Below are 57,671 nucleotides of genomic sequence, written 5' to 3'. Positions count from 1 at the left end.
GACGTCGTCGACCGGCACCTGCTGCTGCGCCTCGCCATCGTGCCGCTCGCCACCGCGCACGCCGGCCAGCTGCTGCCCGGGGTGTGGAAGGACGACCTCGAGCAGGCGCTCATCGTCGTGCTGAGCCTGCTCGGCCTGCTCTTCCTCGGGGCTCCGCGCACCGGTACGAAGGAGGGCGACGCGATCGCGGTCGTCTGGCCGTTCGCGACGCAGGTGCTCGTGCTCGGCTCCGTCATCGTCGCCCGCACGATGGGTCAGCTCATGGACGACGAGACGACCTCCATCGCCGTGCTCTACCTCACGATCCCCGTCGCGGCGGTGCTGTGCTGCCGGCTCGAGGATCCGCGCGACGCGTGGGTGCGGGGCGCGGCGACGGTCGACCTCGAGACGATGCGCCGTGGCCGCGCGCTGGGGCTCGTGGTCGCGCTCGAGGGCGGATGGGGTGCTCCCGCACCCGTCGGCGTGGGTGCGATGGGCGGGCCGCCGCCGCAGCCCGGGCCGGTGCCTGCGCCGCCCGGCCCGTGGCAGGGCGCGGCATCGCCGTGGCCGCCGCAGCCGCCGCCGCAGCGGTGAGGCCCGGTCGCGTGGCGTGCACCGGATCGGCGCCGTCGCCGCCTTCGGCCGTCGCCGCCGCGCATCCGACATCCGCTCAGCGGGCGCAGCATCCGGGGACATCCCGCGGCCAGGGCTGGTGACGCTCAGGCGACGGGCGTACCGTCGCGCGCATGGGGGCTGACGAGGAGGTCGGGATGCGCATGTACGCCTGGCAGCGAGCCGACGAGTCGACGGGGCACAGCGTCGCGCGCGTGTCGGCGATCGACGGCGGCCGTCGGTACCAGGGCACCGAGGTGCTCGCGACGCCGACCGCCGTGTCGTGCACCTTCACGGTCGACGTCACGGGCGAGTCGCGCCCCGTGCGGGCGATCGTGCGCGCCTTCTCGCAGCTCGGCTCGCGCGTCGTCGAGCTGACGACCGACGGCTGGCGCTGGAGCATCGACGGCCAGCACCGCCCGGCGCTCGACGGCGCCACCGACGTCGACGTCGCGGCAACGCCGCTGACGAACGCCATCCCCATCCGCAGGCTCGGGCATCTCGCCGTGGGCGAGGAGGCCGTCATGACGGTGGCGTGGGTCGACGTGCCCTCGCTCGCGGTGCGCCGCGTCGAGCAGACGTACACGCGGCTCGAGCCGGTCGACGGCCTCGCCGCCTGGCAGTACGGCGACCGCGAGCACGGGGCGTTCCGCCTGCTCGTCGACGCGGACGGCGTCGTCGTCGACTACGAGGGATTCGCGACGCGGGTGTCGCCGCGATGACCGGGGCGCGGCGAGTCGGCGATGGGATCGGCTCGACCACGGTCGCGCTGGCGGCCTCGGATGGGAGGGGAGTGGCTCGATGACTCGTCGCACAGCGATGACGGTCGCCGCGGGCGTCGTGCTCGGCGCCGTCGCCGCGCGGCAGGTGGCGGCGGCTCGGCAGGTGGATCCGCAGTACCGCTCGCCCGTGCTGCTGCTGCCCGACCTGCCGCTCGCGCGTCCGCTCGCGGCGCTCTCACGCGTCCTGCCCGCGCGTCCATCGCCCATCGCCGACGGCGTCGTCGTCACCGACCGGCTCGTGCCGGGGCGCGACGGCTCGCAGGTGCGCGTGTGGGTCTGCGAGCCGGAGCGCGACGGCGACGAGCCGCTGCCGGCGGTGCTGCACCTCCACGGCGGCGGGTACGTGCTCGGCCACGCCGTCGAGTCGCTCGAGCGCTGCTCGACGATCGCCGCCGAGGTCGGCGTGCGCGTCGTGAGCGTCGACTACCGGCTCGCGCCGGAGCATCCGTTCCCCGCCGCGATCGACGACTGCGTCGACGCGCTGCGCTGGATCGTCGCATCGTCGGATGCCGAAGGCGTGGATGCGAGCCGCATCGCCGTCGTCGGCGACAGCGCTGGCGGTGGACTCGCCGCCTGCACCGCGCAGACCGCGACCGACCTCGGCATCCAGCTGGCGATCCAGGTGCTGATCTACCCGATGCTCGACGACCGCACGCGGCGTCGCGTCGACGACCGCGGGCGGTACGCGTGGTCGGCCGCCTCGAACCGGTACGGATGGTCGTCGTACCTCAGGGGCGTCGACCCGGCGACGCCGGGCGCGGTGGCGGCACGGCGGCCGGACCTCGCGGGCCTGCCGCCCGCCTGGATCGGCGTGGGGGACCTCGACCTCTTCCACGCGGAGGACGTCGCCTACGCCGCGCGGCTGCGTGCGGCGGGCGTCGAGGTCGAGCTCGTCGAGGTGCCGGGAGCGCACCACGTGTTCGAGACCCTGCGACCGGACGCTCCGGGCTCGCGGGCGTTCGAGCGTGCGATCCGCGAGGCGCTGCGGGCGGCGCTCGTCAGCGACGGCTGACCTTCGGGGCAGACCCGGGCGGATTGCGTTTCGCAGGCGATCTCGCCGCTGGAGGGCGATCTTCCCTCGTGAGGCTGAATCGCCTGCGAAACGCACGGAGTGCGGTGCCCGCGGTGCGCGCGGAGCGTTCTGCAGGCGATCAGGGTAGGCAGAGGGGTATCTTCCCTCCGCCTCCCCGGATCGCCTGCGAAACGCAAACGACATCCCAGCGATGCAGCGGCGACGCGTCTGCGTTTCGCAGGCGATCTCGCCGCTGGAGGGCGATCTTCCCTCGTGACCCGGGATCGCCTGCGAGACGCGAACGGCGACGGCGAGCGCGCAGTCGCGCACGGCGGGCGCGAAGCGGCGCGCGGTGCCGCCCAGCACCGGGCACTACGGTCGACCCATGACCGAGCGCACCACGTACCTCCTCGTCGACGGCGAGAACATCGACGCGACGCTCGGCCAGTCGGTGCTCGGCCGCCGCCCGGATCCGCACGAGCGCCCGCGGTGGAACGTGCTGCTCGACTTCGCCGAGCAGGAGTGGCAGCAGCCGGCCAAGGGGCTCTTCTTCCTCGCCGTGCAGGAGACGCTGCCGATGTCGTTCGTGCAGGCGCTGCTCGCGATGGGCTACACCCCCGTGCCGCTGCAGGGCGAGGGCAAGGTCGTCGACATCGCCATCCAGCGCACGGCGGAGGCGCTGCGCGACCGCGACGACGACGTCATGCTCGTGAGCCATGACGGCGACTTCGCGCCGCAGATGACGGCGCTCGCCGGCAACGGCCGCCGCCTCGGGCTCGTCGCGTTCGGCGAATTCATCGCCACGAGCCTGCGCCAGGTGCCCGGCATCGAGACGTTCGACCTCGAGTACGAGGTCGGCGCGTTCACGTCGCGCCTCCCGCGCGTGCGCGTCATCTCGATCGACGAGTTCGACCCGGCGCAGTTCCTCTGACGCCTGCCGCGTCGAGCCCTCGGGCCCGATTCGCTCCGACCGCGGGCGAGTGATGGGATGGATGCGCGGGCGTCGCACCCGCGCATCCGACCCGATTCGAGAGGCATCCATGCCGCACGCATCCGACGCCCGCGTCGTCTTCCTCGACGTGGACGGCACGATCATGGACGAGGCGGCGCGCGTCGCCGACTCGACGATCGAGGCGGTGCGGCAGGCGCGGGCGAACGGGCACACGGTGCTGCTCGCGACGGGCCGCGCGCCCGGAGAGGTGCCGGACCACGTCGCGGCGATCGGCTTCGACGGCGCGATCACCGCGGGCGGGGGCTACGCGGCGATCGGCGACGAGCAGGTGCTCGAGCGCACGATGGACGCCGAGCTCGTGGCACGCATGGTCGCGGTGTTCCAGGATGCGGGCGTCGAGTACTACCTGCAGTCCCGCGAGGGCGTCTACCCGACGGAGGGCGTGCACCGCCTCTACGCCTGGTACCTGCGCGAGTTCGCCGGCGAGACGTTCGAGGGCATCGAGCCGCACGAGCATCCGCGGGTCGCGCCGCTCGTGCAGCGCGAGCCGCTGCCGACCGACCACGTCGCGAAGGCGATGTTCCTCGGGGAGGACCTCGGGAACTTCGCCCGCATCTCGGAGGCGCTCGGCCCCGACTTCCACGTCATCACCGGCACGATGCCGAACCTCGGCACGGCGAGCGGCGAGGTGAGCCGCGCGGGCGTGACGAAGGGCGCGGCGATCGAGACGCTGCTGCCGATGCTCGGCTTCACCGCCGAGCAGGCGATCGGCATCGGCGACTCGTCGAACGACGTCGAGATGTTCGACGTCGTCGGCACGGGCATCGCGATGGCGGATGCGGTCGTCGAGGTGCGCGAGCGCGCGTCGGAGTCGACGACGGGCGTGCTCGACGACGGCATCTGGAACGCCTTCGTGCGGCACGGGCTGGTCTGAGGCGGGAGCCCCGGCGCGAGCGCTCCTCGGCGTGGCTAGGCGATCGAGGATCCCTCGGCGTATCCTGAGCCGGACTCATCTGTCGTAGCGGCCCGTTCGGCGCTCCATGCCGAAGGCGTCCCATGGCACACGCAGCCCGCACCGCATCCGTCCGGTCCCGCCACGTCCTCCGCAGCCTGCTGGCCGGCGCATCCGCCGCCGCCGTCGCGCTCGGCGGGCTGCTGCTCGCGCCGGCGCCCGCCGCGCAGGCGGCGAGCACGATCGACCAGCAGAACCCGCGTTCCGCCGTCGACTTCGTCTTCGACGCCACGGTCCCGTTCGAGGAGACGCAGACCTTCACCGCCGGCCGCTCGGGCTTGCTCGACGCCGTCGACTTCGACGTCTACGAGATCGCCGCACCGGGCACCACCATCACGGCCACGCTCTCGGCCGTCGGTGGCTCCGCGCCGATCGCCGGCTCGGGATCTGCGCAGGTGCTGAGCACCGGCTGGCTGCACATCCCGATCTCGCAGCCGCCGACCGTCCTGGCGGGCTCGACCTACATGGTCACCTTCACCGGCTCCGGGTCCGGCATCGTCCGGTTCTCGACGAACGAGAACTATCCGGGCGGGATCTCCGGAGCAGGCGACGACCTCGTCTTTCGCACGTACGTCCAGGCCGGCACCGCGCCCAGCGTCAGCGGCACCCTGCCGCGTGCGACGGCCGGCCAGCCGTACGCGGCCGGGTTCGTGCTCCAGGGGTCTCCGACGCCGACCGTGCGGCTGTGGCCAGGCACCTCGCTGCCGCCCGGCCTGACGCTGTCGCCCAGCGGCGTGGTGAGCGGCACGCCGACGGCCGCGGGCACGTTCGACTTCGCGGTCGATGCGACGAACGCGTTCGGGGCGCATTCGATCGCGGCGAGCATCAGGGTCGACCCCACGGTGCCGGGCATGGTGCAGGACCTCGCGGTGGGTCAGCAGGGCGACCAGATGGTCCTGACCTGGTCGGCCCCACGCGACACGGGCGGACTCCCGCTCTCCTACCGCGTGCGCGTGGGCGACCGCGACTGGCAGACCACCGACGCGACGTCCCTCGTCTTCGACCTCGCACCCGGCAGCAGGGTCGACGTCACGGTCCTCGCGATCAACGACTTCGGCTTCGGGGCTCCGTCGGTCGTGCAGGCGACGCGCATCACGGAGCCGGCCACGCCGGCCGCGCCGACCGTGGAGATCGTCGGTCCGGGCTCGGTGCGGGTGACGTGGGTGGAGCCGGCGATGAACGGCGGCACGTCGCGCGGCTACTGGGTGCTGACGCCGAACGGCACGCGCTTCGTCAGCGGCCTCTCGATCGAGCTCGACGTTCCCCTCGGCACGGTGCAGGAGTTCCGCGTCTCGGCGCTGAACGAGGTGGGCCAGAGCGCATACAGCGAGCCCAGCAGCGTGTACGTGCCGGAGGCGCCGCGCGCGCCCAGCGGGCTCTCGTCCTTCACCTCCTCCGACTCCGTGCGGCTCGATTGGAACGCGCCATTCGATCCGTACGGCACGCCCGTGCAGCAGTACGTCGTCGAGCGTCTCGTCGGTGGCGTCTGGGTGCAGCACGCGACCCTCCCCGGCGACCGGGTCGGCACGTACGTGACCGGACTCCCGCTCGGCGAGGTCTCGCAGCTGCGCGTGCGCGCGCAGAATATCTCGGGGCTCGGCGCACCGTCCGGCACCGTCTCGGTGCAGCCGATGCGCCAGCCGGATGCGCCGACCGGGCTCGAGACGCAGGTGGGCGACGGCACCATCGACGTCGCGTGGATGGCGCCGGCGGAGGACGGCGGCTCGGCCATCACCTCGTACGTCGTGCAGTACCGCGTCGGCACGGACGCGTGGATCGACCTGCCCGAGTCGGAGATCGACGGCACGTACGCGTGGATCATGGACCTCGCCAACGGCGTCGAGGTGCAGGTGCGCGTCGCCGCTCGCAACGGCCTCGGCCTCGGCGCGTTCGCCACCGTGACGGCGACGCCCCGTGCCGTACCCGGCGAGCCGATCGGCGTCGTCGCGGTGGGCGGCGACCGATCCATCGCCCTGACGTGGGCGGCGCCGCTCTACGACGGCGGTGCCGACGTGTTCGGCTACCTCGTGCAGCAGCGCATCGCGGGCGGCGAGTGGACGGACGTCTCGAGCGTCGCGGGCACCGAGCTCGCGCTCGACGACATCGCGAACGGCACGAGGGTCCAGCTGCGGGTCGCGGCGACCAACGAGGTCGGCACCGGCCCGTGGAGCACGGTCGTCACGGCGGTCCCGCACACGCTCGCGGCGGCGCCCGACTGGCAGACCGTCGCTCCGCACGAGGGCGGCGCGGTGCTTTCGTGGACCGTGCCCGACGGTGGCGGCCTGCCGATCGACTGGTACATCGTCGAGCTGCGCGCGTCGGGCGGTGAGTGGATGGTCTTCGACCGGGTTCCCGGGTACCTGCCGTGGACGTTCCTCTCCAGCCTCGTCGACGGAGTGACGTACGAGGTGCGCGTCCACGCCGTGACCGGCGGAGGCGACGGTGCCCTCAGCGCCGTCGAGTCGTTCACGCCGCGTCGCGCGCCCGACGCGCCGACCGACCTCGTCGCCGTGCCCGGCGACGGATCCGTCACGCTCTCCTGGGTGCTCGGCGACGACGGCGGCGCGCCCGTGACGAGCGTCGTGGTCGAGCGTCGCATCGACGGCGGCGACTGGACGGCGGTGGATGGGGTCGACGACACGCAGGTCGTGCTCACGGGGCTCGCGAACGGCAGCACGGTGGAGCTGCGGGTCGCGGCAGCGAACGACGCAGGACGGGGCGCGTGGAGCGCGATCGCGACGGCCACGCCGCACACGATCGCGGCAGCGCCGACCTGGATCATCATCGGTCCCCACGCCGGCGGTGCCTTCCTGTCGTGGACGGTGCCCGGCGACGGAGGCCTGCCGGTCGACGAGTTCGTCGTGGAGGTGCGTGCGCCGGGCGGTGACTGGGAGGTCGTCGACGTGGCTCCCGCGACTCGGCCGTCGTCGCTGATCTTCGGCCTCGCCGACGGCGTCGTGCACGAGGTGCGCGTCCACGCCGTCACGGCGGCCGGCGACGGGGTCCCCAGCGCCATCGAGTCGTTCACGCCACGCCGCGTGCCCGACGCGCCGACGTCCGTCGTCGCGACGCCTGGCTCGGGCAGCGCCGATGTGACGTGGGCGGCGCCCGCGTTCGACGGTGGCGCGCCGATCGGCGGCTACCTGGTCGAGCACCGTGCCGTCGGCGAGACGGCGTGGACGATGCTCGACCCGATCACGGCGCAGTCCGCGACGATCGCGCCGCTCGACGACGGCACCGCCTACGAGGTGCGCGTGACGGCGTTCAACGCCGCCGGTCGCGGCTTCTGGTCCGACGTCGTCACCGTCACGCCGCGCTCGGTGCCGGATGCGCCGACGGGCGTGAGCGCGCTCCCCGCTTCGCAGAGCATCCTCGTCGAGTGGTCCGCGCCGGCGTGGGACGGCGGCGACGACGTCACCGGCTACCTCGTCGAGCTGCACCGCCTCGGCGACGTCGACGAGGACGGCGCGCCGCGTTGGACCGCGCCGGCGTCGGTCGACGTCGACGGCACGACCGCGGTCGTCTCCGGCCTCGTCGACGGGCAGCCGTACGACGTGCGCGTCGCGGCGGTGAACGCTGCGGGCACCGGGCCCTGGAGCGGGTACGCATCCACCACGCCGCGGTCTGTGCCGGGCGCGCCTGCGACGCTCGCCGCAGCCGCGGGCGCGGGCGCGGTGGCGCTGACGTGGACGCCGCCCGCGACCGACGGCGGCGCGCCGATCCAGTCGTGGATCGTCGAGCACCGCGTGGCCGGCGCCCAGGCGTGGGCGACGCCGGCCGGCCTCGAGCAGGCGTCGTCGACGGGCGTCGTCGTCACGGGCCTCGCCGACGGCACGACCTACGACTTCCGGGTCGCGGCGGCGAACGTCGCGGGCACGGGTGCGTGGAGCGAGGTCGTCACCGCGACCCCGAGCCGTGTGCCGGATGCGGTGACGGGGCTCGAGGCCACGGCCGGCGACGGCATCGTGACGCTGCGCTGGGACGCGCCGGCGTTCGACGGCGGCTCGCCGATCGTCGAGCACGCCGTGACGGCGACGATCGACGGCGTCGACGTGCCGGTCGACGTCGTCGTGGACGGCACCTCGGCGATCGTCTCGGGCCTGCAGAACGGCGTGCCCGTGACGCTCTCGGTCGCGGCTGTCAACGCAAACGGTGCGGGCACTGCCGTCTCGGTCGTCGCGACGCCCTTCCGCTTCGCGCCGACGCTGCTCGGCCCGGGCGGCGCAGCGCTCGCCGGCTCGACGCTCCGGGCTGGCGACGTCGTCGAGATCCGCGCCTCGGGCCTGCCCGCGGGTGCGATCGCCGTCGTCGAGCTGCACTCGACCCCGATCGAGCTCGGTCGCGGCGCGGTGGATGCGGACGGCGTGCTGGCGATGTCGGTGACGATCCCGGGTGGCGTCGAGCCCGGCGCGCACGAGATCGTCGTGCGGCTCGAGGCTGCGGATGCGGACGCGCCGATCTCACGCACGCCGATCACGATCGCCGGGCCGATCGTGACGCCGCCGGTGGTCGACCCGCCCGCCGTGACGCCGCCGGTCGCGCCCGTGCCTGCGGCGCCCGCCCCGACGGGTGGCGCGCAGGCATCGGGCGGCTCGGATGCGCTGCCGCGCACCGGCGTCGAGCTGCTGCTCCTGCCGATGCTGCTCGCGGGTGCCGCGCTCGTGCTGGGTGGCGCGGCGGTGCGCCGCCGAGCGACGACCCGCCGGGCGACGGCGCGCTGACCGAACCTCGCCGCGCCGAGGCGGCCGCTCCCGTGCGGGGCGGCCGCCTCGGTCGTCTGCGCCCCACCCAGGAGCGGCTGCCTCCGTCCTTCGCGCCCAACCGAGGTGCGGCCGCCTCGCGGCGGCGTCCCTCGATACTCCCGACCCGCCCCGCCTGCTCGGCGTCCGGGCGCGGCTCCGATCCCCCGTACTGGCCACGAACGGTCCGACGGTGGCCACGAAGGGTCGCGATCGGCCAAAAAGGGTTCGACGCTGGCCACGAAGGGTCGCGATCGGCCATGCAGGGTTCGACGGTGGCCACGGAGGGTCGCGATCGGCCATGCAGGGTTCGACGGTGGCCACGGAGGGTCGCGATCGGCCACGGAGGGTTCGACGGTGGCCACGGAGGGTCGCGATCGGCCATGCAGGGTTCGACGGTGGCCACGGAGGGTCGCGATCGGCCACGGAGGGTTCGACGGTGGCCACGAAGGGCGGCCAGTGGCCACGAAGGGCAGCCCTTCGTGGCCACCGTGCGGCCGGGAGCAGGACGCGGCGCCGACCGCACCCAGGCCCACACACGAATGCGGGGCGAGCCCGAAGGGCCGCCCCGCATCCATCCGTCCGCTCGCGTCATCGCCGACGCGAGCGGGCGGGATCACTCGAGCGGGATGGCCCGGGTCGGCTCGGCCGTGCCGCGCTCGTGCTCGCGCTTGCGGGCGATGCGGGCGATGAGGAAGAGGATCGTGCCGACGACGACGTAGCCGAGCGCGATGAGCCACGTCGTGCCCGACTGCTGCGTGAGCAGCCCGATGGATGCGATGAGCGCGAGCACGGGCACGATGCGCGGCACCGAGAAGTGCTTGTGCTGCACCTGGTCCTTCTTCAGCACGAGCACCGAGATGTTCGCGGAGATGAAGACGAGCACGAGCAGCAGCACCGTCGTGTCGGCGAGGGTGCCGACGTCGCCGACGAACGACATCGCCATCGTGACGATGCCGACGGTGAGGATCGCGACCCACGGCGTGCGGCGGCCCGAGAGCACGGCGCCGAAGACCTTCGGCAGCAGCTTCGCCTCGGCGAGGCCGTAGGTGGCGCGGGAGGCCATGACCATGAACAGCAGCGCGCCGTTGCCGATCGCGACGAGCGCGATGATCGCGAACAGCCACGACGGGAACGAGAAGCCGGATGCGGTGATCACCTCGAGCAGCGGACCCTCGGAGGTCGCGAGCTGGTCGGTGGGCACGACGACGGCGGCGCCGATCGCGATCGCGAGGTAGACGACGGCGGCGGTGAGGATGGCGCCGAACAGCGCGCGCGGGTACGAGCGCGACGGGTCCTTGACCTCCTCGGCCATGTTCGCAGCGGCCTCGAAGCCGAGGAACGAGAAGAAGGCGGTGATCGTCGCGGCGAACGCGCCGGAGATCGGGGGCACCCCATCCGCGAACGTCGTGAGCCGGCCCGGGTCGCCGCCGCCGCCGAAGATCACGAGCGCGGCGATGACGATGATGATGATGAGGCCGGTCATCTCGATGAGCGTCGCGCCGACGTTGGCGATGAGCGACTCGCGGACGCCGCGGATGTTGATGAGGATCAGCAGCGCGATGAAGATCAGCGTCACCGCGACGGTCGGCGCGTTCGGCACGAGCGCCTGCAGGTAGTCGCCCGCGAACGCGTTGGCGAGGGCCGCCGACGTCGTGATGCCGGACGACAGCATGAGGAAGCCGATGAGGAAGGTCACGAACGGCTTCTTGAAGGCGCGCTCGGCGAAGCGCGCGGCGCCGCCGGCGTGCGGGTACTTGGTGATGAGCTCCGCGTAGGTGCCGGCGGTGAGCAGCGCGAGCACGAGTGCGAGGAGCAGCGGCACCCAGAGGGCTCCGCCGACGTCCTGCGCGAGCGTGCCCACGAGCGTGTAGATGCCGGCGCCGAGCGTGTCGCCGACGATGAAGAAGAACAGCAGCAGCGTCGTGATGCCGCGCTTCAGCTTCGTGCCGGTCTCGTCGGGTTCGACGGTGCGTGCTGCAGGTGCGTCTGCCATAGCGAGTGAGCATGCCACGGATCGGCGAGTGGCGCGCTGGGTCGTCCACGCAGTTGCGGGATCGGCGGATGCGTGCGACGCCTCGAGCGTCGCTGGCGAGAGCGTGTCGCGATCGTTATTCATTGGCCTATGACGAATCCTCAGTGCCGGGATACGATCGGCCGACGCTGCTCCTCACGCAGCCGAGAGCTGTGGAGGTTCGCATGGACGAGCGTGCGATGGGTTGGATGCCCGACAGGGCCGAGGCCGCGCAGGACTGGGCGCAGCAGCGTGCGCAGTCGCTGCCGTGGGCGCGCGGCGAGCAGCGGGTGCCGAACCCGATGGCGCCGGCCCCCGGACCGACAGTGCCGGTGCCGAATCCCACGGCGGCGATGCCGATGCCCGGCGGCGTGCCCGTGCCGACGGCACCCATCCCGCAGCGCTCGCCTGGCGCCGTGCCGAATCCCATGGCCTTCGCCGGTGCGCCGGGTGGAGGGCATCCGTTCGATGGCGGCGGACGCGCGAAGCGCCGCTGGCCGCGCGTCCTCCTCATCGGCGCCGGGGCGTTGACCCTCTTCGCGCTCGGCTCGTGCGCCGGAGGGCTCGGCCAGGCCGGGGAGGTGCAGAGCCTGCAGAGCGAGCTGGCGACCACGACGACGGAGCTCGCCGGTGCGATCGCCGAGTCCGACGAGCTGCAGCTGCTGGTCGACGAGCAGGCCGAGGACGTCCTCGCTGCCGAGGACGAGGTCGACGAGCTCGCGTCGACGCTGACGTCGGTCGAGGCCGAGCTCGCGACCGCGCAGACGGACCTCGCTGCCGCGCAGTCGACCGTCGCCGAGCGAGACGCGACGATCGCATCCCTGCAGGCTGAGCTCGCGACCGCGCAGGCGGCCGCTGCCGCACCCGCGCCCGCTCCGGTCGCCGCCGTGCCGCAGGCCGCCGCGCCTGCTGCACCAGTCGCGCCGTCGAACGTCTACTACCAGAACTGCACGGCCGCTCGGCAGGCTGGTGCTGCGCCGGTCTACGCGGGGCAGCCGGGCTACGGGCCTCATCTCGATCGCGACGGCGACGGCGTCGGCTGCGAGTCGTGACGCGCGCTTCGACGGCCACGACGTGAGCGGCTTCCTCCGCTCGGGATTCGGGCTGCTCTCGATCGTCGCCCTGCTGCTCTCGGTGGTGGCGCTGGTCGGATCCCTCGTCCTCCCGCGGATGCTCGGAGCGGGGCAGCCCTCGTCGTCGCCCGCCGCGGAGCCGGTCGCGTCTGGGTCTCCGAGCTCGTCGCCGAGCGTCACGCCGTCGGAGCCGGCATCGACGCCGTCACCGAGCGCGCCCGTCGAGGCGGCGCCGCCTCCTGCGCCGCCGACGGCCGCTGAGGGTGCGCTGCAGGCACTGGCGACCATCCCGGTCACCGACGCCTCCGCCTGGGTGCCCGACTATCGACGTGCCGAGTTCGGCGACGCGTGGATCGACGTCGACGGCAACGGCTGCAGCCAGCGGCAGGACGTGCTCATGCGCGACCTCGACCAGATCGTCATGTTCGCCGACGGTTCGTGCCGTGTGCAGACCGGCGTGCTCGACGACCCGTACACCGGCGTCCTCGTGCCGTTCCAGCACGGCGAGCAGACGTCGCAGGCGGTGCAGATCGACCATCTCGTGCCGCTCGCGCTCGCCTGGCGCAGCGGTGCGTGGGCGTGGAGCCCAGAGCAGCGCGTGCAGTTCGCGAACGACACGTCGCTGCTGCTCGCGGTCGAGGGCGGCATCAACCAGTCGCGCAGCGACTCGGATCTCGCGGAGTGGCTGCCGCCGGAGGCCGATGCGCGCTGCGGCTTCGTCATCACGATCGTCGAGGGCGTGGCACGCTACGGCCTGTCGATGACGGCGGCGTCGCATGCGACCGCCGAGGCGGTGCTGACCGGATGCGGCGACGAGCCGGGGATCGTGCCCGCGGACTGATCCGGATCGATCGGCGGTGTCAGTCGGGGCGCTCGCCCGCCGCCCAGCGCAGCGCGAGGTGGGCGAAGCGGTCGGCGACCGCATCCTCATCGGCGTCGAAGGGAAGGCCGAGGGGGATGTGGTCCCACGTGCGCGGCGGGCGCTCGCGCTCGCGATGCGCGTGCACGGCGTACCCGAAGGTGCCGGTGCGCGGCAGCCAGCCGACGAGCAGCTCGATCGCACCACCCGTGCTCGGCGCGAACCCGAGGTAGACGAGGGCGCGCTCGCCGCGGCTGCGTCCCCAGGCGTGGTCACCCGCATTGACGATCGAGGACGAATGTGGAGCACCGGCGGCGTGCAGCCGCTCGTCGATCGCCCGTCGCAGGCGTGTGGCTCTCGCGACGAGCACGGCGTTCGCCGCGTCGAGCGCGGTGAAGAAGTCGAGCACCTGATCCTGCCGCTGGCCGATCGCCGACCACAGCTCGTCGAGCCGTCGCTGCTCGTGCTCGATCGTCATCCTCGCGATCCTCTCGCTCATGGACTCGCGGAACTGCGCGTACAGCTCGAGGCTGCGCTGCTCGGCGACGGGGCCGACGTCGTAGAGCGCGGCGTCGGCAGCGTCGAAGAGGTCGTCGTAGGCGAGCGAGTGGATGCGGTGCGTAGCGTCCGTCGCGAGGTCGGGTCGCGTGCGTGCCCGGGCGATCGTCGCCTCGACGACCGTGGCGCGGACGTCGCGGATGCGTGCGAGCTGCCTGCCGCGCTCGTCGCTGCCCGGCTCGGCACCGGTCGTGACGACGATGGCGACGTCGAGGTGCTCGTTCTCGAGCAGCACGTCGACGCGGTCGCCGACCCCGGCGCGGGTCTCGGTCGTCACGGACCACTCGCTCGAGCCCGCGCAGCGGCCGGCGTCGAACGGCCCGCGCTCGGTGGCGGCACCGTCGAGCAGGGTCACGAGCGCGTCGACGAACGTCGTGCCGAATCGGTGGCGCTCGTTCGGGTCGAGCAGGAAGGCGAGCACGGTGGATGCGACCGGTTCGACCCGCGCCGTGCCGGTGAGCGTGAAGACGTTGACCGGAGCCGGCGGCTCGAACGCGCCCACGAACGGCTCCTCGAGGAACTCGTACGCGTGCGACGCCATGTCCGGATGGTAGGCGAGCCCGGGTCCGCGTGCCTGAGGATCCGCCGCGGATCTCGGCTTCGGCCTCGCCCTTCGCGCGCCGAGGGCGCCTGGCGACCCGCTGTGTCCGCTCCTTGAGGTGCGAGCGAAGCGACCTCGTAACCGCTCTTCGAGGTGCGACCGAAGCCCTCCCCATGACCGCTCCTTGAGGTGCGAGCGAAGCGAGCCTCGAAAGGATCCCACCAACGCACCCCAATCCCGCTCCTTGAGGTGCGAGCGAAGCGAGCCTCGAAAGGAGCCCGCCAGTGCTCGTCTCTCAGTCCCGTTCCCGCACGCCTTGAAGTGCGAGCGTCTCCAAGTCCCGCTCCTTGAGGTGCGAGCGAAGCGAGCCTCGAAGGAGCCCACCAACGATCGCTACGGCGAGCACCCCGGATCGTTCGGATACGCGATGCAGTCACCTCGCGTGAGCACCGTCTGCACCTCGAAGACCTGCACCGCCTCAGCAGGTGCGGCGAGCTCGAGCGTGCCCGGCACGGTCGCCCATGCGCCATCGGTGGCGAGGTCCGCCTCGAAGGTGATCGTCACGGTCGCGGTGTAGTCGCCGCGCGTCTGGTACTCGTGGCTCGTCGCGGTCGACGTCCAGTCGTCGTCGCTCGCCTGCCAGAGCGCGCCAGCATCGTCGGTGGTCACGACGGTCCCGTCCCCGTAGTCGAAGGTGAACGCGACGGGCCGCCACCGCACCTCGACAGGCTGCCCGAGCAGCGTGCCCTGCTGCACGTGGTCGGTCGCAGTCGCGACGAAGTTCGTCGGGATGCCGAGCACGCCCCAGTTCTCGGGTTGCACGACGAGCTCGCCGACGGCTGGCCTGAAGGACGCGAGGTCGGCGATGGTGATCGGAGCGGCGCCCTCGGCTGGGTTGCAGAGCTCGTCGCTGCCGAGGTTGCAGCGGAGCTCGCGGGGGGTGAGGGCGCGCAGCGATGGGTCGGTTGGTGTGTTTGGAGCGGCGACAGCCTCGATGTCGACTGCTGGTGAACCGCCCGAGCACGAACCTGCGATCTCAAGGTTTTGACTTCCCCATCCAGCGCCTTGAGAGCAGCCGGATTGTGAAGTGCCAACGGCGGCAAGTGGGGTCATTGCGAGTAGAAGGGCAAGTGGAACTACACGCATTCTGGATCACCGCTCGTGCCGGGGAATGCGGTGGCAACCACTCGGCCCATGTCGTTTTGCCACCGCACCTCGAACGTCACTGGTCGGCGCTCCGAACCGCCGCCCGAGATCGGCTGACCTGAGCCATCGACGACCTGACTCCCGCTTGTGTCGAGACAAGCTTCCAGTGAAACGACAGCGCTGTCCTCCGCGGACGGCTGGACGGAGAGTGGTGTGATGTTGATGAGAGCCGAACTGCCCTCGAGTCGATATCCCTGCTGCAGGTACTCGTCAACATCGGCCGCGATGTTCGCCGCGATCTCATCAGTCGTGAGTTCGTAGAGTTCGGGAGGCACTTCCAAGTCAGCAAAAGCGCGATCCGTCAATGCGACGAACTCGATCGCTGTGTCAGCCGCGTTCGTCGCGAACTCATCGTTCGACAGCGTCGGTTCGGGGTCTGTCTGAGCCGGGGAGGCGGAAGGCTCCGGCTCATCCCCGCCCCCGCATCCGGCCAGCGCCACCACCGCGGCAGCGCCGACGGCACCCCACCGCATCCACCGCGTCCGCCGATCCATGCCCGAGACCATACGAGCAGCCTCCGCGACGACCGTGGAGTTGTCCACAGGTCAGTTCGTGTCGGTGGTGCACAGCACACTGAGGATCGTTCACGAAGAGGAAGGCCGGCATGACCGATCCCAGTTACACGGCGATGCTCCTCGTCATCGACCGCAGCGGCTCGATGTCGACGATCCGCGACGAGATGGTGCAGGCGCTCGAGGTGATGATCGCCGAGCAGCGGAAGGAACCCGGTCTGCTCACGGTCGACGTCGTCACGTTCGACGACCGCATCGAGCACGCGGTCGTGCTCGGCGATCCCGAGGTCGTGCGCATCGAGCTCGAGCCGCGCGGTGCCACGGCGCTCTACGACGCGATCGGCGTCGCCGTGCAGCAGTTCGGAGCTCGGCTCGCCGCCATGCCCGAGCATGCGCGCCCGTCCACCGTGCAGGTCATCGTCGTGACCGACGGGCTCGAGAACGCGAGCCAGGAGTGGACGGCCGAGTCCGTGAAGGCGACTGTCGAGCGTCAGCGCACCGAGTTCGGCTGGGACTTCGTCTTCCTCGGCGCGAACCAGGACGCGGTCCTCACGGGTGCGCGCCTCGGCTTCGCGCGGGATGCCTCCATGACCTACGCGCCGGCTCCCGGCGCTGTCGGAGCGGCCGGCGCCTCCATGAGTCGCTACATGTCCGACCTCCGTCGAGGCGAGCGGCGCGGCTTCGACGGCGACGAGCGCGGGTCGGCGATGGGCGCCGGCTCGTAGGCTCGAGGACCATGGACGACGAGGTCGCGCGGGCGGCGCGCAGCATCGAGGCGAATCCGCTCGGACGGCTGATGCATGGCCAGCGCGAGCTGTTCCACAGCAACCTGATCGCGTGGTTCTTCGACGCGTTGCCAGAGGCTGCCGACGCAGTCTTTCGGCCCTTCATGGTCGACGGGGACGTCGCATCCCGTTCGATCGAGCGCGAGCGATCTCATCTCGACCTCGTGGTGCGCCTTCCGGGCCGCTCTCCGCTCGTCGTGGAGAACAAGGTGTTCGCGCTGCCCGACGCTGTGCAGCTGCGTCGATACGAGGATGCCGTGGCGCGGTGGTCGACGCCTCCCGCGTTCGTGCTCCTGGCGGCCAGCACGCCCGACTTCGCACTCGGCAGATGGACGCACATCGACTACCGCGAGCTGGCGGCGGCGATCGAAGCCGCACTGCCGAGCGGTTCGTCCTACGAGGTCGAGACGATGCGTCGGTATGCGGCGCTCGCGCGTGACGTCCAGTCGCTCGTCGACGCGGTCGCCGTGAGGTCGGAGGGCGAGTCGGTCTGGCTTGCTCCGCGCGTCCTCGACGTCATCGGGAGTCGTCAGACGCGCGCAGCGCTGCACAAGGCACGAGCGACGCACGTGGCTCGCCACCTTCGGGCGCTCGACCTCGGGGACCGCTGGCGCATCCGGGCCGACATGACCAGAGGCACGCCGCTGGTCGAGGCGTTCGCCCGCGTGGTCGACGACGGGCTCGACGTGCGTCTCGGGTGGCAGCTGCAGGGCTCGCAGCTGCGACGCGCCGTCATCTTCGATGAGCCGATCGCGCGTGGCCGTGACGAGGGAGCGAAGGACGTGCGCACCTCGCTCTCGCGGGCGCATCCGAGCTGGTTCGCGCTCCCGCCAGAGTTCGACGCGGTCGGCAGCAGCGAGTTCAACCACTACGCGCCCGACTTCGTCTACCGGTACGCCAAGGCGCCCGCGCTGACCGTCGCCGACCTCGCGGGCTTCGCATCGTGGGTGTCCCAACGGGTCGCACCACTCGAGTCACGGCGCTCGGCCAGCGGACCGTCCTAAAGTCGCGCGAGGAGGCGCTCATGCAATCACTCGTCCACATCGGCATCGATCTCGCCTGGGGGCCGCGCAACCGCTCGGGTGTGGCGGCGGTCGACGAGCGCGGCGCGCTGCTGGCCTCCGCGACGGTCACGACCGACGACGAGATCGTCGCGTGGGTCGAGCGCCATGCATCCCGCACCGGGATCGTCGCCATGGATGCGCCGCTCATCGTGGCCAACGAATCGGGGAGCCGGCGCTGCGAGCAGGAGATCCACGCAGCGTTCGGTCGCTTCGACGCGGGCGCGTACCCGGCGAACACCTCCAACCCGCACTTCGATCCGCCCCGCGCGCTTACGCTGGCGCAACGGATGGGTCTCGGCATCGACGCGGAGTCGGCGCAGCGCGAGCGCGTCGCCATCGAGGTCTATCCGCATCCCGCGATGGTCGGCCTGTTCGCGCTCGACAGGACGCTGAAGTACAAGCGCAAGAAGCAGGGATTCGCGGTGCAGCACGCGGAGACGCTGCGGCTCCTCGCGCTCATGGAGGGCATCGCGGCGCTGCGCCTGCAGCACGCGCCGAGCTGGCTCGCGATCCGCGCCACCGTCGAGGCGGCCACCGGGCCGGGAGCGCTCGGCCGCGTCGAGGACGAGATCGATGGGATCTTCTGCGCCCACCTCGCGTGGCTCTGGGCGCAGGGATCGGATGCGCTGCAGGTCTACGGCGACGTGCGCGAGGGCTACATCGTCGCGCCGCCCCCGCCGACGTGGGCGCCCGCCCGCCGGACTCGGAGCGCGGCAGACGCATCGGTCGACTCGTCGGAGGCGACGATCGCTGACGAGCCGTCCCTCGAGACCGTCGCCGAGGACGCACCGCACCCCGCCTCGCACGTCTTCGTCACGCGCGGCGATCTCCTCCACCTGGCCTGCGACGCATGGCTGCTGCCGAGCGATCAACGCGGCGAGGTCACCGGTCGCTGGGATCTGGAGGACATCCACGATCGCGTCCGACGATCGGTGCCGGACGAGTTCGTCGAGGGTCGGCGGCTCGCGGTGCCACTGGCGGGGGGTGAGACGCACGAAGGTCCGACGCCGATCCTCACGGCCGTGCCGCTGCGCGGCGTCGAGGCGCCGGGGGGCATGCAGCACCTCATCCGGGCCGTGCGCGACTTCGTCGCCGTCGGCGCCGCTGTCGCTCGCGCGCGCTCGACGCGGGTCGTGCCACTGCTGGCCATGCCGTCGTTCGGCACCGGAGCAGGGGGAGGCGCTCGCGTGCGAGGAGAGGTGCTCGCGGTGCTCCTCCGCACGGCTCGATCGGCTGCCGCCGAGCATGGGGTCGACGTCGCGATCGTGATCCAGGATGCGGCGACCTTCGCGCATGTGCAGCACGGCAGACGCAGCGCCGCCGGCGGTGAGCACGATCCTTGGCTTGAGCTGACGGCCGAGCAGCGGGTGGAGGTGGAGCGGCTCGCCAGGTTCGCCCGCGCGGGTCGACTCGTGCCGTTCATGGGAGCGGGCGTGAGCGTGAGCGGCGGAGGCCCGACGTGGCGCGCGCTCATCGAGCGGCTCGCGGACCGGGCCGCGCTGACCGACCACGAACGCGACTCCCTGCTCCGCGCCGACCGCTCGCCGCTCGATCAGGCGTCGATCCTCGAGAGCCGATTCGGCGCCTCCGACGAGGATCGGATCGCGTTTCGCGAGGCGATCGCCTCTCAGGTCGCGCTGGCGCGCTACGGGCTCGCGCCTGCGCTGCTGGCGACCCTCGCTCCGTCGCAGGCGATCACGCTGAACTACGACCGGCTCTTCGAGCAGGCAGCGGAGGACGTGGGAGGCGATCGGCTCGCAGTCATCGCCGACCGCGAGGTCGACCCCGACGCGCGCCGATGGCTGCTCAAGCTGCACGGCACGATCGAGGATCCGGCCACGATCGTGCTCACGCGAGGCGACTACCTCGGCTTCGCTGCGAGTCGCGGGGCGCTCTCGTCGATCGTGAAGGCCCACCTCATCACGCATCATCTGCTCTTCGTCGGCTTCGGCTTCGGCGACGATCACTTCCACGAGATCGTGCACGACGTGCGTCGGGCGGTGCGCCATGTCGGCGAGCACCCGTCCGCGACGGCGCTGCAGGTGCGCTGGGATCCGCTCGACGCGGCACTGCTGCAGGGCACGGCACGCGCGGTGCCGATGGACGTCGAGGGCGCGGACTTCGCCTCCGCGACGGGTTGGGCGGGGCGGCAGGTCGAGATCCTGCTCGATGCGCTCGTCGCGCTGTCTGCCGACAGCCACGACTATCTGCTGCGCGAGGGCTTCGACTCGGCCCTGACGCCCGACGACAAGGTCCTGCGCGAGCACGTCCTCACGTTCGTCGAAGGACTGCCTCAGCAGGCTCGCGGCTCGACCGCATGGGGAGTCGTGCAACGCGCCCTCGCCGCGCTCGGCCACGAGGCTTGAGCGGTCGGGATGCGGCGACGGGTCGCCCGTCGACCTCTCCCGGCTGTCGCTGAACGCTCAGCGACGACGGAAGCGCTGCGCAGGCTTCCCGACGCCTCCGCGCGCGACCTCGCCCGTCTCGGCGAGGTGCGGCAGCATGGCGCGGCGGAAGGTGTCGGGCTGCAGCCGCTGGCCGGCGACCGTCTCGTGCACACGCCGCAGCTCGCGCAGGGTGAATGCGTCGTCGAGCACGCCGTCCGGATCGGGATGCTCCGCGTATCGGCCCCGCATCCACGCGACCGCGCGGGTGACGATGTCGTCGTGGTCGAAGTCGAGGCCGTGCGCATCGTCGATCGGCACGAGCGACGCATGCCCTGCCGCCTGGGGAGGGACGACGACCACGTGTGCGACCGAGAGCACCCACCCTCGAGTGTCACGGTCCAGCGCGTCGAAGACGTGCAGCTGCGACGGTCGCACGCCCGTCACGCCTGCCTTGTGCTCGAGCGAGCGACGCACAGCATCCTCGAGCGTCTCGCCGGCGTGCAGGAACGTGCCCGGCAGGCGGCGTCCGCGGCGCTCGGGAGCATCGACGAGCAGGACACGGAGAGCGTCGCCGTCGACGGTCAGCACCGCGGTGTCGACGGCGACCGAGGGCCTGGGGTAGTCGGCGAGGGACCTGCCGGATGCGTCATGGTGCGAGGTCACGCTCGCCATTCAAGCAGATGCGCGCTAATGTCGGTGGCATCAACTTAGATCAGAAGTGAGTAAATAGGCGAATCCACCGCCGCGACGAAAGGAGTCGAGATGCGACTCAGCACCATCCAGAAGGACCGCGCGGTGGGCGCGGTCCTCGCCTCGGCAGTCGGCGACGCGCTCGGCGCGCCGTACGAGTTCCAGGCGCCGCTCCCGAGCGACCGCGACGTCGTCCTCCGTGCTGGCGGCCCGTGGGAGCTCGGCGAGTGGACCGACGACACCGCCATGGCAGTCCCGATCCTTCGCGCGCTCGCCGAAGGGCGACGCCTCGACGACGATCGGACGCTCGACCGTCTGATCGCGGAGTGGTCCGGCTGGCGGCGCGGCGCGAAGGACGTCGGCATCCAGATCGGTCGAGTGCTCGGCACCATCCGCTCGCTCACGGCGGATGATGCGCGGCGCGCGGCCCGCATCCTGCACGAGCAGACGGGGCGCAGCGCTGGCAACGGCTCGCTCATGCGTACGGGGCCGGTCGCGCTCGCGTTCCTCGACGAGCGGCCGGGCACGGTCGAACGGCTCGCCTCGGCGGCCCGCTCGATCAGCGACCTGACGCACTTCGATCCCGAGGCCGGCGATGCCTGCGTGCTCTGGAGCCTCGCGATCCGCCACGCGATCCTCACCGGCGAGCTCGACCTTGGTGGCGGCCTCGCAGCCCTCCCCTCGGAGCGCCGCGGCCTGTGGAGCGAGCGCATCGATGAGGCGGAGACGCGGATGCCGTGGGACTTCCCGAAGAACGGATGGGTGGTGCAGGCGCTGCAGGCAGCGTGGTCGGCGATCTCGCACGGGGACTCGCTCGTGCAGCGCCTGGTGCTTGCGGTGCGCTGCGGCAACGACACCGACACCGTCGCAGCGATCGCCGGCGCGCTCGCAGGCGCCGCTCAGGGCGTCACCGCCGTGCCCTTCGCCTGGCGCCGCCACCTCCATGGATGGGCTGCCGCCGACCGGGTCGGCACGCACCGCGACCTGCAGCGCTGGGCGGTGCTGGCGGCATCGCACGGTCGCGTCGACCGCGTCGGATGGCCAGCCGCCGAGCGCTTCCCTGTCGGCGCCGACGCGACGCTCGTCCAGCACCCGCTCGACGAGCGCGTCTGGCTCGGCGACCTCGCGTCGCTCGACCGCCTGCCTCGCGAGGTCGACGCGGTCGTCTCGCTCTGCCGAGTCGGCGCTGCGCAGGTCCGCGTGCCCGCGAGCGAGCACCACCTCGTGTGGCTGGTCGATGCGGACGGCGAGAACGCGAACGTCGATGGGACGCTCGCCGACGCGGCCGATGCCATCGCCGAGCTGCGGCGCGAGGGGCGCACGGTGCTCGTGCACTGCTTCGAGGCGCGCAGCCGCACCGCTGCTGTCGCCGCGACGTATGCGGTGCGCCACCTGGGCGTCGAGTCCGACCGTGCGCTCGCCTCGGTCGCCGCTACGCTGCCGAACTACGGCCCGCAGCGCTTCCTGCTCGACGCGGTCCGGCGCGCGGCAACGGCGGAGAGTCGTCGATGATCGCCGACCGATTCCTGCTGCAGCAAGCGTGGTGGATCCTGTCCGAGCTGTGCCGTCGGCACGAGCGCACGGTCATGGACCGCTTCGTGCATGAGCAGCACGGCGGGGTGCTGCTCGCGAAGCGGATCGGCAAGGCCGCCGAGCCCGAGACGAACGTCGGCGTCGCGGCGAACCTCGTCGACGGCATTCGCATCATGCAACGGTCGGGATCGACCCTCATCCCGTGGGCTGAGGTCTTCGAGGCCGGCGACGCGCACGCGATCGTGCGGCACATCGAGCGCATCTCTCCGCTCGGACCTGTGGAGAGCGCGCCCTCGACGACGCACCGAACGCTGGTCTACCGGCTCGCCGCCCGCATCCTCGCCTCTCGCCTCGACGATCGGCATGACTGGTCGATCGAACCCCTGGATGCGGCGGCGGCGATCCAGGGTGAGCGCACGATCGCCTCGCTGGGCGAGGCCGTGACGCTGCCGACCGTCCGCGCCGACCTCGAGCACCAACGACAGTCATTCGCGACCACGACCGCGTTCGCCTCGGATCATCCGGTGTTCGTCCCGCACCTGTGGGTCGTGCGGCGCGACGTCGACGTGGCGATGGTGCTCGACACCGACGGCTTCGTGCACACGCGCTCTCGCGGCCTCGTGCCGGTCGAGCGCATCTACGAGGAGCACGGCCGCGACCTCGACCGAGTGCTGCACGCGGTGTGGGAGGCGACGCGCGAGTGACGCGTGATGCTCGCGTTTCGCAGGTGATTCCGCGAGCCGAGGGGAATGCTCCCTTCGCTGGCGGGATCGCCTGCAAAACTTGGGGAGCGGCGCGCCTCAGTGCAGCGGGCTCGTCACGAGCTTCGCCGCGAACCCGAGAAACACGGTCCCGATCGCCGCATTGCCGCCAGCCGCGATGAGCGGACGCCGCCGCACCGCCGCCGCGAGGCGCGACCCGACGAGGATGAGCGTCGTCAGGTAGAGCGCGCTGCCGAGCTCGAGCAGCCCGCCGAGCAGCGTGAACGTCAGCGCCGGCGCCTCATAGGTCGGGTCGACGAACTGCACGAAGAAGGCGAACATGAAGAGGATCGCCTTCGGGTTGAGGATGCTCACGATGAACGCGCGGCGGAACGGTCGCTCGACCTTCGCCGGCGTCGTCGCGAGGGCCTCGCGGCTCACGTCGAGCTCGCCCGCGTCGATGCCGGCGGCCTCGAGGCGCACGAGGTCGATGGGGGAGGTGTCCTCGGGCGCGCGCAGCACGCGGCGCTGCCGGAACTGCTTCCACGCCGCCCGCAGCGACGTGATCGCGAGGAACGCCAGGTACGCGGCGCCGCCCCACTGCACGATCGTGAAGAGCATCGGGTTCGCCGCCAGCACGGATGCGACGCCGAGCGCCGTGAGCACGATGAGCACCGCATCCCCGAGGAAGACGCCCGACGCGGCCACGTAGCCGGCGCGGATGCCGCGGCGGGCGGCGACCGACAGCACGTACATCGAGTTCGGTCCGGGCATGAGGATGATGACGACCAACCCGGCGAGGTAGCCGCCGAGGTCCGTCACGCCGAGCATGCAGCGATCATCGCACCCTGGGCGGGCCGGGGGCGCCACGCGATCCGGCCGGAGAGCGGCGAGATCCTGCCGCGGTGGTCGTTACGGCATCGCGGCCGCGACGAGGGGTCGCAGCGCGGCGATGTCGTGCTCGATGTCGCGCAGCAGCTTCGTGCCCCGGTGGGCGAGCTGCTCGCTCGAGATCTCGATGAGCTGGATGCGGTAGCGGGCGCACTCGGTGCGGCGGCGCTGGTCGTAGGCGATGCGCTGCAGCGTGCGGACGGACGCGGTCATGAGGTCGGGGATGATCGGACCCGCGTAGTACTGCGCGGCGATGGAGTGCTCGGGCCAGTAGGCGTCGACAGGCAGCTTGCGGCGGGTGCCGCGTGCATCCGGGTCGGCGCGCAGCCAGTCGAACGAGAACTCGCGCAGCGCCTTGCGGCCCACGATCTGCTCGCAGAGACTGAGCACGTAGTGCTCGTCGCTGTTGACGCGGATCGGGCCGGTCGACAGTGGGATGTCGAGGGTCTTCGCGCGCGGAGCCATGGTCAGACCACGTCCGTCTCGACGTGCGCTAGCTGCGATGGCACCGCGATGTCGTGTTCGCCGGCGCTCGCGATGCGACGCACCTCGGTCACGTTCGGTGCGGGCTTGCCGGCGTCGGCGACGATCCACTCGCCGATGAGCGTGCGGCCGCCGTCGAGCGTCTGCAGTGCGACGCCCGTGACGTCGAACTGCCCGTACAGCGAGTGCTCGATACGGGCGGATGCGAGGTCGCCGTGGGCGAGGTCGACCGCGTCGACGGCGTCGCCGTCGAGGTCGTCGAGCGCCTCGAGTGCCTCGAACGCGCGGAGGGGCGTGGTGGGCTTGCCGGTGCCGGAGTCGAACGCGCGCGCCGCGAGGAGCCGCGACCCGTCGGACACGGTCGCGACCGTGCCGGCGTACTCGAAGAGCCCGTATCGGTCCTCGCGGAAGACGGCGCGCACGGGTGCGTCCGCGCCGCGCTCTGCGATCGCGGTGGTCATGGCGGCGACATCGCGCTTGGTCGATCCTTGCGCGGCGGCGAGCCGGTCGAGCGTGCTCATCGGCGTATCCCCTCGTCGGTGAGACCTGTGGGCAGGATACGCCGGGTCGCGATCGGTGGGAGCGGGGTTGCGGGGATCTGTGGAGAAGGGCACTCGCGTCGAGAAGGGACGCGATGGCTCAAGGACGGAGTTCGCGCAGCATCCGCTCGGTATGCTCGGCCCAGTTGCGGTCCGAGGGAGAGAGCATGACTGCGGACACCACGTCTTCTCGCTTCGTCTCGACCGTGGTCGAGTACATCCGAGCTCGCCATCCGATCTTGGTGGTCGAGTCGCAGGAGTCGGAGCGCGTCGTCTCCCTCATGTCGAAGGTGGCGACCGCTCCTGAGTTGCGCCAGCCTCGGCGAGTGGTCGCCTTTACATTGACCAACGGCCTGCACGTTCCCGGCGAGAGCGGCAACCCCTCGACCGTCGAATCGGCGTTGCAGCAGACGACCAAGACGACGGAGCCGACGATCTTCGTCTTCTCCGACGTCCACCACCAGCTTGGCGATGGGGCGAGGCCCGCGGATCCCCGCGTGATCCGCACCCTCCTCGATACAGCGCATGCCTTCCGGGTTGGGGCGGTTCAGCACACGCTGGTCATCACCGCACCCGCCGTGCCTCTACCGATCGACTTGGAGAAGGAGGCGACGCTCGTCGAGTTGCCGTTGCCGGATGCGAGCGAGATCGGTCGAGTCCTCGACGACATGATCCAGGCCAATGCCTCGGCGATCACGGTCGACCTCGACGCCGAAGGCCACCAGCGGCTGGTGCAGGCCGCGCAGGGTCTCACGCTCGGCGAAGCCGAGAACGCGTTCGCTCGTGCGATCGTGAATGACCGCCGACTCGATGCCTCGGACGTTGCAGTGGTGCTCGAGGAGAAGAGCCAGACGATCCGGAAGTCCGGCCTGCTGGAGCTCGTCAGGCCAGAAGGCGGACTCGACGAGGTCGGGGGACTGGAGAACCTCAAGCGCTGGCTGGCGAAGAGAAACGGCTCGTGGTTGGGGCTCGCAGGCGAGTGGGGCATCCCCTCGCCCAAAGGCGTTCTGATCACCGGCGTTCCCGGTTGCGGCAAGTCCCTCACGGCTGCATGCATCGCGTCAGCGTGGGAACTGCCGCTGCTGCGACTCGACGTGGGGCGAGTCTTCTCGGGCCTCGTCGGCTCGAGCGAGACCAACATGCGCCAAGCGCTTCGGTTGGCGGAGGCCGTCTCACCGTCGATCTTGTGGATCGATGAAATCGAGAAGGGGTTCGGTGGTCAATCGGGTGGCGGTGATTCCGGGACCAGCACGCGCGTGTTCGGAACCTTTCTGACCTGGATGCAGGAGAAGCGCAACACGGTGTTCGTGATCGCGACTGCGAACAAGATCGACGGGCTCCCGCCGGAGTTCCTCCGTAAGGGGCGCTTCGACGAGGTCTTCTTCGTCGACCTGCCGACGATTGATGAGCGTCAGGCCGTATGGTCCCTCCACCTTGGGCGCCGCCTGGCAGCTCCCTCGCGAGCGGCCGGCGAGGTCGTCGCGGATGAGATCACTACCCGAGAGCTGGCGGATGCATCCGAGGGTTTCTCGGGAGCCGAGATCGCACAGTGCGTCATCGCTGCGTGCTTCGACGCATTCGCGGAGAGACGTGCGGTGACGATCGACGACCTTCGGCGATCGATCGCGAACACGGTGCCGTTGTCAGTCACGCAGGCGGAGCAGATCACGGCGATCAGGGACTGGGCCTCGACTCGCGCCGTGTCGGCCACGCAGCAGCTCGATCGTGACGAGTACGCGTCGGCTGCGGTCGACGATGTCAGGGGCTGGCGCGGTGGACGTCAGATCGACTTCTGAGGACCGACGATGAGCGTTGAGCTAGTGCTGATCCCGCTCGGGATCGCCGCGATCGCGGCACAACGTGCGGCTAGGGCCACGTCGGTCTGCGAACGGTGTCGTGCCACGGTCGTCGGCGATCAGGGATTGGCGACCGAGACGCTCGCGGCCCTCGGATGGCGGGTGCTCCGGAACGAGATCGGTGCGATCGACGTCGAGACACCGGCGGGTCGGAGCACCTTCAGGCTCGTCGGTGAGGTGATGCTGGCCCGAGTCGATGGCGCTCCGGAGCATGTCACGCTCGCGATGATCAGCGAGTTCGATCGCATGGCGGGACTTGTGCTGCAGCACCGGGGCGTGGCCCGCGCGAGAGCGCAAGCTGAGGCGATGGGGATGCGTCTGATCGAGCAGCAGAGCGTCGACGGCGAGATTCGCCTCGTCTTCGAGGAGGCATGATGGCGAGATTCGAGATGCGGATCCTCGCTGACGGGACGATCAAGACTGAGATCCAAGACGCGCCAGGCGAACAGTGCCTCGATCACATCCCCACTGCCCGACGCCTAGCGCCGGGGGCTGAGGTCGTCAGCTCGGCGACGACCGCCGACTTCGCAGCCGTGGTCGACGTTCAACAGCAGCACCAGATCGAGAGGGTGGACCGTCATGACGCCTGAGGAACGGCTCTGCTCTCCGCGATGGAAGTGGGTGCACTCGCTCTGGATGCTCCCTGGCGTCGTCGGAGTCGGCCTCGCGACCTGGATGGGCTTCCTGTTCATCGGCGTGCGCGCGAAGCGCCGACTCTGGGTGGTGTTCGGCGTCGCCTACTTCGTCGCGGGTTGCGCGGTCATTGCGATCTCGTCGGCCTTCCCGACTGGCACGAAGGAAGAACCCGTGCCCGAGAACGCGTGGTCGGGCTGGGTCACGCTCGGACTCTGGGTCCTGGGGATCGCGCACACGATCCTCACGAACAAGGCCTGGCTCAAGGCGCGCGCCCATCTCGATGCAACGAGCCCCGCGGTCACGACCGTCCAAGAGGACACGGCACCGGGAGCGGGCGACTCCGGCCCGGTGGCGCTGGCGAGCGAGCCAGCCTCCGCCGATCTCAACAGTGCGAGCGTGGAGTCGCTCTTGGCAGCGGGTCTGCACCGCGACGAGGCGGACGCGGTGGTCGCAGCACGCGCCCAGGAACCCTTTGCCCAAGCATCCGCTGTGGTCACGCGAGCCGTCCTGCAACCGCATCGATTCGCTGAGTTGCGCGGACGACTCGTTGCAGACGTGGAGCCGCCGGACGCAGCGCCGCGGCCGGCGTCTGGTCGCCGACTCGATCTGTGACGATCCGCGTCGCGCGCGTCCTGCACGGGACGGTCGCCGAAGGCCCGGGACGTCGCACGGCGGTCTGGTTTCAAGGGTGCAGCATCCGTTGCCGGGGATGCGTCAACCCGCACCTCTTTCGCGCGTCCGGCGGACACCTCATCGAAGGCGAAGACGTCGTTCGAGGCGCGCTCGAGTCGGGCGATGAGGGTCTCACGCTCATCGGCGGCGAACCCTTCGATCAGGCATCTGGGGCCGGCGGTCTCGCGGTCGCCGCGCAGGAGGCCGGGCTCGGGGTTCTGTGCTTCACAGGCTACCTCCACGAGGCCCTGCAGACGCGCGGTGACGCAGTCGAGCTGCTGAGTGCGATCGATCTGCTGATCGACGGACCCTTCGTCGCGGAACGTCCGGAGCAACACCGACCTCTCGTCGGGTCGACCAACCAGAGGCTCATCCACCTCACGGAGAGGTACAGGGGGATCGAAGCAGCCCCTGGGCGCAATCGAATCGAGGTGCGGGTCGGCGTGGATGGCGCGGTCGACGTTGCAGGATTCACCGATCGCGATGGCACGAGCGCGTTGCGGGGTGCTCTTGGGCGTCGACGTCCTGGGTGACCGCTCGCCCCGCCGCGCGGCCGTCGGCCCTTTGCCCTGACCGCCGTGAGTACGCTTGCGACGACGTGTCAGAACGGAGCACTTCGTGAAGTTCAAGTGGGTGGCGCCGACGACGGCCACGCAGGTCGTGCCGCAGGCCTTCGTCGCCGCGCTCCCCGCGCACCCGTCGCCGAAGCTGCCCGTCACGCCCGCCCCGGCACCCCTCGAGCCCGGTGTTCGGATCGAGCCCGTCACGAAGGGTCCGAAGGCGCACGACGCCGACATCCCGGCCCTCTCCGGTGACGCGGCCGACGCGGTCGCCCACCGAGGCAGCCACCTGCAGATCATCGCCGCCGCCGGCTCGGGCAAGACGGAGGTCGTCTCGCAGCGGGTCGCATCGCTGCTCGCGGATGGGGCGCCGCCGGAGTCGATCGTGGCGTTCACCTTCACCGAGAAGGCTGCCGCCGAACTCAAGGAGCGCATCCGCGAGCGCGTCACGGCCCGCATGGGCGTGGAGGCGACCGATCAGCTCGGACGCCTCTTCGTCGGCACGATCCACGCATACTGCTTCCGCATGCTGCAGACATACGTGCCTCGCTACGAGACCTATACACCGCTCGACGCCAACCAGCTGACGAACTTCATCTACCGCGAGAGCAATCGCATCGGGATCACGGACATCTGGCCCGAGCGAGGACGCTTCAAGAGCATGGAGGTGTTCCAGCGCGGCATCGACGTGATCGAGAACGAGCTCATCGAGGTCGAGACGCTACCGGCCGGACCGTTCAAGCAGGCGGTCGCTGGCTACTACGAATCTCTCGATCGCTACCAGTTCATGTCCTTCGGCACGCAGATCGTGCGCGCTGTCGAGGCGCTCGCCGATCCCGAGACCCATGCGGCCGTGACCGCTCCGCTGCTGCACCTCATCGTCGACGAGTATCAGGATGTGAACCCGGCCCAGGAGCGACTGGTCGAGCTCCTCGCGAAGCCGCACGGCAGCGCCGACGTCGTGGTCGTCGGTGACGACGATCAAGCCATCTACCAGTGGCGCGGATCGTCGGTCGAGAACATCGTCACCTTCGCCGACCGCTACGACGACGTCACGCAGTTTCGGCTGCTCACCAACCGTCGCTCGCGCCCGGGCATCGTCGAGGTGGCCAACGGCTTCGCGCAGTCAATCGAGGGTCGCATCGACAAGCAGATGCTGCCGTTCCGCGAGGCAGACGGACCCAGCGTGGCGATCGCGCGCGACGACGGCGACGAGCACTCGGCCGCAGCGGCGATCGCCGACCAGATCCGCGAGTTCCACGCGCAGGGGCTGCCGTACCGCGACATCGCCATCCTCGTTCGCGGCCGCGCCGCCTATCCGGCGCTCATCGCCGCCCTCGAGGCCGGCGGCATCCCGGTGCAGGCGGGCGGGCGGTCAGGTCTGTTCGCGCAGCCCGAGCCGCAGGTGTTCGGCAAGACGTACGCCTGGATTAGCGACGTCGAATGGTCGACCGGCCGTGGGTCGCCGCGCGAGCGCGTCGAGCTCGCTCCACTCGTCGCCGAGTACGCCTCCGTGTTCGACCTCGACGGGGCGAGCGCAGTTGCGCTTCGTGAGCACCTCGAGACCTGGAAGGAGCAGGCGCTCGCCAGCACCTTCAACGAGAGCCTCGTCGGCGACTTCTACGCGCTCATGTCGCTGCTCGGGGTGCGTAAGTGGGATCTCGGCGACGCACTCGTGCGGAATCGGCTCGGTACCATCGCGCGCTGCACGACCGTGCTCGCCGACTACGAGGGCGTCAGCTGGCGCTCGCGCAAGGATCCCGCGGTGCCCGGTGAGCAGGTCGGTGGACAGAGCGGCGGCGCGTGGTTCTACAAGAACCTGGCGATCCTGCTGGTGAACTACGCCACCGGCCACTACGACGACTTCGAGGGTGAGGAAGGCGCCGCGGCGGATGGCGTCGCGCTGGGCACCGTGCACGGGTCCAAGGGCTTGGAGTGGCCCGTCGTCTTCCTACCATCGCTCGTCACGACCCGGTTCCCGTCGAGCATGAGCGGGCGCCGACAGGAGTGGCCGAGCGAGCTCGAGGGGCGATTCGAGGTCAGCCGCTACGAAGGGACTGACCCAGACGAGCGGCGGCTCTTCTACGTCGCCGTCACGCGCGCTCGCGACGCTCTCCTCCTTTCGAGCTTCTCGCTGCAGCCCAGCGGCAAGAACCGTGGGGCCTCGCCGTTCTTCACCGAGGTGGCAGCCTCCTTCGGAGGCGCCGGCGCGCCGACCTCAGCGACGTCGAAGGGCGGCCTGCAGACGGAGGACCTCGCCGTCACCTACAGCGAGCTCGCCGCGTATGAGTCGTGCCCCCGCAGCTACCTCCTGCGCAACGAGCTCGGGTTCACGCCCACCATCCAGCCGGAGCTGGGCTACGGCAACGCTGTGCACCACACCATGCGGGTGCTCGCCGAGCGCACGCAGGCGACCGGCGAGGTGCCGAGCACCGCGCAGATCGACCAGCTGCTCGACTCGGAGTTCTTCCTCCCGTATGCCAATAAGGCCGGACATCGGGAGATGCGCGACAAGGCCCGCAAGCTGGTGCTGCGGTACGTGCGAGAGCATCCGCAGGACCTGCTGCGCACGTGGGCGACGGAGCGCCCATTCGAGCTGTACCTCGAGGGCGCCGTGATCTCCGGCCGCGCCGACGTCATCTACGACAACCACGAGGGGCAGGTCGGTCGCCTCGCGATCGTGGACTACAAAACGTCAACCGGCGGCAAGGTCGACCCGCTGCAGTTGCAGATCTACACGGAGGCCGGCCGCCGTGAGGGGCTCGACGTCGGCGCAGCCTTCATCCACGACCTCGGGGCAGAGCAGCGCCATGACGTGGCGGTCGACACCGCCGCGATCGAGGCGGCCGAGCGGCAGATCGTCGCCACCGTCGAGAGCCTCCGTGCGCGTGAGTTCGAGCCGAAGCCCGAGCGGCGCAAGTGCCGCCTCTGCGACGTGCGCTCGATCTGCTCGGCCGCGGCGCGCTGAGCGAAGACGGGCCGCCTTGCAGACGGCCCGTCCACCTCACACCGTGTAGTCGACCGCGATGTCCGACGTGTAGAAGTCGACGGCGGTCTTCGGCTCGTGCAGCACGCTCTGCTGCACGGGGCCGCGCTTCATGTCGAGCACGCGCAGCTGCTTGCCGACCGCGGCGACCGACTCGATGCGGTGGAACTCCGCGCCGAACTCCTGGGCGAACTCCGCCAGCGCTTGCAGCTTGACGACGGCGTCGTCGAGGTGCGTGCCGTGCGGGTCGACGATCGACGCCTTCACCTCGCCCTGCACCTCGTGGAAGAAGACGAAGTCCGGGTACATCGTGCGCCAGCTGCCCTGCGGGTCGCGGTACGCGATGCCGAGCGAGTCGTTCGCCGACCTCGGCGGGTTGCGGTACCAGCCCAGCGCGCCGGGCTGGTCGAGCTCGGCCATCACGACCTGCTGCTCCCATGAGTTGAGCGACGAGAGCGGGAAGAGTCCGTCCTCGTCGGACATGAGGTGGCGATCGACCACCGGAGCCTTCGACACCTGCTCGTGCTCGTCGACGACGCTGTAGTCCTCGACCCGCGACCGCGGGCGACCGAGCGATGCGCGCTGCGGCTCGGTCGTCATGGCGCGGATCTCGTCGTAGTCCTGCTGGCGCACGTCGGGCAGGCCCTTGATCGCGACCCGGTGCGCAGCGAACCAGCGGGTGGCGAGTTCCGTCGCTTCCTGGTCGACGCGGGCGCGCACTTCCTTGACGGTCGCGAGAGCCGAGGCCTTCACGTACGCGTCGCGCAGGTCGTCGTCGCCACCTTCGCGGTCGGCGAGGTGGTTGACGTAGGACTGCGCGATGTCGGCGCCGAACGCCTTCTTCGCCTCCTCGAAGGCCGAGCGGATGGCGCGGTCGTCGGCGCGCATCGAGAACTCGCGGTACGAGAGCTTCGTCGAGCCCGAGGTGCCGACGATCTGCTGCACGTCGACGCGAAGCACTTCGTCGATCTGCTCGTCGAGCTTGGCGGCGTAGCGAGTGGCGAAGCCGTCGAGCACGGCGTGCATCTCGGTCTCTACCGACTTCAGCGCGCCCGGCACGACCCCGTCGTACGCCAGCGCCTGGGCGAGTGCGACGAGCCGCTGCACCGGGCGGGCGCCGCGCTTCGGCAGCGTCTGCGTCGGCAGCGCGTCCCAGGCATCCCAGACGGCTGCCGGGATGTTCGGGTTCGGCGCTAGCGACTTGCCGTCGAGGATGATCTTCTTCGAGCCGCCGCTGCCGGGCATCTCCTCGAGCTGACCTGTGAGGAATCGCACGACCTTGCCGGCCGTCGTGCGGTCGAAGAACGGCAGGATGCACTCGACCGAGTTGAGTGCCTCGTCGCCGGGCACGCGCCGAGCGAGCGGGCTGCGCACCATGCGGCCGAGCAGCTGCGTGATGTGGGTGCTGTCCTTCGCGGGGCGGAACGACACCATCACCTCGGCGCGCGGGCAGTCCCAACCGGTCGAGATCGCGTCCTTGGCGATGAGCACGCGCACGCTTGGCGTGTCCTGCACCCGCTGAGGCTCGATCCACGGCACGTCCCACGCGCCGAACTCCTGTCGCGTGTGATCGCCGAACACGTGCGCGACCTGTGCGCCGCGAAGGTCGTCGACCTCGGCGGCGATCGCGTCGAGCGCTCGCCCGATCTCGTCTGGATCGGGCGTGTTCGGCACCTGCAGCACGAGGAGCGGCACGACGGGCTCGGTGAGGCCCTGCTCGCGCGAGTACTCGGACCACCGCGCACTCGTCGCAACGAGGCGCTGGGCGGCGAGCGTCACGAGCGTCGTGTCGAAGTTGCCCGCCTCGTTTGGGATGTTGAGGCTCACGACGTCCTTGACGAGGCCGGACTCCTGTACGAGCGAGGCGTCGACCCTGACGGCATTCAGCCGTGACCGGCCAGAACCGCCGCTCTCCGCGGCCGCCATCGCCTCGTTGAAGTGGTCGATGGTCGCCGAGATACCCCAGACGATGGGCACCGGCGGATAGCCAGCGTGACCCTGCACCAGCTTGCGCACGAGCGTCGTCTTGTCCTTCGACGCCTTCGTGTTGAACCCTCGGTGGGCTTCGTCGAGCACAAGGTACAGGGTCCGATCCTCGTCGGCGATCGTGTTCGCGATCGTCTCCCAAATCGTGAAGCCTTGCAGGTCGGGGGTTGCAGCCACGCCGAAGTCGAGCGCCGACTCGTCCTCGGTGTGCCCGCGAGTGAGCTTCGAGGTCTTCGACAACTTCTGCGTGTTGAGGAAGTAGACGCGGCCCGGCTCGAGCTTGGGCGTCGCGAACGGCGGCTCGATAACGACGAGGTCGGACGGGTTGATGCGGTCGGACGCGTCGAGCAGTCGCATGCGGGTCTGCTCGTTGAGATTCGGGTCGTCGGAGAACCAGAGCACGACGGCGCCCTTGTCGGCTTCGACGTCGAACATGGTCGAGCCGTAGAAGAGCGCCTCGATTGCTGCTGCTGCCATGACGGTCTTGCCGGCTCCGGTCGGCGCGGTCAGTGCGAGCGATGTCGTCTTGCAGTCGCGCTCCCACAGCGTCTTGGCATCGCCGAGTTGACGGAGGACGTCGTCAACCGCCTTCTCCTGGTAGTCCTTCAGGGTGAACCTCACAGGGCGCTCCGGCTCGTCTCGATCTCGAAGTTCTGCAGGTACGCCTCGTAGAGGCGCACAGGCTCGACGCCCTCGGGCAGCTCGCGCACCGTGGACTCGAATAGACGGTCCTCGTCTGTAACGATGAAGACCATGCGCGCTGTCTCGGACGCGGCGAGCGCCTCGATGAAGGCTTCGGAGTGGTTGAGGTCGGCGAGTACACCGTAGAACTCCGCGACATCCCAACCTGCGGTGACGTCGTCGATACGGCGGCCTCGGGAGCCAGCGCGAAGCCACAGCAGCGGCGCGATTCTCGCGAACTCACGGTGCGACGAAACGCTGAGCGGCGCTTCGTACGTCAGTGTGAAGAACTCCACGTTTTCCAGGAGCCCGTCGGTCATCGGGAACTCGTCCGTGAACTTGTAGTCCCCCCGGACGGGGACACCATCAGGCGTTCTTCCAGTGATGGCGCTCGCGACTCGTGGCTTCGTGATCGCTTCGCAAATACCTGAGCGCTCCCAGGTCTCGTCGCCGGGGCGAAGACCTGCATCGCGGAGCGCGCGCTGATCTTCAGCTGCAACCTCGTTGTTTGTGATCGAGATTGCACGTCGCTCGCCACCGTCCTGCTTGTTGAGTCGCATCACCGCGTGAGCGGTCGTGCCGGAACCGCAGAAAAAGTCGACGATCGTCGCGTTCGGCTTCTCGGCGACGAAGAATCGAAGCGTGTCCTCGACTGCGTACAGCGACTTGGGGAACGGGAACGTGCGACCGGGAAGCAACTGCCGAAGAAGGTTGCTCCCGTGATGGCCAGCGCTATGGCGGCCCAGAGTCCAGACAGTCGTTGCGCGGAACTTGGCTTCCGTCGGTGCATCATCGGTCACGATCGAACCGTCCGCGCGATGCCCCACAACGGCGTACTCCTTCCCAACCTTCGCCTGCTCTCCGGACTTGAGGTAGGCGACTGCGGTCTCGCTGCCGTTGGGTTTGCCAAGTCGTGCGAAACCGCGTTTGAAGAGGTCTCGGAGGGTCTCGGGGCCAACCTGCCAGCGTCCCTCGGAGCCGTCCGTTCGAATCGGCCACACGGGGGTGAGGTGGGGCGGGAACTCGACGCTCGCGCGTGGCACGCCCTTGCCGGGTGACGTGCCGGCGTCCACGAACTGCGTTCCATCCTCACTAAGCAGAACTGGATAGAACATGCCTTCGCGATCCTCGCGACGAGCGCCTGTGCCGGTTCGTTTCAGGCTCGCCCAATGGATAGTGCCGCGAACAGTCGTTCCGGCGCCTCCCCATTCCTGCCCCAGAGGTAGCGCGGATACGGCCGACTCCCCAACGAAGACGCAAAAAATGTACTCTTCAGACCGCTTGAACAGGCGGCCTCGGGCACTGCCCTGAGGCGCGATCACGGTCGTAACCATTTGAATCTCAGCCGCGGGAAACACCTGCTCAAGCAGCAGTCCCAGCCGCAGGTACTCCTTCTCATCGATCGTCACGATGAGCACGGAGTCGTCGGGGTTGAGCAGATCCTTCGCGAGCTTCAGGCGACGCTCCATGAAGGCGAGCCACTTCGAGTGGCGGTAGAGGTCCTCGCCTTCGACGTAGTCGTTGTTGTACTTCCAGTCCTTCGCGCCCGTGTTGTACGGCGGGTCGATGTAGATCGCGTCGACCTTGCCGCGGTGCGTGAAGAGCAGCGTCTGCAGCGCGTGGTAGTTCTCAGCGTTGATGACGGCGTGGTAAGGCTTGTCGCCGCCACGCTCGACCTTGCCGGTCGACACGAGACCGGGGTAGATCGGGTCGCGGAACTCTGCGACGACCACGAGGTCATCGACGAGCGCATCGCTCGTCTCCGCCTCGTTACCCAGCAGCTCGAGCTTCGCCGAGCGTGCGTCGTCGTCGGTCCGCGCGAACCCGGTCACGCGCCAGAGGCGCTGGTCGCCGGAGCCGATCTTCGATCCGCGCGGCGGCAGCACGCGCACCTTGTCGCCACGGCGCACGGGGCGGCCCGGCAGCTCCACCGCCTCGGGCGCGTGGCGTTCGAAGTTCAGGCCGAACGCGCGGCGATCCGTGAGCGCCTCGACCTCGCGGCGGAGATCCTTCGCGAGGGCCGCGTCGGTCTGATCGAGACGGCGCAGCAGGTCGTTCAGCCGGGACACGGAGGCTCCTTCGTCGGGGTGGTGGCGCAGGCACGATTCTCTCGGGCCGAGATGATCACGCGTCGTCCGACACGTCGATCGCCCCGCGAGCGAACGTCGCGAGGATGCGCTGGTGCGTCTGCCTCGGCAGCTGCCGCGTGCCGGGCTCGCCGAACGGGGTGCCCGGCCGTGCCGGTGCGTCGGCGAGCAATGCGTCGAGACCTGGTCGGGCGAGCATGAGCAGCCCATGCGTCGCACGGGTGCAGGCGACGGCGAGCCGGCCGAACGCCGAGTTGAAGGCATCGAGCTGCGACGCGCCATTGAGCGGGTGGATCGCGATAGTGATGCCGTTCGTCTGCCCCTGCCACGAGTCGACCGTCGACGCGACGATGTCGCGGTCGGTGAGGTCATGGCGTTCACGTAGGCGCGCGACGACGTCGGTCGCGTCGTCGACCGACTGGTTGCGAGTGGCCAGGATGGTGACGAGCGGGTTTTCGTGATCGCCGCGGGCGTGCGTCGTCTCCCACGCGCCGGTCGGCCGGCCGGGTACGTCGATGTCGTACGCGGCGGACACGAGGCCTGCCCGGTGCTCGAAGAACTCGTCGAGCAGCTGCTCTGCGAACAGCATGAGCGGCAGGTCGACGTCGGGAGCCTCGGGGTCAGGCAAGCCGCCGACCTCGAGCAGCGTCGGCACGCCCGAGCCGACCTGCGACCACACGACGGCGGCGTCCTCGTCCATCGTCCCAAGGTCGATCGCTCGGTCACCCGGCGCAGCGACGCAGTCGAGCGACTTCCACTCAGGGTAGAAGGCCCGCCACAGCGCAAGGTGGCCGGCAGCGGGGCGCCAGACGGTCGGCAGCTCACGCGACCACGTCTCGGCATCGCTGTCGAAGTCGGTCGGCCACGCACGGTATGGGTTGAAGCCCGGGTCGCCGCGCCAAGGGTTCTCGCCGATCTCGAGCGGCGGCAGCTGCCCGACGTCGCCCACGCCCACGACCCGCGGCGCGACCTTCGCGATCTTGTCGAAGAGATGGTGGGCGATCTGCCAGGCCTCGTCGACGAACAGCACGTCGAACGCCGACGTGCCGTCGAACGCAGGGCCGAGGTGATCGCGGATGCGCTTCGACTCGTTCATCACGCCAAATCGTGCGACCGTCGCGATCACCACCTGCACGTCTCGCGGCAGCTGCTTCGCCTGGGTGACGACCGTGGCGGCGTCGTGGACCTCCTGCGGCACGTCGATGAACGACTCCTTGCCCGACAGCAGCGCGACGCGGTCACGTCCGAGCGCTTGCCCGAGAGCGATCGCGAGCGGGCGCACCTGCTTGTTGGTGAAGGCCGTGATCGCGACACGACGGCATCGAGTGTGCTGGGCTGCTTCGACGACGAGGCGCTTCAGCGCGTACGACTTGCCGGCGCCCGCCGACGCCTTCAACAGCATCCGCAGCATCGGCGACTCGCCTGCGAGCATCAGCTGCAGCTCGTGGCTGGCCTCGTCGGCGACGACGTCGTTGAGGATCGCAGCCTCGTGGTGATGCGTGTCGCTCGTCGCCGAATCGAGCGGCGCGGTGAACGGACCCCGCTGGTCGTCACTCATTCGAGGTCATCCAACGTCTGGTCGGAGGGCGCCGAGACGCGAGCCTCGGCGAACGGGTCGCCCTGCGCTGCACCGACTGCCGTGACCTCGAAGGCGTCGGCATCGACGACCGGGGGCCACACCTGCGGGTTCAGCTCGCCGCGTTCGCGACGCCTGGCGAGCTCGTCTGAGAACTCCGACTCGCGCGACTCGTGCGGTCGACAGCACCACTGGTGTTCATGCGGCGCGTCGGCGAAGGCGCCTTCGGCGCAATCGGGCTTCGGCGCAGACCGGTCATCTGCCTTCGGCTTCGAGATCGGCAGGTGCTGGTTGCCCTTGTTCGGCGAGAACCACGCGAAGTCGGCGATGACGATGCGGTCTCCGATCTCGAGCTGGGGTGGGGTCGCAGGCGCCCATGCCAGTCGCTGCGGCGTCTCTGCGTCGATCGTCGCGAGCGGGCCGATCGCGAGTCCGCTGATCTTGATGGAGGTGGCGAGGGACAGGTCGAGCGAGACGCCCGTGCCCTCGACCGTCGCCGAGTCGCCCTGCGCGATCATGACCACGCGTGTGCCTGCTGCGATCCGCCGCGACTGCACGTCGAGCACGAGCGGCGCGGTCGACACCACATCGGCGAACGCCAGCTGGCGGGTGCCGGCGTCGCCGGCGAGGTCTGCGGCCGCCTGCGGGTTCGACACGACGAGCATCTGCGTCGTGCACGTGGCGTCGCTCTCGAGCATCGGCACCAGATCGTTGCGCCACGTGCGATACGTGCGCCCGAAGCGCACCAGGTCGGATGCGCGCAGCGAGAGCCGCCGCCGCCAGACGGCCTGTGCATCCGCCTCGATCGCACGGTACGCGATGCGCAGCGCCGACGACGGGAAGTCGTCGAGCACGTCGAGAGCCGTCTCCATCGTGAGCGCCTTGTACTCGAGCTCCGACGTCACGAGCGTCGCGTATCCGTCGGGGTCGGCGGCGCCCGACTCCGGCGCCTTGCCACGCCGACCCACGAGAGCTTCGTGGATCTCGTCCGAAATTCCATTCGTGAGACGTGCGCCAGGCGTATGCGCAGAGGCCTCGATGGCGTCGGCGAAGTCGCGGTGCGCGAGCGCAGGGCCATCCAGCGACTCCGACCAACCGGCCAGATAGTCGAGTCGGCCGGCGTTCGTCGCCGGACCGCCGACAGCGAGGTGTCGGGCGAGCACGTTGCGCAGGTCGATGATCGGCGCCCGCAACGAGAAGCCGCGCGCGCGGTCGTCCTCGAGCAGCAGTGCGATCGCGGTGCGCTCCGTCTCGTTGATCGCGCGGGGGAGCGTCGCGGGCTCGCCATCGTAGGTGAGCGCGGGTCGACGCTGATCGAGATCGCGCTGCCAACGCAGCCGACTCAGTTCGATGCCGGCGAGGTTGTCGGCGATCGAGACCAGCAGGTCGGCGGTGGCAGCGTCGGGCACGACCAGGTGCACCGATTGCGGCTCGGGCGCAGGAAGCGAACGGAGCTCGCGCATCGCCTTCGTCAGGGCGCTGCCGAGCAGGCGCATGATCCTGCGTCGGGTCTCAGGGCCGTGCGGGTCGTCGAAGGTGCTGTACTCCCACTCCCCGCGGCCTTCGCGAGGGATTCGCTGGATGCCGATCCCGTGCACGCCCAACGCCGCACCGTCGGACTTGGCGAGCACGAGATTGACCGTGCCCGGCTGGCCCGCTTGATCGACGCGTCGCTGACCCGTCGACTGCGCATGGCCGGTCAGGGTCGCGGTGATGTTCGCTGCGGTCGAGGCGGGGATCGCACCGACGGGCGTGGAACCGTCGACGAGACCGAGGGCCTGGGCGCGTACGGCCCTCGGTACACCGAGCTCGATGAGCAAGTCGTTCGGCGCCGACGACCGCCGGAGCTCGTCGCGGCAGTAGGAGAAGAGCGTGCACGTCGTGCAGGCGGCGGGATCGTAGGTCGCCTCGAGGTGGCGGACGTGATCGACGACCGACTGATCCGGCGTGTAGCCGGACTCGGCGGCCTCACGCCGGCGCTCGCTGATGCGGAGCGTGACCTCGTTGTCGTAGTCGGCGAGGTTCTCGACGATCGGCTCGGGTTGCAGGAAGGCGTTGCGGGGCACCGCGAGCACGCCAAAGGTATGGACCTCCTGGCTGTCGGGCAGCTGCGACCACGCTCGCGCAGACGCCGCGCCGACGGCGACCTGCAGGAACCCCTTCATAAGACGGGCGTCATCGATGCGCGACCGTACGCGTTCGTAGTCCTTCGCGTCGCCCATGACGAGCCAGGTCGAGTCGGCTGACGCTCGAGCCACGACCGCGAAGTCCGGCTTCACGTCGGTGGCGCGAGTGTGCTCGTAGCCGACGAACGGCACCGCCAACTGGAAGATGAGGGTCGCCGTGCCGTCCTGCAGAGCGCGTTCGTGCGCATCGCGTAGGGCGGAGGCAGTGGCGTCAACATTGGAGTGCGCGTCGACGGTCGCGACCGCCGCCGGCCGCTCGAGCTTCAGCGCGCCGACCGTCCTGGTCGCGACCTGGCTTGCGAACGCCTCGTTGCGCACGAGCCGTTCGAAGGTCATCGCTCGCATCCACCGAGCGCTGGGAATCGCGCCCGACGCGTCCTCGAAGCCCACTGCCTTCGCGAGGTTGCGGCGCGTCAGCCCGGTAATCAGCGGATCGGTGCCGCGAAAGCGGGCGCACGCAGCATGCGACGATGATGCGACGGCACTGGAGCCGCCGCCTACGACCTCGAGATCCATGCCTCTCCATCTCTCGCGCTCGCGAGTTGCGACACTGAATTTCGCTCAGCGTACCCCTGGTACGACACCGATCGTCGAGGTGTCTCGTCAGCCGCCATCGCTGCGCGCTGTCAGTCGTCTATGCGATGATCTCTCAACTTCGGAGAGGTGTCTCATGGCGATCCAGGAATGGCCATCTCGTCTGACTCCAGACGAGATCGGTGAGCTCATTCGTACGGGCGTCCGACCCGCGCGACCTGCCGGCTGGTCGCCCTCGCCGGACGCGGATGCTTTGCTCGACGAGGAGGCGAACGCCGTCCTGGCTGCCATCGCGCGCTCGGCTCGCCCAACCAAGGCGTCGGCCGTGGCGGACGACCCCAACCTTCTCAATGGCATCGACGGAGCGAACCAGCGTCGACCCGTCCGTACGGTGCCCTTCTGGGCAGCGGTCACTTCAATGGCCGTGGGAGTGATCGTCGGCGCGAGTTTCCTCTGGCTCGGAATTGAATGGACCGGTCAGGCGGAGTCGATCCGCGATGCGGTCATCGACATCGAGTTGCAGATCGAGGAGCTGCAGTGAGCGAGCGACGTGGCCTCTCGATGCGCACCTATGCCTTCGTGCTCGTCGCAGTGCTGTTGCTCGCGAGTGGAGTCGGTGCATTCGCGTACGCAGCCAACGCAACACTTGCGGCTGCGCAGGGAGCTCTGACAGACGCCGAGACGCGACTTGACACCGCTCTTGAGGAGCATGCCGATCGCGTCGAGCAGGAGCACCAGCAGGAAGCCGCAGCGGCTGCGGCGGCCGCTGCGGCGGATCAAGCAGCTCGGGAACTCGAGGAGGAGCAGGCACTCGCAGCGGAGCTTGGACTCACACCAGCTGGCACACCGGGGCTCTATGTGCAGTGGGCGCCGACGACCGACTACACCTGCGGATACTGGGATTGCGCTGCCTTGTACATCGTCTCGCTGGACGCCACGTGCCCATCGATGGTCTACGTCGAGGCCAACATCGTCAGTGGTTCTACGGTGGTGGGATTCACCAACGCCACGCTTGGCTCTCTCCGACCGGGCGGCACCGGAGCGGTGATGCTCGAGAACTTCACCGGCTTCGCGGGCGAGTTCGACCTTACTGAGGTCAACTGCTGGTAAATCGAGCGCGCAACGCGGAGTAGCCTCGGACGCAAGTCCGTCCGGCCCGACAGGCGCGTCTCGCTGACAAGCCTCCACCCGAGCGGGAAGTCATCGTGCTTCCAGGGGTGTCGTCGTGCCGCTCTTCCGCGGGTCCGTGTCGTCGTTGCGTGCTCTCGCCGAGTCGGATGAGATCGTCGACGTGCTCTCCGAGCAGTTCCGCTTCCAGCTGCAGCAGCGACCGAGCTTGGCCGAGCAGCGGTCGTGGAAGCGGAGCCTCGACGTGCTCTCGAACGATCTCGTCGATGCTGGACTCGCGGACCTCGAGGTACTGGTCGAGTATCAGCTCCCGCTGACGAGCAAGCGCGCCGACGTCGTGCTGTGCGGCGCGCATCCGAGCACGGGCGAGCTCTCGTACCTCGTCGTCGAGCTCAAGCAATGGGCAGCGGCCAGGATGCTTGACGGCACCGATGACGTCGTCGTGATGGACGGTAGCGAACGGCTGCATCCGATCGCTCAGGTCGACGGCTACACCCGCTACCTCCAGGACTTCGTCGCCTCGCTCGACGACGACGCGACCCGAGTCGCAGGCGTCGCCTATCTCCACAACGCCACCGATCGCGACCTCGGAGACCTCTGGGCACATCCGCAAGCGTCGGAGGGCCGGATGTTCACCGCTCAGCGACGAGGTGAGTGGCTGCGGCATCTGCAGTCCTGTCTGAGTGCCGATGGCGGCGTCGCGGCCGATCAGCTGCTCGGCTCTGCGGTGCGTCCGAGCAAGCACTTGCTGAAGGTGGCGGCCGAAGAGGTGCAGCAGCGCGAGCAGTTCGTGCTCCTCGACGAGCAGCAGGTGGCGTACTCGCTCGTGATGCGGGCTGTCGACGCGGCGATGCGCGCCAACACCAAGGAAGTCATCGTCGTCACCGGTGGCCCCGGCTCCGGCAAGAGCGTGATCGCGCTGTCGCTGCTCGGTGAGCTCGCCCGTCAGGGCCGCACGGCGATGCACGCGACCGGATCGAGCGCGTTCACCAAGACGCTCCGCAAGGTCGCGGGCAAGCAGAACAAGCGCGTGCAGGAGCTCTTCAAGTACTTCAACTCGTACATGGCGGCCGAGCCCAACGGCATCGACGTGCTCATCTGCGACGAAGCACACCGCATCCGCAGGACCTCGGCGAACCGCTACACGAGTGCTGCGCTCCGGACCGATCGACCGCAGGTGGGCGAGCTGATCGATGCTGCGCGTGTCCCAGTCTTCCTGCTCGACGAGCATCAGGTGGTGCGTCCGGGTGAGATCGGCACGCTCGCAGACATCCGAGCCGCGGCGGACCGCAAGCATCTCAGCGTCCGGCACATCGACCTCGACGGCCAGTTCCGGCTCGGCGGCAGTCGGGCCTATGAGCACTGGGTCCTCCGCTTGCTCGGGCTCGAGCCCGGTGGGCCGACCCCGTGGGAGGGCGACGACCGGTTCGACGTCTCCGTCTACTCGCGCCCGAGCGCGATCGAGGAAGCACTCCGCAAGCGGTTGGCTGATGGTTACAACGCTCGCATCGCCGCGGGGTATGCGTGGAGATGGAGCGACGCGAAGGGCGGTTCGCTGCCCAACGACGTCGTCATCGGCGACTGGCAGCGGCCCTGGAACAACAAGAAGGACACGAAGGTCGGCGACGCCCCCGGAACGCCCTTCTGGGCGAGCGACCCCGCCGGCTTCGATCAGGTCGGGTGCGTGTACACGGCGCAGGGCTTCGAGTACGACTACGCAGGCGTCATCATCGCCGACGATCTCGTCTGGCGCGAGGACCGCTGGGTCGCGCGTCCCGAGTTCAGCCACGACTCGCAGGTGAAGAAGGCGGAGCCGGAGCAGTTTACGCGCGCCGTGCTCAACACCTACAAGGTGCTGCTCACGCGCGGCATGCGCGGGGTCTCGATCTACTCCACCGACCCGGAGACGCAAGCGATGCTCGAGCGGCTCGTCCGCCCCTGAGCCAGCCCCTCAGCGGCGAGCGCGAAGCTCGACGAAGTCGTGGTACGCCGAGTGCTTGGCGACCGACTCGCTGACATCGACGTCGACGATGTTCTGGAACGAGGTCCCGAAGCCCACCTGGCCCACGGCGCGCTTCCCGAGCTCGGCGGTGCGGTAGATCCGGCCGAGCACCTCGTCCCGTGTCGAGTGGTAGTTGAAGACGGTGCCACGCACGCTCGAGTCGAGGTCCTTCCAGTCACCTCCCACGCCGACGGCAGCGCCGAGGAGGTGCACATCCTCGACCAGCGCGGGCCCAGGCTTCGTCGCGAGGATCTCGGCGGTCGCGAGCATCATCCGTGCTCCGAGGCTGTGGCCGATCAGGATGAACGGCGCGGACTCGACTCGCGCAAGGAGGTCGGCGAGCACGGCCGCCGTCTGCTTCGTCCTGTTCCTGGCAAGCAGCCACGGGTTGGTCGCGACCTCGTACGCGATGAGCGCTGCACCGAGGGGCGGAATCAGGTTGGCGCCCTTCTTCCATGCCTGCATCGCGAATGCGCGCAGGCCGACACTGGCAGCGACCTTGCCGCCCATGCCCCCTGCGAGCACGGCGAATGCCGCCAGCTCCTTGGCGCCCCAGTGCACGCGGTAGACCGGGTTGTCGGCATAGCGCACGGTCACGATCCGCTCCCAGTCGTGCCAGCCGTCGCGCTTCTGGGTCAGGAATCCAGAGGCCACCAGCACCGGGCTGCCGACGCCATCCCGCAACTTCTCGATGGCGAAGGAGTCGTCGTCCTCGAGGTACGCGGTGGCGGCCACTGCGCTCAGGCTCCCGCCGAGGGCAGCGCCCGACGCCGTCACGACCGCCGTGCCGCCGGCCATGCCGAAGCCGCCGGCTGCCAGCGAACCTCCACCGAGCACCGCGAGTCCGTGGCTCGAGGCAGCGGCACCGCTGAGCGCTGGACCGATGAGTCCGCTCGCTCCGAGTGCTCCACCGATCGCGGGAGCCATGAAGAAGACTGCAGGGCCGAGGACGGCTGCGCCGACGCCCGCGTAGAGGACGGCTTTCGTGGCGAGCGCCAGGTTCGGGGCATCGAACGTGCGGAGATCGTCGATGGCGTCGAGGTCGGCGTACCGCTCGTTCGCACGCTCGAAGCTGCGGATCTCGTGGCGGTGCTCGCTGCAGAACGCGGCGAGTCCGACCGAGAAGTGATGACGCCGGGCCATGTAGCGGCAGTTGGCGGCGAAGCACGGCGTCGTCGCCGCGCCGCATCCCGAGCACAGGTAGACCGACGGCGAAAAGGGTCCATCGACCTCCCGGTGCGTCGTCTCGACGAAGCAGCACGAGCACCATCCGCGGCGAGCCCGATAGGAGCCGTAGTGCATGAACTCCGCGAGCTGCAGCGCGACCTTCGCGTTGCGCTCCGATGCCTTCGCGAAGGCCTTGCGCTGCTCGTCGTCCTCGGTCTTGCGCGCTCCATGCTCGTTGACGCCGTAGTTCAGGAGGTTCTCGCGCAGAGCGTCGTTGGCGATGAACTCCTCGTCCCCAGTCAGCCTCGGTTCTGCATCCGTCGTCACGTCGTCGACCGCGAGCTCGATGTGACGGCTGACGCCCTTCTCGGTCGAGACGACGGTGCAGCGAAAGCCGGTCTCGCCGAGCGGGACGAACTGATACGAATCCACGACTTGCCTCCTAGGCGTGCGACCGCGCAACACGGTGTCGAACGCAGCGTAACCCGAGCCGACTGCGGGGCAGTCGCGAGACGCGGGCGACGGCGACGGGCCGTGTCGGACGGTGTCGCTACCGTCGACGCGGGCTCACGAGTCGCAGCCCTCGGCGCTTGGCCGATTGCGAGGCGCCCTTGCTCGCCGAGCGGGGTGCTCAAGGCAAGAGCTGACGGCGTGCATCTGCGTGCGGCTAGTCGGCGGCTGTGACCGCTCTTCCGAAGAGGGCGGTGCTCATGCCGCACATCTCGTGGGCGCCCGCGCGGCGCTCCTGCGCCGAGCCTCGCTCGAGCGAGAACCCTCGTGTCCGCGACATCGTGTCAGGGGAGGCGTCTAAGGTGCACGTGTGCCCACCTCGAACTCGTCTCATCGCATCGACAGCGACCGACGAGTCGCTCAGCCAAAGTGGACCTGGACCATGGTGCGCCCCGGTCGCTACCAGTGTGACCAAGTCGAGGGTGCGTCGATCGTGCGCATCGGCGAGGGGCGAGGTGAGCAGCGGATCTGGCAGGTGCGAGTTTCGGGTAGGCCATACGAGCACCGCCATCGAGGCGAGGTGGTGCACCAGGTGAATGCCGCGGGGTCGCTGACTGAGGCGAAGGCCTGGGCGAGCACCTTGCCGCTCGACAGAGCGTGGGGTGAAGAGCAGGCAGCGGCGCTTGCGGTTTCGCTGCGTGAGGCCGAGCGTCACCTCCAGGCGGAGGCTGCGCGAGAGGAAGCGCTGTCGGCACCACCCGCGTCGTCTGCGCGGCGTGCGCCCCGCGCTGACGCTCCCGTGCCCAGGCAAGTTCACGCGACGCCAAATGTGTTCGCGAGCCGTCGACGTCCGGACTGGGACGGCCCCGAAACCGTCCCGTATGTGCGCTCCCGGCCGCGCTGAACGGAGCAGAGATGAGCAAGAAGGCGATGCGCGCGGCGCTCGAGCGACGACGTGCGCAGCGGTTCGATCGCGTGCGCGTCCTGCTCGAGCGCCGGTCCAACCGTGGCCTTGGGCGTGAAGAACTTCGTGAGCTGAAGGAGCTCTTGGATCTGTTGAAGGCGGAAGACGCCCTCGCGAGGGCGTCAGCGGGCGGAAGGAAGACGGCGAAGGAGCGACGCGCTGACAAGCGCGCCCGCCGCTCGGTCGCCCGCGTGACAGCGAAGCCCTCGTGCGCGGCGAGGACGTTGTACGGAGCAGGCATTCGTAGCGTGGTCAACGGCGGATCCCCCGGGCTGGGGCGACGTTAGCCGCTGAGCACCTGTGGCGTGAGCCGATCGGTCGAAGCTACGGCTGTCCGTCGAGAGGCGTTTGGTTGCTCACCGGCATCGGTCGCTCGGTCATCCCCTGGGTGCTTGTTGTTAAGGCGCGTCGGCCCTATCTTTTTCTCAGAAGCAGAACGCATCGTTCCAATAAAGAACGATCTTTGCTCGCGGCAACGGAGTCGAATCGAGGACCGATGCAGTTCCATCACGACGGGTACGTCTCCGGCGACCCCCGCATCCGGCCCGCCGCGGGCACGGGCATCGATCGGCCGACCGAGATCCCCGACGAAATCGACGTTTTGATCGTCGGCTCCGGGCCGGCCGGCATGCTGCTCGCGGCGCAGCTCTCGCAGTACCCGTCCGTCACCACGCGCATCATCGAGCGGCGCACGGGGCGGCTGAAGGTGGGGCAGGCCGACGGCATCCAGGCGCGCAGCGTCGAGACGTTCCAGGCGTTCGGCTTCGCGGAGCGCATCACGCAGGAGGCGTACCGCATCACCTCCACGAGCTTCTGGGGGCCGCGCGACGACGACCCCACGAAGATCCACCGCACCAAGCGCACCGACGACGACCCCAACGGCATCAGCGAGTTCGAGCACCTCATCGTCAACCAGGCGCGCGTGCTCGACTACTTCGCCGAGGCCGCGCTGCATGGGCCGGCGCGCATCCAGCCCGACTTCGGTATCGAGTTCGTGAGCCAGGAGCGGGATGACCACCCGACGCATTCCGTGCTCGTCACCATCCGCGACTCCGGCGCGACAAGCGAGGCGGAGGATGCGGCGCTTGCCGCCGCGACCGGGCTCGGGGCCGAGGCGGCGCGGCTGGCGGTGAACGAAGCGACGGCGGATGAGTCTCTTGGGGGCTCGCTTCGAGACGCGAACTCCGCAAGCTCCGTTCGCTCCTCAACGAGCGGTTCTGGGACGGCAAGCGCTTCTGGAGCGTCGAGCGACTCTGGGGTGGCGAGCGGTTCGGGAGCGGCGATCAGCGGTGAGGACGACCGCCCGACGCGCACCATCCGCGCAAAGTACGTCGTCGGCTGCGACGGCGCACGCAGCGGCGTGCGCCGCTCGATGGGGCGGCAGTTGCAGGGTGACCAGGCCTTCCACGCCTGGGGCGTCATGGACGTGCTCACCGTCACCGACTTCCCCGACGTGCGCATGAAGTGCGCCATCCAGTCAGAGGCGGGCAGCATCCTGCTCATCCCGCGCGAGGGCGGACACCTGGCGCGCTTCTACGTCGACCTCGGCGAGGTCGCCGCCGACGACGCCGGCCGCATCCGCCAGACGACCATCCACGACACGATCGCCCGCGCGAACGCCATCCTCTCGCCGTACACGCTCGAGGTGAAGGACGTCGCCTGGTACTCGGTCTACGAGGTCGGGCACCGCCTCTGCGATCGCTTCGACGACGGCGTGGATGCGGACGGCAGCGAGCGCGAACCGCGCGTGTTCATCGCCGGCGACGCGTGCCACACGCACTCGGCGAAGGCCGGGCAGGGCATGAACGTGTCGATGCAGGACGGCTTCAACCTCGGTTGGAAGCTCGGCGCCGTGCTCACCGGCCAGAGCCCGCACGAGCTGCTCGCCACCTACTCCGCCGAGCGGCAGGTGGTGGCGCAGAACCTCATCGACTACGACAAGCAGTGGTCGAGCCTCATGGCGAAGAAGACCGCCGAGCTCACCGACCCCGACGAGATGACGCGCTTCTACGTCGACCAGGCGGAGTTCCTCTACGGCTTCCGCACGCAATACGAGCCGTCGATGATCACCGGCACCGCCGAGCACCAGGCGCTCGCCGCCGGCTTCCCGATCGGCAAGCGCTTCAAGTCCTACCCGGTCGCGCGCGTGGCGGATGCGAACTTCGTGCAGCTCGGCCACCACCACCGGGCAGATGGGCGCTGGCGGCTGTACGCGTTCGCGGATGCCTCGGGGGAGGCGCTCGCGCGCTTCGCCGCCGAGGTGCCGGATGTCGTGGCTCGGTTCACGCCCGCGGGCGCCGACGTCGACTCGGTCTTCGACGTGAAGCTCGTGCTGCAGGATGCGTGGCAGGACGTCGACCTCGGCACGATCCCGCCGATCTTCCTGCCGCGCACCGGCTCCCTCGGACTCGTCGACTACGAGAAGGTCTACGCCGCCATCGCCCCGCGCGACTGCCAGCCGGCGGCGCCGAAGATGGCGGTCGGCACCGACCCCGACGCGGACATCTTCGACGCTCGCGAGGTGTCGCGCGACGGCGCGATGGTGCTCGTGCGACCGGACATGTACGTCGCGGCGGTTCTGCCGCTGGATGCGGTGGGGGAGCTCGAGGGGTTCGTCAGAGCGGCGTTTGCCGAGCACCGATGACGCTCGAAGCCTTGTCAGCCCTCGCGGCTATGGTGACGCCATGAAGCCCGTGACGGAACTCGACGCATCGGCAGTGGACCGGTACGCAGATGCGCTGACGGAGGTTGCCCGAGCGCTCGCCGAGCGGGACGTGACGGCGGCGAGGGCGGCGCTGGCACCCATTGCCGGGGAGGTGTGGGAAGGCAGCCTAAAGCGCGCTGGCACCCGGAACTCCGACGGCGAGGCCACGGGAGAGCGGGACGTCGACGATGCCGCGCGGGCGCGCACCTTCCTCGGCGATGGCATGCGGTGCACGTACTGCGGCGGTCGCGCCATCCCGCGTTCGATCCTCGTCGCGATGAGCGACGTATTCCCCGACGAGCTGCCCTACTACTGGCGCTATAAGACCGGAACGGTGCATCCGGCGTACTGGGCGGTCGCGGCCGAAGCCGATCACGTTCTCGCCCACAGCGCGGGCGGGGCTGGCGACGACGGCAATCTCGCGACCCTGCACGTCGCGTGCAACACCATCAAATCGGACTCGAGCCGAGAGTCGATGCCGGTCATCGAGGCGCGTCCGGCGCCTGAGGGGTGGGACGGGCTCGTCAGCCTCTACGCCGCCTGTGTGCTGGCGGGCAACTCCCGCGGTGCTCGCCACCACGCGATCGGCTATCACACCGAGCGTATGAAGCATTTCGGCGTCTCTGCCATCGAGCCGGAGGCCGCGCCCGACCAACGCTGATCTCGCACCGTCAGACGCCTGACGACGCGGGCAGCCAGGCTGGTCCCGGAGCCTCGGGCTACGAGTCGGCGCTCCTGATCCGCGTCGCATCCCACGCAGCGATTCTTCGGTTGCGCGCGGCGAGGAAGGCCATGCTGCGAGCCCTGTACTCGCGGTAGTCCTCCATGTCCCGCGGCAGCGGGCTCGCGTCGAAGCCATCGAAGTTCCGCAGGAACTGCACGGACCCGTCGTCGGCCACGAGGTCCTGCAGCAGGAAGAAGTCGACGTATCCCTCGAACGACTCGAAGAGCTCGAAGAAGTCCCAGTAGGCGGCGAGCGTGCGGTCGAGAGGGTTCGCCTCTCCTGCGTACGAGCGTCGGATGCACTCGAGCGTGAGGTCGAGTCGGTCGCCGATGGCACGAGCGAACCCGCGCGCCTGGTTGAGGGTCTGCGCCCCGGGCCGTCGCTCCCCGGGGAACACGAGGATGCCCCCGATCGTGTGGTTGAGCCGCTGGAACTCGTCCAGCTCCCGCGTCGAGCACTGCTCGATGATCGAAGCCATCTGCGTCCATGACCGGTACGTCGGCACGCACGTGTCGCTCGCGAGGAAGAACTCGCCGCGACGCGATGCGTGATGGAGATATCGCCGGCGACTCGAGGTGTCGAGCGTGAACGGCGTGCCGTCGGGCAGCGGCTTGCTCCAGAGGAGCTGGTGGTAGCGGCGCAGCGTCGCGCTCGTCGTGTCCGGATCTCCCGCGCCGGCGTCGCTGCGCACGTCGAAGCCGACGTCGATGGCGAAGTCAGCGCCTGTCACGTCCGCAGTATAGCTAGAGCCCCCGACGGTCCCGGTCTTCCAGCTGACTCGGGCATGAAGGATGCGGCAGAACGGCGAAGTCGTCGCGGCGCTCGGCTGGGAGGCAGTCGATCGACGTCGTCGGCTACCCGACGAACGCCACCGCCCGCACCGGGGCACCGTCGCCCTCGAGCGCCAGCGGGAAGAAGCCGAGCAGCACGCGGGCGGGCAGGTCGTCGGGGAGGCGCAGGTTCTCGACGATGAGGCCGTCGGCGCCCAGCACGATCTCGTGCACCGGGAAGTCGGTCGCGTCGGCACTCGTCGCATCCGGATTCAGGGTGTCGACCGCGAGGACGCGCATGCCGCGGACGACGAGCTCGGACGCGACCGACGCATCCAGGAACGGGTGGTCGACCGCACGCGTAGAGCCGAAGTGCTCCGACCAGCCGAGCTCGAGCGCGACGATCGGCGGCACCACATCCGGTACGGAGACCGCAGCGGTCAGCCGCTCCCAGGACACCGCCTCCCGCGCCTCGAGCCCCGGCACGCGCAGCACGAGCGCGTCGCCGACCAGCTCGTCGAGGGCGACTTCGGCAAGAGTCCGCCCGCCGACGACCGTGTGCGATGGGGCGTCGATGTGCGTGCCCGTGTGCGAGCCCATCCGCAGGGCCGTCACTGCGGCGCCGTCGACCTCGACCGACAACGCAGCGGACACGTGCACCGAAGGGTCGCCGGGGAAGACGGTCATGCCGTCGACGATCGGATGGCTGAGGTCGATCAGGCGCCGACCAGCGCCGCCAGCAGCAGCGTGCATCACGAGCGAGTCGAGACGGGCGCCTCGTCGCCGGCCTCCGCATCCGCCAGGTGTCGACTCGGCACAGTCGGCGTCGACGCGCGCCGCGGCCACGACGCCGCGAGGTACACGACGAGCGTGAGCACGAACGCCGGCACGGTCGCGCCGATCGGCAGCGGCCACACGTAGGCCCACACGTACGCCATCGCGGCGCCGACCGCCCACGCGGCCACGGCGATCCAGTTCACGCCGCCCGAGAACCAGAACCGGCCGCCGCGGGGCCGAAGGATGTCGCGGTCGTAGCTGCCGCGGGCGACGACGAAGTAGTCGACGATCATGATCGCGAAGATCGGCGCGAACAGGGCGCCGATCGTCACGAGGAACGTCGTGAACTGCGCGAGCAGGCCGAAGAACGTCGAGCCGATGATCGAGATGACGCCGAGCACGAGCGCGGTCGGCAGGAAGCGCACACGCCGCCCGGGCAGCGCGTTCACCACGCTCGTGACCATGCCGTAGACGACCATCGTGTTCGTCGCCATGACCGACAGGAAGATGCCGACCGCGAAGGCCGGGCCGAACGGCGCGATGATCGTCACCGGGTCGAAGGCCACCGCGTCGCCGCCGGAGACGACGACGTAGGCGATCGCGACCGCGCCGAGCGTCATCGAGATGACGGTCGACAGCGTGTAGCCGATGCCCGACCCGACGACGCCCGCCCTCGTCGTGCGGGCGAAGCGGTTGAAGTCGGCCGACAGCACCGTCCACGACACCGCCGTCGCGACGACCGCGTCGAACGCGAGGCCCGCCGTGTAGAACGGCGCCTCGGGGGCGGGGATGGATCCGATCGCGCCCGGCCCCGCATCCACCATCACGACGACGAAGATGTACGCCGCGATGGCGAGGATGACGGCTGCGAACCACGGCTCGACGCGCGCGACGCCCGTGTGGCCGAAGATCGCCAGCACCACGACGATCGTCTGGCAGAGCACCGCGAACAGCACGGGGCTCGAGAAGCCCGTGACGGTGGCGACGATGTAGTCGAGGGCGGTGCCGGCGAGCATCGCCTGCACCCAGCTCCACCCCATGAGGATGAGCACGTTCACCGCCACCGGCAGCAGGCTGCCGCGCGTGCCGAACGGGCCGCGCGTGAGCGCCATCGTCGGCAGACCCGTGCGGGTGCCGATCGCGCCGATCGTCACGAGCACCGCGGCGCCGGCGAGCGTGCCGCCCACGATGAGTGCGATCACGACGCCCAGCGGCAGGTCGGGCACGAACAGCGTGCCGGTGAGGAGCGTGGTGACGACGAGGTTCGCCGCCAGCCAGATCATGAGGGTGCGGCCGAGCGAGTTGGTGCCGCGCACCGGCCTGCCGTCGTCGTCGGCGGCGAGGCGCTGCTCGAGTCGTGCGATGAGGGACATCGTCGTCTCCTGGGGTGCTGGGTGGGATGCGGGATGCGGTCGCCGGACGGCGGCCGGGATCAGGGCTGGGGCGAGAGGTGCTCGTGGATCGCGACGAGGCCGTCGCCGTCGACGCGGAAGACGATGGTCTCCCGCTCGACGTACGCGTCGGGGCCGTCGGGCGTCGTGACGGCGGTGCGCACCGTGTGCGAGAAGACGGCGCCGCCATCCATCGCGAGCACCTGCCGGTCGCTCGACGCGCACGACTCGACGCGCCATCCGCTCGCCACCCACTCGGCCCACAGCCGCTCGTAGGCGGCGCGGTCGTCGAGCCTCGCTGGCTCGGTGTGGAAGACGAAGCTCGCCTCGGGTGCGAAGAGCGCGAAGTAGCGCTCGCCGTCGGTGGCGCGGAAGGCGTCGACGATCGCGTCGGCGGCGGCGAGCACCTGCTCGTCGGTGGGGCGGGTCATGCGTGCTCCTCGGTCGTGCTCTGTGCGGCATCGCTGGGCGCCGCATCGCTGGGCGCGGCATCGCTCGGCGTCGCCCCGCGCGGCGCCATGGCGCTCAGCAGCTCGTAGACGACGTGGCTCGCGGCGACCGCCGTGAGCTGGGCGTGGTCGTAGGCGGGGGAGACCTCGACGACGTCGGCGCCGACGATGCGCAGATCCGACAGCGCGCGCAGGATGCGCAGCAGCTCGCGGCTCGTGAGCCCGCCCGCCTCGGGCGTGCCGGTGCCGGGCGCGTGCGCGGGGTCGAGCACGTCGATGTCGATCGAGATGTAGAGCGGCGCGTCGCCGATGCGGGTGCGGATGCGCGCGATCGCGGCCGCGACCCCCTCCTCCTCGATCTCCTCGCTCGTGACGATCGCGAAGCCGAGCCGCTCGTCGTCGCGCAGGTCGTCCTTCGAGTACAGCGGCCCACGGATGCCCACGTGGCAGCTCGCGGTGAGGTCGATGAGGCCCTCCTCGCTCGCGCGACGGAAGGGAGTGCCGTGCGTGACGGGGGCGCCGAAGTACGTGTCCCAGGTGTCGAGGTGCGCGTCGAAGTGCAGCACCGCGACGGGTCCGTGCGCGGCGTGCACGGCGCGCAGGAGCGGCAGGGCGATCGTGTGGTCGCCGCCGATCGCGACGATGCGGCCGGCGGAGCGGGCGAGCTCGAGCGCGCCGGCCTCGACGTCGGCGACGGCCTCGGCGAGGTCGAAGGGGTTCACGGCGATGTCGCCCGCGTCGGCGACCTGCTGCGCCGCGAACGGATGCACGTCCTGCGCCGGGTTGTACGGGCGCAGCAGGCGTGACGCCTCGCGCACGTGGCTCGGGCCGAAGCGTGCGCCCGGGCGGTAGCTGACACCGCCGTCGAACGGGATGCCCACGACGGCGACGTCCGCGCGCTCGACCTCGTCGAGGCGGGGGAGCCGGGCGAACGTCGCGATGCCGGCGAAGCGCGGCACGCGGCTCGCGTCGATCGGGCCGCGCGGCGCGTCTTCGTGGGTGGGTTGCATATTGGACAACTCCGTGTACTCTCAGGGCAACGTGCCGCGACCGTACTCCCGCGACGGATGCGGCGTCAAGCGATGCCGCCTGAGGAGAGAGGGGTGGGGATGCGCGCGATTCATCCCTCCGCCGACGAGGTCGTCGCACCCATCGGCGCCCGGCTGCGCTCCGTGCGCACCGCGCAGGGCATGACGCTCGCGCACGTCGCCGAGGCGACGGGGCTGTCGAAGGGATTCCTCAGCCGCGTCGAGCGCGACGAGACGTCGCCGAGCCTCGCGACGCTCGTGCAGCTGTGCCAGGTGCTGTCGCTGCCGATCGGCGCGCTCTTCGCCGAGCCCGAGGTGCAGCACGTCGCCTTCGCCGACGCGCCGCGCGTGAACCTCGGTGGCGTGCACGTCGACGAGCGGCTCATGACGCCGCGCGGCGAGGAGCGCGTGCAGGTGCTGCGCTCCGAGCTCGCGCCCGACGCGCACGGCGGCAGCGACCTCTACACGATCAATGCGCAGGTCGAGGTGCTGCACGTGCTCGCCGGCACCGTGCGGCTCGAGCTCGTCGACCGCTCGATCGTCGCGCGCGCCGGCGACGCCGTGACCTTCCCCGGTCGCGAGCCACACACGTGGCGCGTCGAGGGCGGCGAGCCGGCGACGGTGCTGTGGATCCTCGTGCCGGCGCCGTGGAGCGGCTCGGCCTGAGCCCGGCCTCAGTCGACCCGCTCGCGGCTCGGCCTGAGCCGGGCTTCAGGCCATCCGCTCGCGGCCCTCGTGGTCGCCGAGCTTCGACAGCAGCGTCTGCTCGGCGAGCGACGCGATCGCGCGGGTCGCGGGCGACAGGTGCGCGCCCTCGCGCTGCACGAGCGCGATCGTGTCGAAGCAGGGCTCGTCCATCGGCGCGACGTGCACGCCAGCGGGGAAGGAGGGCGACTCGGCGATCGAGCGCGACACGATCGTGTCGACGGAGCCGCTCGCGACGAGCCCGAGCGCCGTCTCGACGTGCTCGACCTCGATCGCCGGCTCGATGCGCAGGCCCCGGAGGCTCGCCCGCTCGCGCAGCTGCCGCCTCGTGGGGTCGGACCAGCCGGCGTACGCGTCGTAGAGCACGAGGCTCGCCGCGGCCAGCTCGTCGATCGAGACAGGGCCGCCGCGCGGATCCCGGGTCGCGGATGCGTAGAGCACCTCGTCGCGGAAGAGCGGCCGCACCGCGAGCCCCTCCTCGGGCACCGGCAGCACGACGATGCCGGCCTCGAGCTCGCCGCGCGCGATCGACTCGGCGACGAGCGCCGAGTTGAGGCCCACGAGCCGCACCGCGACCTTCGGGTGCTGCGCGTGAAAGCGCTGCACGAGGTCGGCGAGGTCGTAGTAGGCGGCGTTGCGCAGCACCCCGAACGTGCACGTGCCGCCCTCGAGCGCCGAGAGCGAGCGCACCGCATCCATGCCCGCATCGATGGCGCCCACCGCGCGTCGGGCGTGCGGCTGCAGCTCGATCGCGGCGGCGGTCGGCACGAGGCGACGGCCGCCGCGCACGAAGAGCGTCGCGCCCAGCTCGCGCTCGAGGCGTGCAACGAGCTCGGACATCGACGCCTGCGCGCCACCCAGCTCGCGCGCCGCCGCGGTGAAGGATCCGTGCTCCATCGCTGCGAGGAACGCGGTCAGCTGCGCGAGGGTCATCGTCGCTCCCATCGTGGAATCCGATGTGATCGATCGTAGGACATCGTCTTGTGCAGCACTCGACGATCCCCGTAGCGTCCGAGCATGCGCTTCTCCGCCCCCGTGCTCGCCAGCCTCGACGGCCGCTTCCACCACCTCAAGACGCCGCTCGTCGACGCGCCCGCCGCGCAGCAGGACCCCGCGGTCATCGAGACCGTCACGACGATGCTCGCCGAGGTCGAGCGCCGCGGCATGGATGCGGTGCTCGAGTACGCACGCACGCTCGACGGGTACCGCGGCGGCGACATCGAGCTCACACCGCAGCAGATCGCCACGAGCGGCGACCGCATCCCCGCCGACCTCCGCGCGGCCATCGAGCTCGGCTCCGAGCGCACCCAGGCGTTCGCCCGCGAGCAGCGGGCGCACCTGCAGGACTTCGAGGCCGAGCTCGTGCCCGGCATCGTCACCGGCGCCCGCTACGTGCCCGTGGCCCGCGTCGGCGCCTACCTGCCCGCCGGGCGCTTTCCGCTCACGGCCTCCGCGTTCATGACCGTCGGCGTCGCGAAGGCGGCCGGCGTGCCCACCGTGATCGCGGCCACGCCGCCCCAGCCGGACGGCGTCGCCAACGACGCCGTCGTCTACGCCGCGCACCTGTCGGGCGTCGACCGCGTGTTCGTGCTCGGCGGCGTGCAGGCCCTCGCCGCCATGGCCTTCGGCCTGCTCGGCGACCTGCCCGTCGACATGCTCGTCGGCGCCGGCAACGCCTACGTGGCCGAGGCGAAGCGCCGCCTCTTCGGCACCACCGCGATCGACCTGCTCGCCGGCCCCTCCGAGGTCGCCGTGCTCTCGGACGAGAGCGCCGACCCCGAGATCGTCGCCGCCGACCTGCTCGGCCAGGCCGAGCACGGCCCCAACTCGCCCGCCGCCCTCGTCACCACCTCCGAGGAGCACGGCCGCGCCGTCATCGCCGCCGTCGACCGGCAGCTCGCGACGCTCGCGACCGAGCCCATCTGCGGCCCCGCCTGGCGCGACTACGGCACCGTGACCGTCGCCGACGACCGCGAGGTCGCCGCAGCGCTCATGGACGACCTCGCACCCGAGCACCTCGAGGTCATCACGACCGACGACGACTGGTTCCACGACCGCCTGCGCAACTACGGCTCGATCTTCCTCGGCGCGTGGAGCACCATCGCCTACTCCGACAAGGGCATGGCCGGCACGAACCACGTCCTGCCGACCGCTGGTGGCGCGAAGCACAGCGCGGGGCTGTCGGTGTCGCGCTTCCTCAAGCCGCTCACCTACCAGCGCGTCGCACGCGAGGCGACGCCCGAGCTCGCGCACGCCGTGCAGGTGATCTCCGACTCCGAGGGCATGGCCGCGCACAGCGCCACCGCCACGATGCGGCTCGCGACCTACGCCGACGTCGCCTCCGCCGGATCCTCGGCTGCCGCGAGCACCGCGGGCTGACCGGACGCGACGGGGAGCGGGAGCGCAGCGTGGCACTCGACGGCGAGCAGCAGGCCAGGTCCATCGCGATCGCGGCGCGCAGCCCGCGCATCCGCGCCGGCGAGCCGGAGGCGAACCTGGATGCGGCACGCGCTGCGATCGCCGACGCGGTCGCGGCGGGCGCGCGGCTGATCGTGCTGCCCGAGCTGCTCACGAGCGGCTACGCCCTCACGTCGCAGGACGAGGCTCGCGCGCTCGCGATCGATGCGGGCGACGCCGCCCTCGCATCCCTCGCCGCCGACCTCCCCGCGGATGCCGTGCTCGTGGTCGGCTTCGCCGAGCGCGCGGGCGCGAGCATCGCGAACAGCGT

The 57,671-nt window shown here is 70.3% G+C and carries 46 protein-coding genes (2 of these 46 cut by a window edge); 27 read left to right on the top strand and 19 right to left on the bottom strand.

The window, feature by feature from the left end:
• The 6 genes from C1N71_RS13355 to C1N71_RS13330 all read left to right on the top strand — a co-directional run.
• Window positions 1–573, top strand: the 3' portion of a protein-coding gene (locus C1N71_RS13355; protein WP_137756855.1) for a hypothetical protein. Its footprint begins 1,707 nt before the window's first position; 573 of the gene's 2,280 nt are visible here — the last part of the coding sequence; its start codon lies beyond the left edge, outside the window; the stop codon is at window positions 571–573.
• A 152-nt stretch (window positions 574–725) separates the two neighbouring features.
• Entirely contained in the window at window positions 726–1,313 is a 588-nt protein-coding gene (locus C1N71_RS13350; protein WP_137756854.1) for a putative glycolipid-binding domain-containing protein, read from the top strand.
• A gap of 79 nt (window positions 1,314–1,392) precedes the next feature.
• Window positions 1,393–2,385: an alpha/beta hydrolase gene (locus C1N71_RS13345; protein WP_217496008.1), complete on the top strand. Its 993-nt coding sequence runs from the start codon at window positions 1,393–1,395 to the stop codon at window positions 2,383–2,385.
• A 385-nt stretch (window positions 2,386–2,770) separates the two neighbouring features.
• Window positions 2,771–3,316, top strand: a complete 546-nt coding sequence (locus C1N71_RS13340) for an NYN domain-containing protein (RefSeq protein ID WP_137756853.1) — start codon at window positions 2,771–2,773, stop codon at window positions 3,314–3,316.
• Window positions 3,317–3,425: 109 nt separating this feature from the next.
• On the top strand, window positions 3,426–4,271 hold the full coding sequence (locus C1N71_RS13335; RefSeq protein WP_175414228.1) for a Cof-type HAD-IIB family hydrolase: 846 nt from the start codon (window positions 3,426–3,428) through the stop codon (window positions 4,269–4,271).
• A gap of 122 nt (window positions 4,272–4,393) precedes the next feature.
• Window positions 4,394–9,070, top strand: a complete 4,677-nt coding sequence (locus C1N71_RS13330; protein WP_137756851.1) for a fibronectin type III domain-containing protein — start codon at window positions 4,394–4,396, stop codon at window positions 9,068–9,070.
• 634 nt (window positions 9,071–9,704) lie between these two features.
• Here C1N71_RS13330 and C1N71_RS13325 read toward each other — a convergent pair.
• Entirely contained in the window at window positions 9,705–11,084 is a 1,380-nt protein-coding gene (locus C1N71_RS13325; protein WP_137756850.1) for an APC family permease, read from the bottom strand.
• Window positions 11,085–11,287: 203 nt separating this feature from the next.
• Between C1N71_RS13325 and C1N71_RS15170 the strand changes: the two genes are divergently transcribed.
• Complete coding sequence (locus C1N71_RS15170) at window positions 11,288–12,154, top strand: excalibur calcium-binding domain-containing protein (protein ID WP_254678014.1); 867 nt, start codon at window positions 11,288–11,290, stop codon at window positions 12,152–12,154.
• Window positions 12,155–12,176: 22 nt separating this feature from the next.
• Complete coding sequence (locus C1N71_RS13315) at window positions 12,177–13,016, top strand: HNH endonuclease family protein (protein ID WP_137756848.1); 840 nt, start codon at window positions 12,177–12,179, stop codon at window positions 13,014–13,016.
• Window positions 13,017–13,035: 19 nt separating this feature from the next.
• Here the strand turns inward: C1N71_RS13315 and C1N71_RS13310 are convergent, their stop codons facing one another.
• The 3 genes from C1N71_RS13310 to C1N71_RS13300 form a co-directional block, all read right to left on the bottom strand.
• Window positions 13,036–14,133, bottom strand: a complete 1,098-nt coding sequence (locus tag C1N71_RS13310) for a PD-(D/E)XK nuclease family protein (RefSeq protein ID WP_137756847.1) — start codon at window positions 14,131–14,133, stop codon at window positions 13,036–13,038.
• A gap of 393 nt (window positions 14,134–14,526) precedes the next feature.
• Window positions 14,527–14,955: a hypothetical protein gene (locus C1N71_RS13305; RefSeq protein WP_137756846.1), complete on the bottom strand. Its 429-nt coding sequence runs from the start codon at window positions 14,953–14,955 to the stop codon at window positions 14,527–14,529.
• A 314-nt stretch (window positions 14,956–15,269) separates the two neighbouring features.
• Window positions 15,270–15,833, bottom strand: coding sequence for a hypothetical protein (locus tag C1N71_RS13300; RefSeq protein WP_217496006.1), 564 nt, complete (start codon window positions 15,831–15,833; stop codon window positions 15,270–15,272).
• Window positions 15,834–15,943: 110 nt separating this feature from the next.
• Between C1N71_RS13300 and C1N71_RS13295 the strand changes: the two genes are divergently transcribed.
• Genes C1N71_RS13295 through C1N71_RS13285 form a run of 3 tightly spaced genes read left to right on the top strand, consistent with a single transcriptional unit; the run spans window position 15,944 to window position 20,066 of the window.
• Complete coding sequence (locus tag C1N71_RS13295) at window positions 15,944–16,576, top strand: vWA domain-containing protein (RefSeq protein WP_137756844.1); 633 nt, start codon at window positions 15,944–15,946, stop codon at window positions 16,574–16,576.
• Between the two features lie 11 nt (window positions 16,577–16,587).
• Entirely contained in the window at window positions 16,588–17,640 is a 1,053-nt protein-coding gene (locus C1N71_RS13290) for a PD-(D/E)XK nuclease family protein (RefSeq protein ID WP_137756843.1), read from the top strand.
• 20 nt (window positions 17,641–17,660) lie between these two features.
• Window positions 17,661–20,066, top strand: a complete 2,406-nt coding sequence (locus tag C1N71_RS13285; RefSeq protein ID WP_137756842.1) for a DUF429 domain-containing protein — start codon at window positions 17,661–17,663, stop codon at window positions 20,064–20,066.
• 57 nt (window positions 20,067–20,123) lie between these two features.
• Here the strand turns inward: C1N71_RS13285 and C1N71_RS13280 are convergent, their stop codons facing one another.
• A complete protein-coding gene (locus C1N71_RS13280; protein ID WP_217496005.1) occupies window positions 20,124–20,750 on the bottom strand; it encodes an NUDIX hydrolase in 627 nt (208 codons plus the stop codon).
• 99 nt (window positions 20,751–20,849) lie between these two features.
• Here C1N71_RS13280 and C1N71_RS13275 point away from each other — a divergent pair, with 99 nt between their 5' ends.
• Complete coding sequence (locus C1N71_RS13275; protein WP_137756840.1) at window positions 20,850–22,289, top strand: ADP-ribosylglycohydrolase family protein; 1,440 nt, start codon at window positions 20,850–20,852, stop codon at window positions 22,287–22,289.
• A complete protein-coding gene (locus tag C1N71_RS13270) occupies window positions 22,286–23,014 on the top strand; it encodes a TY-Chap2 family putative peptide chaperone (protein WP_137756839.1) in 729 nt (242 codons plus the stop codon). The genes C1N71_RS13275 and C1N71_RS13270 overlap by 4 nt, the downstream gene beginning before the upstream one ends.
• A 96-nt stretch (window positions 23,015–23,110) precedes the next feature.
• On the opposite strand, the gene leuE is transcribed toward C1N71_RS13270, so the two are convergent.
• The 3 genes from leuE to C1N71_RS13255 all read right to left on the bottom strand — a co-directional run bounded on the left by leuE (window position 23,111) and on the right by C1N71_RS13255 (window position 24,906).
• Window positions 23,111–23,842: a leucine efflux protein LeuE gene (gene leuE, locus C1N71_RS13265; protein ID WP_137756838.1), complete on the bottom strand. Its 732-nt coding sequence runs from the start codon at window positions 23,840–23,842 to the stop codon at window positions 23,111–23,113.
• 81 nt (window positions 23,843–23,923) lie between these two features.
• Window positions 23,924–24,367 (bottom strand): hypothetical protein, encoded by a 444-nt coding sequence (locus C1N71_RS13260; protein WP_137756837.1) that lies wholly within the window; start codon window positions 24,365–24,367, stop codon window positions 23,924–23,926.
• Window positions 24,368–24,369: 2 nt separating this feature from the next.
• Window positions 24,370–24,906 carry a hypothetical protein gene (locus C1N71_RS13255; RefSeq protein ID WP_137756836.1) on the bottom strand — a complete coding sequence of 179 codons (537 nt, stop codon included), beginning with the start codon at window positions 24,904–24,906 and terminating at the stop codon, window positions 24,370–24,372.
• Between the two features lie 185 nt (window positions 24,907–25,091).
• Between C1N71_RS13255 and C1N71_RS13250 the strand changes: the two genes are divergently transcribed.
• From C1N71_RS13250 to C1N71_RS13225, 5 genes are all read left to right on the top strand, one after another.
• On the top strand, window positions 25,092–26,720 hold the full coding sequence (locus tag C1N71_RS13250) for an AAA family ATPase (protein ID WP_137756835.1): 1,629 nt from the start codon (window positions 25,092–25,094) through the stop codon (window positions 26,718–26,720).
• A gap of 24 nt (window positions 26,721–26,744) precedes the next feature.
• Window positions 26,745–27,155 (top strand): hypothetical protein, encoded by a 411-nt coding sequence (locus C1N71_RS13245; RefSeq protein WP_137756834.1) that lies wholly within the window; start codon window positions 26,745–26,747, stop codon window positions 27,153–27,155.
• Window positions 27,156–27,359: 204 nt separating this feature from the next.
• Window positions 27,360–28,028 carry a hypothetical protein gene (locus tag C1N71_RS13235; protein ID WP_137756832.1) on the top strand — a complete coding sequence of 223 codons (669 nt, stop codon included), beginning with the start codon at window positions 27,360–27,362 and terminating at the stop codon, window positions 28,026–28,028.
• Window positions 28,025–28,621: a 4Fe-4S single cluster domain-containing protein gene (locus tag C1N71_RS13230; RefSeq protein ID WP_137756831.1), complete on the top strand. Its 597-nt coding sequence runs from the start codon at window positions 28,025–28,027 to the stop codon at window positions 28,619–28,621. Before C1N71_RS13235 ends, C1N71_RS13230 begins: the two co-directional genes overlap by 4 nt.
• Window positions 28,622–28,706: 85 nt before the next feature.
• A complete protein-coding gene (locus tag C1N71_RS13225) occupies window positions 28,707–31,616 on the top strand; it encodes an ATP-dependent helicase (RefSeq protein ID WP_137756830.1) in 2,910 nt (969 codons plus the stop codon).
• 36 nt (window positions 31,617–31,652) lie between these two features.
• On the opposite strand, the gene C1N71_RS13220 is transcribed toward C1N71_RS13225, so the two are convergent.
• Genes C1N71_RS13220 through C1N71_RS13205 form a run of 4 tightly spaced genes read right to left on the bottom strand, consistent with a single transcriptional unit; the run spans window position 31,653 to window position 40,486 of the window.
• Window positions 31,653–34,241: a DEAD/DEAH box helicase gene (locus C1N71_RS13220; protein WP_137756829.1), complete on the bottom strand. Its 2,589-nt coding sequence runs from the start codon at window positions 34,239–34,241 to the stop codon at window positions 31,653–31,655.
• Entirely contained in the window at window positions 34,238–36,370 is a 2,133-nt protein-coding gene (locus C1N71_RS13215) for a site-specific DNA-methyltransferase (RefSeq protein ID WP_137756828.1), read from the bottom strand. Before C1N71_RS13215 ends, C1N71_RS13220 begins: the two co-directional genes overlap by 4 nt.
• Window positions 36,371–36,425: 55 nt before the next feature.
• Window positions 36,426–37,946 carry an AAA family ATPase gene (locus C1N71_RS13210; RefSeq protein ID WP_137756827.1) on the bottom strand — a complete coding sequence of 507 codons (1,521 nt, stop codon included), beginning with the start codon at window positions 37,944–37,946 and terminating at the stop codon, window positions 36,426–36,428.
• Window positions 37,943–40,486 (bottom strand): hypothetical protein, encoded by a 2,544-nt coding sequence (locus tag C1N71_RS13205; protein ID WP_217496004.1) that lies wholly within the window; start codon window positions 40,484–40,486, stop codon window positions 37,943–37,945. The genes C1N71_RS13210 and C1N71_RS13205 overlap by 4 nt, the downstream gene beginning before the upstream one ends.
• A 334-nt stretch (window positions 40,487–40,820) precedes the next feature.
• On the opposite strand from C1N71_RS13205, the gene C1N71_RS13200 reads away from it, so the two are divergent.
• The 3 genes from C1N71_RS13200 to C1N71_RS13190 all read left to right on the top strand — a co-directional run bounded on the left by C1N71_RS13200 (window position 40,821) and on the right by C1N71_RS13190 (window position 43,754).
• Window positions 40,821–41,225 carry a hypothetical protein gene (locus tag C1N71_RS13200; RefSeq protein ID WP_137756825.1) on the top strand — a complete coding sequence of 135 codons (405 nt, stop codon included), beginning with the start codon at window positions 40,821–40,823 and terminating at the stop codon, window positions 41,223–41,225.
• The gene (locus tag C1N71_RS13195; RefSeq protein WP_137756824.1) at window positions 41,222–41,794 is read left to right on the top strand and encodes a hypothetical protein; all 573 of its coding nucleotides are present in this window, start codon (window positions 41,222–41,224) and stop codon (window positions 41,792–41,794) included. Before C1N71_RS13200 ends, C1N71_RS13195 begins: the two co-directional genes overlap by 4 nt.
• A gap of 181 nt (window positions 41,795–41,975) precedes the next feature.
• A complete protein-coding gene (locus tag C1N71_RS13190; protein WP_217496003.1) occupies window positions 41,976–43,754 on the top strand; it encodes a DUF2075 domain-containing protein in 1,779 nt (592 codons plus the stop codon).
• A gap of 9 nt (window positions 43,755–43,763) precedes the next feature.
• Here C1N71_RS13190 and C1N71_RS13185 read toward each other — a convergent pair whose 3' ends face one another.
• Window positions 43,764–45,413 carry a DUF726 domain-containing protein gene (locus C1N71_RS13185; protein WP_137756823.1) on the bottom strand — a complete coding sequence of 550 codons (1,650 nt, stop codon included), beginning with the start codon at window positions 45,411–45,413 and terminating at the stop codon, window positions 43,764–43,766.
• A 933-nt stretch (window positions 45,414–46,346) separates the two neighbouring features.
• Between C1N71_RS13185 and C1N71_RS13180 the strand changes: the two genes are divergently transcribed.
• The 3 genes from C1N71_RS13180 (at window position 46,347) to C1N71_RS13165 (ending at window position 49,760) form a co-directional block, all read left to right on the top strand.
• Window positions 46,347–46,682 (top strand): hypothetical protein, encoded by a 336-nt coding sequence (locus C1N71_RS13180; protein ID WP_137756822.1) that lies wholly within the window; start codon window positions 46,347–46,349, stop codon window positions 46,680–46,682.
• 209 nt (window positions 46,683–46,891) lie between these two features.
• On the top strand, window positions 46,892–49,039 hold the full coding sequence (locus C1N71_RS13170) for an FAD-dependent monooxygenase (RefSeq protein WP_254678013.1): 2,148 nt from the start codon (window positions 46,892–46,894) through the stop codon (window positions 49,037–49,039).
• A gap of 40 nt (window positions 49,040–49,079) precedes the next feature.
• Window positions 49,080–49,760, top strand: coding sequence for an HNH endonuclease (locus C1N71_RS13165; protein ID WP_175414226.1), 681 nt, complete (start codon window positions 49,080–49,082; stop codon window positions 49,758–49,760).
• Window positions 49,761–49,818: 58 nt separating this feature from the next.
• Here C1N71_RS13165 and C1N71_RS13160 read toward each other — a convergent pair whose 3' ends face one another.
• The 5 genes from C1N71_RS13160 to speB form a co-directional block, all read right to left on the bottom strand.
• Window positions 49,819–50,553: a DUF6994 family protein gene (locus C1N71_RS13160; protein WP_137756820.1), complete on the bottom strand. Its 735-nt coding sequence runs from the start codon at window positions 50,551–50,553 to the stop codon at window positions 49,819–49,821.
• 124 nt (window positions 50,554–50,677) lie between these two features.
• The gene (locus C1N71_RS13155; RefSeq protein ID WP_254678012.1) at window positions 50,678–51,280 is read right to left on the bottom strand and encodes a cyclase family protein; all 603 of its coding nucleotides are present in this window, start codon (window positions 51,278–51,280) and stop codon (window positions 50,678–50,680) included.
• A gap of 65 nt (window positions 51,281–51,345) precedes the next feature.
• Window positions 51,346–52,743, bottom strand: coding sequence for a purine-cytosine permease family protein (locus tag C1N71_RS13150; protein ID WP_137756818.1), 1,398 nt, complete (start codon window positions 52,741–52,743; stop codon window positions 51,346–51,348).
• Window positions 52,744–52,802: 59 nt separating this feature from the next.
• Window positions 52,803–53,192, bottom strand: coding sequence for a YybH family protein (locus tag C1N71_RS13145; protein ID WP_137756817.1), 390 nt, complete (start codon window positions 53,190–53,192; stop codon window positions 52,803–52,805).
• The gene (speB, locus tag C1N71_RS13140) at window positions 53,189–54,220 is read right to left on the bottom strand and encodes an agmatinase (protein WP_137756816.1); all 1,032 of its coding nucleotides are present in this window, start codon (window positions 54,218–54,220) and stop codon (window positions 53,189–53,191) included. The genes C1N71_RS13145 and speB overlap by 4 nt, the downstream gene beginning before the upstream one ends.
• A gap of 99 nt (window positions 54,221–54,319) precedes the next feature.
• On the opposite strand from speB, the gene C1N71_RS13135 reads away from it, so the two are divergent.
• Window positions 54,320–54,904: a helix-turn-helix domain-containing protein gene (locus C1N71_RS13135; RefSeq protein WP_137756815.1), complete on the top strand. Its 585-nt coding sequence runs from the start codon at window positions 54,320–54,322 to the stop codon at window positions 54,902–54,904.
• A 45-nt stretch (window positions 54,905–54,949) separates the two neighbouring features.
• On the opposite strand, the gene C1N71_RS13130 is transcribed toward C1N71_RS13135, so the two are convergent.
• Window positions 54,950–55,876, bottom strand: coding sequence for a LysR family transcriptional regulator (locus tag C1N71_RS13130; protein ID WP_217496002.1), 927 nt, complete (start codon window positions 55,874–55,876; stop codon window positions 54,950–54,952).
• An 84-nt stretch (window positions 55,877–55,960) separates the two neighbouring features.
• Between C1N71_RS13130 and hisD the strand changes: the two genes are divergently transcribed.
• Both hisD and C1N71_RS13120 read left to right on the top strand, forming a co-directional pair.
• Window positions 55,961–57,322 carry a histidinol dehydrogenase gene (gene hisD, locus C1N71_RS13125; protein ID WP_137756813.1) on the top strand — a complete coding sequence of 454 codons (1,362 nt, stop codon included), beginning with the start codon at window positions 55,961–55,963 and terminating at the stop codon, window positions 57,320–57,322.
• Window positions 57,323–57,351: 29 nt separating this feature from the next.
• Window positions 57,352–57,671, top strand: the start of a protein-coding gene (locus tag C1N71_RS13120) for a nitrilase-related carbon-nitrogen hydrolase (protein WP_137756812.1). The gene runs 538 nt beyond the window's last position; the window shows 320 of its 858 coding nt (coding positions 1–320); its start codon is at window positions 57,352–57,354; its stop codon lies beyond the right edge, outside the window.

Origin of the sequence: Agrococcus sp. SGAir0287 (genome assembly GCF_005484985.1) — a bacterium.
In the GTDB taxonomy this organism is placed as follows: Bacteria; Actinomycetota; Actinomycetes; order Actinomycetales; family Microbacteriaceae; genus Agrococcus.
Note: the sequence above shows the minus strand (reverse complement) of the source record. Positions and strands in the feature narration are given on the sequence as shown.

What these genes read in the sequence shown, in the direction of transcription:
- C1N71_RS13285 (WP_137756842.1), top strand. Translation starts at nt 17,661, where the DNA reads ATGCAATCACTCGTCCACATCGGCATCGATCTCGCCTGGGGGCCGCGC.
- C1N71_RS13310 (WP_137756847.1), bottom strand. Translation starts at nt 14,133, where the DNA reads ATGGCGTCGCACGCGTACGAGTTCCTCGAGGAGCCGTTCGTGGGCGCG.
- C1N71_RS13180 (WP_137756822.1), top strand. Translation starts at nt 46,347, where the DNA reads ATGAGCAAGAAGGCGATGCGCGCGGCGCTCGAGCGACGACGTGCGCAG.
- C1N71_RS13335 (WP_175414228.1), top strand. Translation starts at nt 3,426, where the DNA reads ATGCCGCACGCATCCGACGCCCGCGTCGTCTTCCTCGACGTGGACGGC.
- C1N71_RS13295 (WP_137756844.1), top strand. Translation starts at nt 15,944, where the DNA reads ATGACCGATCCCAGTTACACGGCGATGCTCCTCGTCATCGACCGCAGC.
- C1N71_RS13135 (WP_137756815.1), top strand. Translation starts at nt 54,320, where the DNA reads ATGCGCGCGATTCATCCCTCCGCCGACGAGGTCGTCGCACCCATCGGC.
- C1N71_RS13150 (WP_137756818.1), bottom strand. Translation starts at nt 52,743, where the DNA reads ATGTCCCTCATCGCACGACTCGAGCAGCGCCTCGCCGCCGACGACGAC.
- C1N71_RS13350 (WP_137756854.1), top strand. Translation starts at nt 726, where the DNA reads ATGGGGGCTGACGAGGAGGTCGGGATGCGCATGTACGCCTGGCAGCGA.
- C1N71_RS13300 (WP_217496006.1), bottom strand. Translation starts at nt 15,833, where the DNA reads ATGGATCGGCGGACGCGGTGGATGCGGTGGGGTGCCGTCGGCGCTGCC.
- C1N71_RS13130 (WP_217496002.1), bottom strand. Translation starts at nt 55,876, where the DNA reads ATGACCCTCGCGCAGCTGACCGCGTTCCTCGCAGCGATGGAGCACGGA.
- C1N71_RS13255 (WP_137756836.1), bottom strand. Translation starts at nt 24,906, where the DNA reads ATGAGCACGCTCGACCGGCTCGCCGCCGCGCAAGGATCGACCAAGCGC.
- C1N71_RS13325 (WP_137756850.1), bottom strand. Translation starts at nt 11,084, where the DNA reads ATGGCAGACGCACCTGCAGCACGCACCGTCGAACCCGACGAGACCGGC.
- C1N71_RS13330 (WP_137756851.1), top strand. Translation starts at nt 4,394, where the DNA reads ATGGCACACGCAGCCCGCACCGCATCCGTCCGGTCCCGCCACGTCCTC.
- C1N71_RS13155 (WP_254678012.1), bottom strand. Translation starts at nt 51,280, where the DNA reads ATGACCGTCTTCCCCGGCGACCCTTCGGTGCACGTGTCCGCTGCGTTG.
- C1N71_RS13260 (WP_137756837.1), bottom strand. Translation starts at nt 24,367, where the DNA reads ATGGCTCCGCGCGCGAAGACCCTCGACATCCCACTGTCGACCGGCCCG.
- C1N71_RS13250 (WP_137756835.1), top strand. Translation starts at nt 25,092, where the DNA reads ATGACTGCGGACACCACGTCTTCTCGCTTCGTCTCGACCGTGGTCGAG.
- C1N71_RS13290 (WP_137756843.1), top strand. Translation starts at nt 16,588, where the DNA reads ATGGACGACGAGGTCGCGCGGGCGGCGCGCAGCATCGAGGCGAATCCG.
- hisD (WP_137756813.1), top strand. Translation starts at nt 55,961, where the DNA reads ATGCGCTTCTCCGCCCCCGTGCTCGCCAGCCTCGACGGCCGCTTCCAC.
- C1N71_RS13205 (WP_217496004.1), bottom strand. Translation starts at nt 40,486, where the DNA reads ATGACCTTCGAACGGCTCGTGCGCAACGAGGCGTTCGCAAGCCAGGTC.
- C1N71_RS13345 (WP_217496008.1), top strand. Translation starts at nt 1,393, where the DNA reads ATGACTCGTCGCACAGCGATGACGGTCGCCGCGGGCGTCGTGCTCGGC.
- C1N71_RS13170 (WP_254678013.1), top strand. Translation starts at nt 46,892, where the DNA reads ATGCAGTTCCATCACGACGGGTACGTCTCCGGCGACCCCCGCATCCGG.
- C1N71_RS13340 (WP_137756853.1), top strand. Translation starts at nt 2,771, where the DNA reads ATGACCGAGCGCACCACGTACCTCCTCGTCGACGGCGAGAACATCGAC.
- C1N71_RS15170 (WP_254678014.1), top strand. Translation starts at nt 11,288, where the DNA reads ATGGACGAGCGTGCGATGGGTTGGATGCCCGACAGGGCCGAGGCCGCG.
- C1N71_RS13165 (WP_175414226.1), top strand. Translation starts at nt 49,080, where the DNA reads ATGAAGCCCGTGACGGAACTCGACGCATCGGCAGTGGACCGGTACGCA.
- C1N71_RS13235 (WP_137756832.1), top strand. Translation starts at nt 27,360, where the DNA reads ATGACGCCTGAGGAACGGCTCTGCTCTCCGCGATGGAAGTGGGTGCAC.
- C1N71_RS13270 (WP_137756839.1), top strand. Translation starts at nt 22,286, where the DNA reads ATGATCGCCGACCGATTCCTGCTGCAGCAAGCGTGGTGGATCCTGTCC.
- leuE (WP_137756838.1), bottom strand. Translation starts at nt 23,842, where the DNA reads ATGCTCGGCGTGACGGACCTCGGCGGCTACCTCGCCGGGTTGGTCGTC.
- C1N71_RS13200 (WP_137756825.1), top strand. Translation starts at nt 40,821, where the DNA reads ATGGCGATCCAGGAATGGCCATCTCGTCTGACTCCAGACGAGATCGGT.
- C1N71_RS13145 (WP_137756817.1), bottom strand. Translation starts at nt 53,192, where the DNA reads ATGACCCGCCCCACCGACGAGCAGGTGCTCGCCGCCGCCGACGCGATC.
- C1N71_RS13210 (WP_137756827.1), bottom strand. Translation starts at nt 37,946, where the DNA reads ATGAGTGACGACCAGCGGGGTCCGTTCACCGCGCCGCTCGATTCGGCG.
- C1N71_RS13275 (WP_137756840.1), top strand. Translation starts at nt 20,850, where the DNA reads ATGCGACTCAGCACCATCCAGAAGGACCGCGCGGTGGGCGCGGTCCTC.
- speB (WP_137756816.1), bottom strand. Translation starts at nt 54,220, where the DNA reads ATGCAACCCACCCACGAAGACGCGCCGCGCGGCCCGATCGACGCGAGC.